This window comes from Tateyamaria omphalii, assembly GCF_019802125.1.
Taxonomy (GTDB): domain Bacteria; phylum Pseudomonadota; class Alphaproteobacteria; order Rhodobacterales; family Rhodobacteraceae; genus Tateyamaria; species Tateyamaria omphalii_B.
The window spans coordinates 1-53,162 of record NZ_JAHVHT010000001.1; the positions used below are offsets into that span (position 1 = coordinate 1).

At 60.4% G+C, this 53,162-nt stretch carries 68 protein-coding genes, 1 tRNA gene and 1 pseudogene (1 of these 70 running past the window's edge); 49 read left to right on the forward strand and 21 right to left on the reverse strand.

Annotated features, from left to right (window positions below; translation table 11 throughout):
* From tuf to KUV51_RS00025, 5 genes and pseudogenes are all read left to right on the forward strand, one after another.
* Positions 1-273, forward strand: a pseudogene (gene tuf / locus KUV51_RS00005) (elongation factor Tu); the annotation flags it as partial.
* A gap of 165 nt (positions 274-438) precedes the next feature.
* Positions 439-753, forward strand: coding sequence for a 30S ribosomal protein S10 (rpsJ, locus tag KUV51_RS00010; RefSeq protein WP_039688718.1), 315 nt, complete (start codon positions 439-441; stop codon positions 751-753).
* An 11-nt stretch (positions 754-764) separates the two neighbouring features.
* Entirely contained in the window at positions 765-1,631 is an 867-nt protein-coding gene (gene rplC / locus KUV51_RS00015) for a 50S ribosomal protein L3 (RefSeq protein ID WP_222521183.1), read from the forward strand.
* Positions 1,631-2,248, forward strand: a complete 618-nt coding sequence (gene rplD / locus KUV51_RS00020; protein WP_039688638.1) for a 50S ribosomal protein L4 — start codon at positions 1,631-1,633, stop codon at positions 2,246-2,248. The genes rplC and rplD overlap by 1 nt, the downstream gene beginning before the upstream one ends.
* On the forward strand, positions 2,245-2,541 hold the full coding sequence (locus KUV51_RS00025) for a 50S ribosomal protein L23 (RefSeq protein WP_222519604.1): 297 nt from the start codon (positions 2,245-2,247) through the stop codon (positions 2,539-2,541). The genes rplD and KUV51_RS00025 overlap by 4 nt, the downstream gene beginning before the upstream one ends.
* 166 nt (positions 2,542-2,707) lie before the next feature.
* On the opposite strand, the gene KUV51_RS00030 is transcribed toward KUV51_RS00025, so the two are convergent.
* Positions 2,708-3,049 (reverse strand): phasin family protein, encoded by a 342-nt coding sequence (locus KUV51_RS00030; protein WP_222519605.1) that lies wholly within the window; start codon positions 3,047-3,049, stop codon positions 2,708-2,710.
* Positions 3,050-3,206: 157 nt separating this feature from the next.
* Here KUV51_RS00030 and queF point away from each other — a divergent pair, with 157 nt between their 5' ends.
* A complete protein-coding gene (queF, locus tag KUV51_RS00035; protein ID WP_222519606.1) occupies positions 3,207-3,671 on the forward strand; it encodes a preQ(1) synthase in 465 nt (154 codons plus the stop codon).
* Between the two features lie 313 nt (positions 3,672-3,984).
* Positions 3,985-4,428 (forward strand): hypothetical protein, encoded by a 444-nt coding sequence (locus KUV51_RS00040; protein WP_222519607.1) that lies wholly within the window; start codon positions 3,985-3,987, stop codon positions 4,426-4,428.
* Between the two features lie 158 nt (positions 4,429-4,586).
* Here KUV51_RS00040 and KUV51_RS00045 read toward each other — a convergent pair whose 3' ends face one another.
* Entirely contained in the window at positions 4,587-5,474 is an 888-nt protein-coding gene (locus KUV51_RS00045) for a hypothetical protein (protein ID WP_222519608.1), read from the reverse strand.
* 447 nt (positions 5,475-5,921) lie between these two features.
* On the opposite strand from KUV51_RS00045, the gene rplB reads away from it, so the two are divergent.
* The 5 genes from rplB to rplP are packed head-to-tail and all read left to right on the forward strand — an operon-like array spanning position 5,922 to position 8,556.
* Positions 5,922-6,764, forward strand: a complete 843-nt coding sequence (gene rplB / locus KUV51_RS00050) for a 50S ribosomal protein L2 (RefSeq protein ID WP_039688626.1) — start codon at positions 5,922-5,924, stop codon at positions 6,762-6,764.
* Between the two features lie 3 nt (positions 6,765-6,767).
* Positions 6,768-7,046 carry a 30S ribosomal protein S19 gene (gene rpsS / locus KUV51_RS00055; protein ID WP_039688624.1) on the forward strand — a complete coding sequence of 93 codons (279 nt, stop codon included), beginning with the start codon at positions 6,768-6,770 and terminating at the stop codon, positions 7,044-7,046.
* Complete coding sequence (rplV, locus tag KUV51_RS00060; RefSeq protein WP_039688623.1) at positions 7,043-7,423, forward strand: 50S ribosomal protein L22; 381 nt, start codon at positions 7,043-7,045, stop codon at positions 7,421-7,423. Before rpsS ends, rplV begins: the two co-directional genes overlap by 4 nt.
* Positions 7,423-8,130 (forward strand): 30S ribosomal protein S3, encoded by a 708-nt coding sequence (rpsC, locus tag KUV51_RS00065; RefSeq protein ID WP_222519609.1) that lies wholly within the window; start codon positions 7,423-7,425, stop codon positions 8,128-8,130. The genes rplV and rpsC overlap by 1 nt, the downstream gene beginning before the upstream one ends.
* A gap of 12 nt (positions 8,131-8,142) precedes the next feature.
* Positions 8,143-8,556 carry a 50S ribosomal protein L16 gene (rplP, locus tag KUV51_RS00070; RefSeq protein WP_039688620.1) on the forward strand — a complete coding sequence of 138 codons (414 nt, stop codon included), beginning with the start codon at positions 8,143-8,145 and terminating at the stop codon, positions 8,554-8,556.
* Positions 8,557-8,632: 76 nt separating this feature from the next.
* On the opposite strand, the gene KUV51_RS00075 is transcribed toward rplP, so the two are convergent.
* Positions 8,633-8,863 (reverse strand): hypothetical protein, encoded by a 231-nt coding sequence (locus KUV51_RS00075; protein ID WP_222519610.1) that lies wholly within the window; start codon positions 8,861-8,863, stop codon positions 8,633-8,635.
* 769 nt (positions 8,864-9,632) lie between these two features.
* Positions 9,633-10,253, reverse strand: coding sequence for a TIGR02466 family protein (locus KUV51_RS00080; protein ID WP_222519611.1), 621 nt, complete (start codon positions 10,251-10,253; stop codon positions 9,633-9,635).
* A gap of 285 nt (positions 10,254-10,538) precedes the next feature.
* Between KUV51_RS00080 and rpmC the strand changes: the two genes are divergently transcribed.
* The 11 genes from rpmC to rpmD all read left to right on the forward strand — a co-directional run bounded on the left by rpmC (position 10,539) and on the right by rpmD (position 14,901).
* Positions 10,539-10,739 carry a 50S ribosomal protein L29 gene (gene rpmC, locus KUV51_RS00085; protein ID WP_039688614.1) on the forward strand — a complete coding sequence of 67 codons (201 nt, stop codon included), beginning with the start codon at positions 10,539-10,541 and terminating at the stop codon, positions 10,737-10,739.
* A gap of 10 nt (positions 10,740-10,749) precedes the next feature.
* Positions 10,750-10,980, forward strand: coding sequence for a 30S ribosomal protein S17 (gene rpsQ / locus KUV51_RS00090; RefSeq protein WP_008555996.1), 231 nt, complete (start codon positions 10,750-10,752; stop codon positions 10,978-10,980).
* A gap of 82 nt (positions 10,981-11,062) precedes the next feature.
* A complete protein-coding gene (gene rplN / locus KUV51_RS00095) occupies positions 11,063-11,431 on the forward strand; it encodes a 50S ribosomal protein L14 (protein ID WP_008757934.1) in 369 nt (122 codons plus the stop codon).
* Position 11,432: 1 nt separating this feature from the next.
* The gene (rplX, locus tag KUV51_RS00100) at positions 11,433-11,738 is read left to right on the forward strand and encodes a 50S ribosomal protein L24 (protein WP_222519612.1); all 306 of its coding nucleotides are present in this window, start codon (positions 11,433-11,435) and stop codon (positions 11,736-11,738) included.
* Positions 11,738-12,301: a 50S ribosomal protein L5 gene (gene rplE / locus KUV51_RS00105; RefSeq protein ID WP_039688608.1), complete on the forward strand. Its 564-nt coding sequence runs from the start codon at positions 11,738-11,740 to the stop codon at positions 12,299-12,301. Before rplX ends, rplE begins: the two co-directional genes overlap by 1 nt.
* A 17-nt stretch (positions 12,302-12,318) precedes the next feature.
* On the forward strand, positions 12,319-12,624 hold the full coding sequence (gene rpsN / locus KUV51_RS00110) for a 30S ribosomal protein S14 (protein WP_147114111.1): 306 nt from the start codon (positions 12,319-12,321) through the stop codon (positions 12,622-12,624).
* Positions 12,625-12,637: 13 nt separating this feature from the next.
* Positions 12,638-13,030 carry a 30S ribosomal protein S8 gene (gene rpsH, locus KUV51_RS00115; protein ID WP_039688604.1) on the forward strand — a complete coding sequence of 131 codons (393 nt, stop codon included), beginning with the start codon at positions 12,638-12,640 and terminating at the stop codon, positions 13,028-13,030.
* A 12-nt stretch (positions 13,031-13,042) separates the two neighbouring features.
* Complete coding sequence (rplF, locus tag KUV51_RS00120; RefSeq protein WP_039688602.1) at positions 13,043-13,576, forward strand: 50S ribosomal protein L6; 534 nt, start codon at positions 13,043-13,045, stop codon at positions 13,574-13,576.
* Positions 13,577-13,587: 11 nt separating this feature from the next.
* Positions 13,588-13,947, forward strand: a complete 360-nt coding sequence (gene rplR, locus KUV51_RS00125) for a 50S ribosomal protein L18 (protein ID WP_222519613.1) — start codon at positions 13,588-13,590, stop codon at positions 13,945-13,947.
* 181 nt (positions 13,948-14,128) lie between these two features.
* The gene (rpsE, locus tag KUV51_RS00130) at positions 14,129-14,707 is read left to right on the forward strand and encodes a 30S ribosomal protein S5 (RefSeq protein WP_222519614.1); all 579 of its coding nucleotides are present in this window, start codon (positions 14,129-14,131) and stop codon (positions 14,705-14,707) included.
* 5 nt (positions 14,708-14,712) lie between these two features.
* Positions 14,713-14,901 (forward strand): 50S ribosomal protein L30, encoded by a 189-nt coding sequence (rpmD, locus tag KUV51_RS00135; protein ID WP_222519615.1) that lies wholly within the window; start codon positions 14,713-14,715, stop codon positions 14,899-14,901.
* Positions 14,902-14,982: 81 nt separating this feature from the next.
* On the opposite strand, the gene KUV51_RS00140 is transcribed toward rpmD, so the two are convergent.
* Entirely contained in the window at positions 14,983-15,702 is a 720-nt protein-coding gene (locus KUV51_RS00140; RefSeq protein ID WP_261385574.1) for a vWA domain-containing protein, read from the reverse strand.
* Positions 15,703-15,781: 79 nt separating this feature from the next.
* On the opposite strand from KUV51_RS00140, the gene KUV51_RS00145 reads away from it, so the two are divergent.
* Complete coding sequence (locus tag KUV51_RS00145; RefSeq protein ID WP_222519616.1) at positions 15,782-16,426, forward strand: 2-hydroxychromene-2-carboxylate isomerase; 645 nt, start codon at positions 15,782-15,784, stop codon at positions 16,424-16,426.
* On the opposite strand, the gene KUV51_RS00150 is transcribed toward KUV51_RS00145, so the two are convergent.
* Positions 16,383-17,075: a hypothetical protein gene (locus KUV51_RS00150; RefSeq protein WP_222519617.1), complete on the reverse strand. Its 693-nt coding sequence runs from the start codon at positions 17,073-17,075 to the stop codon at positions 16,383-16,385. The two genes, KUV51_RS00145 and KUV51_RS00150, sit on opposite strands and share 44 nt — an antisense overlap.
* A 129-nt stretch (positions 17,076-17,204) precedes the next feature.
* Positions 17,205-17,852, reverse strand: coding sequence for a hypothetical protein (locus KUV51_RS00155; RefSeq protein ID WP_222519618.1), 648 nt, complete (start codon positions 17,850-17,852; stop codon positions 17,205-17,207).
* A 299-nt stretch (positions 17,853-18,151) separates the two neighbouring features.
* On the opposite strand from KUV51_RS00155, the gene rplO reads away from it, so the two are divergent.
* The 8 genes from rplO to rplQ all read left to right on the forward strand — a co-directional run bounded on the left by rplO (position 18,152) and on the right by rplQ (position 24,181).
* Positions 18,152-18,622, forward strand: a complete 471-nt coding sequence (rplO, locus tag KUV51_RS00160) for a 50S ribosomal protein L15 (RefSeq protein WP_222519619.1) — start codon at positions 18,152-18,154, stop codon at positions 18,620-18,622.
* Positions 18,623-18,739: 117 nt separating this feature from the next.
* Positions 18,740-20,104: a preprotein translocase subunit SecY gene (gene secY, locus KUV51_RS00165; protein ID WP_222519620.1), complete on the forward strand. Its 1,365-nt coding sequence runs from the start codon at positions 18,740-18,742 to the stop codon at positions 20,102-20,104.
* 24 nt (positions 20,105-20,128) lie between these two features.
* A complete protein-coding gene (locus tag KUV51_RS00170; RefSeq protein WP_222519621.1) occupies positions 20,129-20,704 on the forward strand; it encodes an adenylate kinase in 576 nt (191 codons plus the stop codon).
* A gap of 4 nt (positions 20,705-20,708) precedes the next feature.
* Positions 20,709-21,485 (forward strand): alpha/beta fold hydrolase, encoded by a 777-nt coding sequence (locus tag KUV51_RS00175; RefSeq protein WP_222519622.1) that lies wholly within the window; start codon positions 20,709-20,711, stop codon positions 21,483-21,485.
* A gap of 180 nt (positions 21,486-21,665) precedes the next feature.
* Positions 21,666-22,034 carry a 30S ribosomal protein S13 gene (gene rpsM, locus KUV51_RS00180; RefSeq protein ID WP_147114081.1) on the forward strand — a complete coding sequence of 123 codons (369 nt, stop codon included), beginning with the start codon at positions 21,666-21,668 and terminating at the stop codon, positions 22,032-22,034.
* 12 nt (positions 22,035-22,046) lie between these two features.
* The gene (gene rpsK / locus KUV51_RS00185; RefSeq protein ID WP_147114078.1) at positions 22,047-22,439 is read left to right on the forward strand and encodes a 30S ribosomal protein S11; all 393 of its coding nucleotides are present in this window, start codon (positions 22,047-22,049) and stop codon (positions 22,437-22,439) included.
* A gap of 113 nt (positions 22,440-22,552) precedes the next feature.
* Positions 22,553-23,569, forward strand: coding sequence for a DNA-directed RNA polymerase subunit alpha (locus KUV51_RS00190; protein WP_039688716.1), 1,017 nt, complete (start codon positions 22,553-22,555; stop codon positions 23,567-23,569).
* 192 nt (positions 23,570-23,761) lie between these two features.
* Positions 23,762-24,181 carry a 50S ribosomal protein L17 gene (gene rplQ / locus KUV51_RS00195; RefSeq protein ID WP_147114075.1) on the forward strand — a complete coding sequence of 140 codons (420 nt, stop codon included), beginning with the start codon at positions 23,762-23,764 and terminating at the stop codon, positions 24,179-24,181.
* A gap of 57 nt (positions 24,182-24,238) precedes the next feature.
* Here the strand turns inward: rplQ and KUV51_RS00200 are convergent, their stop codons facing one another.
* Complete coding sequence (locus tag KUV51_RS00200) at positions 24,239-24,694, reverse strand: host attachment family protein (RefSeq protein ID WP_222519623.1); 456 nt, start codon at positions 24,692-24,694, stop codon at positions 24,239-24,241.
* A 113-nt stretch (positions 24,695-24,807) separates the two neighbouring features.
* Here KUV51_RS00200 and KUV51_RS00205 point away from each other — a divergent pair, with 113 nt between their 5' ends.
* The 10 genes from KUV51_RS00205 to KUV51_RS00250 all read left to right on the forward strand — a co-directional run bounded on the left by KUV51_RS00205 (position 24,808) and on the right by KUV51_RS00250 (position 35,059).
* The gene (locus KUV51_RS00205; RefSeq protein WP_222519624.1) at positions 24,808-26,187 is read left to right on the forward strand and encodes a trypsin-like peptidase domain-containing protein; all 1,380 of its coding nucleotides are present in this window, start codon (positions 24,808-24,810) and stop codon (positions 26,185-26,187) included.
* Between the two features lies 1 nt (position 26,188).
* The gene (locus KUV51_RS00210) at positions 26,189-27,496 is read left to right on the forward strand and encodes a replication-associated recombination protein A (RefSeq protein ID WP_222519625.1); all 1,308 of its coding nucleotides are present in this window, start codon (positions 26,189-26,191) and stop codon (positions 27,494-27,496) included.
* A 41-nt stretch (positions 27,497-27,537) separates the two neighbouring features.
* Complete coding sequence (crcB, locus tag KUV51_RS00215; RefSeq protein ID WP_222519626.1) at positions 27,538-27,918, forward strand: fluoride efflux transporter CrcB; 381 nt, start codon at positions 27,538-27,540, stop codon at positions 27,916-27,918.
* The gene (locus KUV51_RS00220) at positions 27,915-28,952 is read left to right on the forward strand and encodes an RluA family pseudouridine synthase (protein WP_222519627.1); all 1,038 of its coding nucleotides are present in this window, start codon (positions 27,915-27,917) and stop codon (positions 28,950-28,952) included. The genes crcB and KUV51_RS00220 overlap by 4 nt, the downstream gene beginning before the upstream one ends.
* Positions 28,953-29,606 (forward strand): HAD-IA family hydrolase, encoded by a 654-nt coding sequence (locus KUV51_RS00225; RefSeq protein ID WP_222519628.1) that lies wholly within the window; start codon positions 28,953-28,955, stop codon positions 29,604-29,606.
* Position 29,607: 1 nt separating this feature from the next.
* Positions 29,608-30,321: an ATP12 family chaperone protein gene (locus KUV51_RS00230; protein ID WP_222519629.1), complete on the forward strand. Its 714-nt coding sequence runs from the start codon at positions 29,608-29,610 to the stop codon at positions 30,319-30,321.
* A 206-nt stretch (positions 30,322-30,527) separates the two neighbouring features.
* A complete protein-coding gene (locus KUV51_RS00235; RefSeq protein ID WP_222519630.1) occupies positions 30,528-31,544 on the forward strand; it encodes an amino acid ABC transporter substrate-binding protein in 1,017 nt (338 codons plus the stop codon).
* Positions 31,545-31,712: 168 nt separating this feature from the next.
* Positions 31,713-32,945 (forward strand): amino acid ABC transporter permease, encoded by a 1,233-nt coding sequence (locus KUV51_RS00240; protein ID WP_222519631.1) that lies wholly within the window; start codon positions 31,713-31,715, stop codon positions 32,943-32,945.
* A gap of 1 nt (position 32,946) precedes the next feature.
* Positions 32,947-34,245 (forward strand): amino acid ABC transporter permease, encoded by a 1,299-nt coding sequence (locus tag KUV51_RS00245; protein WP_222519632.1) that lies wholly within the window; start codon positions 32,947-32,949, stop codon positions 34,243-34,245.
* A 13-nt stretch (positions 34,246-34,258) separates the two neighbouring features.
* Complete coding sequence (locus tag KUV51_RS00250; RefSeq protein WP_315898775.1) at positions 34,259-35,059, forward strand: amino acid ABC transporter ATP-binding protein; 801 nt, start codon at positions 34,259-34,261, stop codon at positions 35,057-35,059.
* A 24-nt stretch (positions 35,060-35,083) separates the two neighbouring features.
* Here the strand turns inward: KUV51_RS00250 and KUV51_RS00255 are convergent, their stop codons facing one another.
* The 9 genes from KUV51_RS00255 to ttcA form a co-directional block, all read right to left on the reverse strand.
* A complete protein-coding gene (locus KUV51_RS00255; protein ID WP_222519633.1) occupies positions 35,084-35,578 on the reverse strand; it encodes a SixA phosphatase family protein in 495 nt (164 codons plus the stop codon).
* Positions 35,575-36,189 (reverse strand): ferredoxin, encoded by a 615-nt coding sequence (locus tag KUV51_RS00260; RefSeq protein ID WP_222519634.1) that lies wholly within the window; start codon positions 36,187-36,189, stop codon positions 35,575-35,577. The genes KUV51_RS00255 and KUV51_RS00260 overlap by 4 nt, the downstream gene beginning before the upstream one ends.
* Positions 36,186-36,980: a sterol desaturase family protein gene (locus KUV51_RS00265; protein ID WP_222519635.1), complete on the reverse strand. Its 795-nt coding sequence runs from the start codon at positions 36,978-36,980 to the stop codon at positions 36,186-36,188. Before KUV51_RS00265 ends, KUV51_RS00260 begins: the two co-directional genes overlap by 4 nt.
* Positions 36,981-37,037: 57 nt before the next feature.
* Positions 37,038-37,901, reverse strand: coding sequence for an acetylglutamate kinase (argB, locus tag KUV51_RS00270; RefSeq protein ID WP_222519636.1), 864 nt, complete (start codon positions 37,899-37,901; stop codon positions 37,038-37,040).
* 83 nt (positions 37,902-37,984) lie between these two features.
* On the reverse strand, positions 37,985-38,635 hold the full coding sequence (gene yihA, locus KUV51_RS00275) for a ribosome biogenesis GTP-binding protein YihA/YsxC (RefSeq protein WP_222519637.1): 651 nt from the start codon (positions 38,633-38,635) through the stop codon (positions 37,985-37,987).
* A complete protein-coding gene (locus tag KUV51_RS22220) occupies positions 38,632-39,363 on the reverse strand; it encodes an MOSC domain-containing protein (protein ID WP_222519638.1) in 732 nt (243 codons plus the stop codon). Before KUV51_RS22220 ends, yihA begins: the two co-directional genes overlap by 4 nt.
* Positions 39,360-41,174: a membrane protein insertase YidC gene (gene yidC / locus KUV51_RS00285; protein ID WP_222519639.1), complete on the reverse strand. Its 1,815-nt coding sequence runs from the start codon at positions 41,172-41,174 to the stop codon at positions 39,360-39,362. The genes KUV51_RS22220 and yidC overlap by 4 nt, the downstream gene beginning before the upstream one ends.
* A gap of 173 nt (positions 41,175-41,347) precedes the next feature.
* A complete protein-coding gene (locus KUV51_RS00290; protein ID WP_222519640.1) occupies positions 41,348-42,895 on the reverse strand; it encodes a putative bifunctional diguanylate cyclase/phosphodiesterase in 1,548 nt (515 codons plus the stop codon).
* A gap of 76 nt (positions 42,896-42,971) precedes the next feature.
* The gene (gene ttcA, locus KUV51_RS00295; RefSeq protein ID WP_222519641.1) at positions 42,972-43,841 is read right to left on the reverse strand and encodes a tRNA 2-thiocytidine(32) synthetase TtcA; all 870 of its coding nucleotides are present in this window, start codon (positions 43,839-43,841) and stop codon (positions 42,972-42,974) included.
* 102 nt (positions 43,842-43,943) lie between these two features.
* Between ttcA and KUV51_RS00300 the strand changes: the two genes are divergently transcribed.
* Complete coding sequence (locus KUV51_RS00300; RefSeq protein WP_222519642.1) at positions 43,944-44,471, forward strand: DUF3833 domain-containing protein; 528 nt, start codon at positions 43,944-43,946, stop codon at positions 44,469-44,471.
* Between the two features lie 24 nt (positions 44,472-44,495).
* Here KUV51_RS00300 and yidD read toward each other — a convergent pair whose 3' ends face one another.
* Genes yidD through rpmH form a run of 3 tightly spaced genes read right to left on the reverse strand, consistent with a single transcriptional unit; the run spans position 44,496 to position 45,290 of the window.
* Positions 44,496-44,741: a membrane protein insertion efficiency factor YidD gene (yidD, locus tag KUV51_RS00305; protein WP_222519643.1), complete on the reverse strand. Its 246-nt coding sequence runs from the start codon at positions 44,739-44,741 to the stop codon at positions 44,496-44,498.
* Positions 44,738-45,133 carry a ribonuclease P protein component gene (rnpA, locus tag KUV51_RS00310; protein ID WP_222519644.1) on the reverse strand — a complete coding sequence of 132 codons (396 nt, stop codon included), beginning with the start codon at positions 45,131-45,133 and terminating at the stop codon, positions 44,738-44,740. The genes yidD and rnpA overlap by 4 nt, the downstream gene beginning before the upstream one ends.
* A gap of 22 nt (positions 45,134-45,155) precedes the next feature.
* Complete coding sequence (gene rpmH, locus KUV51_RS00315; protein ID WP_005980833.1) at positions 45,156-45,290, reverse strand: 50S ribosomal protein L34; 135 nt, start codon at positions 45,288-45,290, stop codon at positions 45,156-45,158.
* Between the two features lie 318 nt (positions 45,291-45,608).
* Between rpmH and KUV51_RS00320 the strand changes: the two genes are divergently transcribed.
* The 5 genes from KUV51_RS00320 (at position 45,609) to KUV51_RS00340 (ending at position 51,955) form a co-directional block, all read left to right on the forward strand.
* Complete coding sequence (locus tag KUV51_RS00320) at positions 45,609-46,340, forward strand: TVP38/TMEM64 family protein (protein ID WP_222519645.1); 732 nt, start codon at positions 45,609-45,611, stop codon at positions 46,338-46,340.
* Between the two features lie 5 nt (positions 46,341-46,345).
* Positions 46,346-47,764, forward strand: coding sequence for a dihydrolipoyl dehydrogenase family protein (locus KUV51_RS00325; protein ID WP_222519646.1), 1,419 nt, complete (start codon positions 46,346-46,348; stop codon positions 47,762-47,764).
* A gap of 12 nt (positions 47,765-47,776) precedes the next feature.
* Entirely contained in the window at positions 47,777-49,159 is a 1,383-nt protein-coding gene (locus KUV51_RS00330) for a sensor histidine kinase (protein ID WP_222519647.1), read from the forward strand.
* A gap of 69 nt (positions 49,160-49,228) precedes the next feature.
* Positions 49,229-49,305 (forward strand) — tRNA-Arg (locus KUV51_RS00335).
* 562 nt (positions 49,306-49,867) lie between these two features.
* Positions 49,868-51,955, forward strand: a complete 2,088-nt coding sequence (locus KUV51_RS00340; RefSeq protein ID WP_222519648.1) for an ATP-binding protein — start codon at positions 49,868-49,870, stop codon at positions 51,953-51,955.
* A 12-nt stretch (positions 51,956-51,967) separates the two neighbouring features.
* On the opposite strand, the gene KUV51_RS00345 is transcribed toward KUV51_RS00340, so the two are convergent.
* A complete protein-coding gene (locus KUV51_RS00345) occupies positions 51,968-52,567 on the reverse strand; it encodes a hypothetical protein (RefSeq protein ID WP_222519649.1) in 600 nt (199 codons plus the stop codon).
* A 284-nt stretch (positions 52,568-52,851) separates the two neighbouring features.
* On the opposite strand from KUV51_RS00345, the gene KUV51_RS00350 reads away from it, so the two are divergent.
* Positions 52,852-53,162, forward strand: partial view of a hypothetical protein gene (locus KUV51_RS00350; RefSeq protein ID WP_222519650.1) — the 5' end (the start) only. 1,633 nt of this gene lie beyond the right edge of the window; 311 of the gene's 1,944 nt are visible here — the first part of the coding sequence; its start codon is at positions 52,852-52,854; its stop codon lies beyond the right edge, outside the window.

Sequence of the window (53,162 nt, forward strand, 5' to 3'; positions counted from 1 at the left end):
TTCGAGGCCGAAGCCTACATCCTGACCAAGGAAGAGGGTGGCCGTCACACGCCGTTCTTCGCGAACTACCGTCCGCAGTTCTACTTCCGTACGACGGACGTGACGGGCACGGTTCAGCTCAACGAAGGCACCGAGATGGTGATGCCTGGCGACAACGTGTCGTTTGGGGTTGAGCTGATCGCGCCGATCGCGATGGAAAACGGCCTGCGGTTTGCGATCCGCGAAGGTGGCCGGACTGTCGGCGCCGGCGTGGTGTCCAAGATCACTGAGTAAGCCAGTCCAACCGTGGCGGCGGGGTGAACCCCGCCCTACGGGACCGATGAGATGTAAGGCGGGGTTTACCCCGCCGCACAACGAAAAAAGACGCGACGAGGGGTGTCGGTGGTCGAGACCCCTCCTCTCCGTTGGAAGCCCGAGTAAGGGAACACGAAAATGGCCATTCAAAGCCAAAACATCCGCATTCGGCTGAAGGCGTTTGACTATCGTGTGCTGGACGCGTCCACGCAGGAAATCGTCAACACCGCCAAACGCACCGGTGCGTCCGTGCGCGGCCCGATCCCGCTGCCGAACAAGATCGAAAAGTTCACCGTTCTGCGCGGCCCGCACATCGACAAGAAATCCCGCGATCAGTTCGAGATCCGCACGCACAAGCGTCTTCTCGACATCGTCGATCCGACCCCCCAGACCGTGGACGCGCTGATGAAGCTCGACCTCGCCGCTGGTGTGGATGTCGAGATCAAGCTGCAGTCGTAAGGAGGGTATAGATTATGCGCTCTGGAATTCTCGCAAAGAAGGTGGGGATGACCCGCCTGTTCATGGAAGACGGCAAGCAAGTGCCCGTCACCGTGCTGCAACTCGACGCCCTGCAGGTCGTGGGTCAACGCACCGCGGACAAGGACGGCTACACCGCCGTAACCCTTGGCGCCGGGACCCCCAAGGTCAAGCGCGTGTCCAAGGCCATGCGCGGTCACTTTGCCGCTCAGAAAGTGGAGCCCAAGCGGAAGCTGGTTGAGTTCCGCGTGACCGAGGACAACCTGATCAATGTGGGCGAAGAGATCATCGCCGATCACTATTTCGAAGGTCAGTTCGTCGACGTCACCGGCACCTCGATTGGTAAAGGCTTTGCCGGTGCCATGAAACGCCACAACTTCGGTGGTCTGCGCGCGTCGCACGGTGTGTCGATCTCCCACCGTTCGCACGGCTCGACCGGTCAATGTCAGGACCCCGGCAAGGTGTTCAAGGGCAAGAAGATGGCCGGCCACATGGGTGCAGCGCGCGTCACGACGCAGAACCTGCAGGTTGTGCGCACCGACAGCGACCGTGGTCTGATCATGATCAAGGGCGCCGTGCCCGGATCGAAAGGTGGTTGGGTCACCGTCAAGGATGCGGTCAAAAAGCCGTTCCCTGAAAACGCGATCCTGCCTGCCGCTCTGAAATCCGCCAAGGAAGAGGCGATGAAAGCTGCCGAGGAAGCCGCTGCTGCTGCAGCCGCCGAAGCGGAAGCCGAAGCCAAGCGCCTGGCAGAAGAGCAGGCCGCTGCCGAAGCGGAAGCGCTGAAAGAAGCCGAAGCCTCCATCGAAGCCGACAAGGTTGAAGACGGGGACGACGCCAAGAAAGAGGGTGACGAATAATGAAACTCGACGTCATCAAACTGGACGGCGGCAAAGCCGGTTCGGTCGAGCTGAGCGAGGACCTCTTCGGCCTCGAGCCGCGCGCCGATATCCTGCACCGCATGGTTCGCTGGCAGCGCAACAATGCCCAAGCCGGTACCCACAAGGTCAAGACCCGCTCGGAAACCAGCTACTCGACCAAGAAGATCTATCGCCAGAAGGGCACCGGCGGCGCACGCCATGGTGACCGCAACGCGCCGATCTTCCGCAAGGGTGGTATCTACAAGGGTCCGACGCCGCGTTCGCACGGCCACGACCTGCCCAAAAAGTTCCGCAAGCTGGGTCTGAAGCACGCGCTGTCGGCCAAGGCCAAGGCGGGCGAGCTGGTGATCATCGAGGACGCGGCTGCTGCGGGTAAAACCGCCGCTCTGGCCAAGCAGGTCAAGGACCTGGGCTGGAAGCGTGCGCTGGTGATCGACGGGGCCTCGGTCAACGAGGACTTCCTGAAGGCATCGCGCAACATCGAAGGTCTGGATATCCTGCCGACGATGGGTGCAAACGTATATGACATCCTGAAGCGTGACACCCTGGTGATCACGAAGGCGGGTGTCGAAGCACTGGAGGCTCGTTTGAAATGAGTGCCAAGGCAGAACATTACGACGTGATCCGCAAGCCGATCATCACGGAAAAAGCGACCATGGCGTCCGAGAATGGCGCGATCGTTTTTGAAGTGGCGATGGACAGCAACAAGCCCATGATCAAAGAGGCCGTCGAGGCGCTCTTTGGGGTCAAGGTGAAGGCCGTGAACACGACCATCACCAAGGGCAAGGTCAAGCGTTTCCGCGGCCAGTTGGGCAAGCGGAAGGACGTGAAAAAGGCCTATGTCACGCTGGAAGAAGGCAACACGATCGACGTGACCACCGGTCTTTGATCGGCATGGCGGGGTGAACCCCGCCCTACGGAAAAATGATGGACCCCGGCTGCAAATGCGGTCGGGGTTTTTTCTGTGTCCCATGCCGGGACGGACCTTCACCCGCGTGAAAACAATGGGTTACAGCGGCGGGTTAGGGGTTTGTTAGGGTTTCGCCCTCCCGCGCCTAGAGCGGGATGTCGTCGTATTTGCGCGAGAAGGGGGAGGTGCCGTCCTCGTTCTTCTGGCCCATGGCGGCGGTCATCAGTTCGACCATGCGGGTCGCCTGATCGGCGTATTGCTTGGTCGCCGTCTGGCAGTACTCGACCTGAAGCCTCATCAGGTCCGCAGGCGACGTGCAGGCCATCATCGCGCGTTGTGCGGCAAAGTCCTGCTGCACCCGATCCATGGCAAAGCGTGCACATTCGGTGGTGATGTCCATCCACGCCTGCGCCGCGGCAGGGTTGACGGCGGCCATGGGGGCGTTCGCGGCAGAAACCTTGAGTTTGGCGGGTTTGGCTTTGGGCATGGGGTCTCCTGTTTTGCTGATCCGCGCACAGGATGCCCGATTTTTCCTGCCCCTGCTTTGATCTGGATCGTGTGATCGCTAGGGTGCGCGGCGACAAGCGCGCATATGGGCCGCCCGACCGTGTGGTCAGTGCTGTCCCATTCAAAGAGGACACCCCATGTCAGAGACGATTTACAGCAACCTCAAACAACTGGGTGGGGCGACGGTCCAACCAGCCTCGCCCGAAGAGGCGGAGCTGGAGCGGGTGCAGAACCCGCAGGCGGATGTGGCCTATAACGTGCGGTTCACGGCGCCGGAGTTCACGTCGCTGTGCCCGATGACGGGGCAGCCCGACTTTGCCCATCTGGTCATCGACTACGTCCCGGGGCAGTGGCTGGTGGAGAGCAAGTCGCTGAAACTGTACCTGACCTCGTTCCGCAACCATGGGGCATTTCACGAGGATTGCACGATTTCCATTGCGCGGCGGTTGGTGGATTTTCTGGAGCCACAATGGCTGCGGATCGGGGGGTACTGGTATCCGCGGGGCGGGATCCCGATCGATGTGTTCTGGCAGACGGGGGAGATGCCTGAGGGTGTGTGGATCCCGGATCAGGGCGTGCCGCCCTATCGCGGGCGGGGCTAGAAGGGCCCGGGGCGCGCGCACAACTGCCGCGATCGCGCCATTCAAGGTCGACGACCAACAAATAGCGTGAACGCGCATATGGGCGCGATTGCGGCGGCACGGGGTGAAAGGACTGGTCGCGAACCCCGGTCACTTGGACGGGCAGAGGGCAATGTCGCTTGGTCGGGGAAATTCGCTCATTGCGGGAAGGTCGGTTGGTTCAAGCGCTGGCTTGCGATAGCGTTTGGCCTAAGGCGGCGTTTGTCGACCAGCCGTTGAACTGCATTTTTTTGAACAACACAGCTTTTGCGCAACCAGCTGGAAAGGTTTTTCTATGCTTCAGCAAGTTCCACCGGCGTTCAAGTATTCTACAGCGCAAGTCTTCAACCAGAACATGATCAGGCCCGTGGCCAAGGCACCGAATTTTGGTCAGGCGATGCATTGGTTGGTGGGCGCTTGGAATTGGACCGTCAACCAGCGGAAAATTCGCGGCGAAATGGTCCGGATTGAACGAGAGTTGCTACAACAGGTCACGGACACGCAGGGCGTACTGATTATCCAGATTTTTGACCGGCCACCGAAACTGTCCGGGAATGCGGACAAACCCATGTTTCGCAGTCTGGGCATCGCAGGTCGCGGGTGTTCGATGCAAGAGGCGCTTGACGTCTACAGACAACCGAAACCGACCATGGTGAGTATGCCCTCCGGTCGATATACCGAGGCAAAGCCCGAAGGTTGGACCATCGAAGAGCGGTTCGTCTGGGTGACAAAGCTGTAGCAACTTTGTCTGTGGGCGCGTCTGAACAGGCCCGCTCTTTAGCCTATCGCGTGCGCATAGGGCTTGGTCAGTGCTGCGCACGTAATCCGGCATCGCGCCGACCCACCGTTTTCAACTTCTGAAACGCACGCGCCTGCAGGCCCTGTATGACCTGGGGCTCATAACCGTGTGCACTGTCCGACATTTGCCGCAAGTTCGGAAAAATCGGCATCCAGTTGGCAGGCGATTTCAGCCGGAACCGAGAGTGTCGCGAGCCGTTCCTTGAGAACCTGTTTTCCCAGCATTTTCGAGAGTATCGACGATTTGCGCCGACATTTGGCAATCAGTCTGTGGCGCTTGTGGCTGAGGGTCGAGGTCAAAACATTCCCCGCGTCGATGGCAGGAAGCCAACGCTTGCCCTTGCCGCCGGTCTTTCCGGCGTTTTTCTTTTGGAGGGCCGTGATATTCTGAATGCCATCAAGCTCGGGGAATTGTGCCATATGTTTGGGAAAGTCATCGAGCGCTTCGAAATTCAATAGGACAAGGTTTTCAAAGCCAAGCTGACTTAATCGCCGAATTACCGATTTGTATCTATAGCAATGCACATGGCGGCTGGTGCAAAACCCGTCAAAATCACTCCAGTATTTACGCTCCAATCCCAAATACAATTCCTGATATAGCGACGGAATTGCATCGCTTGGACGGCGCAAGGTCAAAAGGATGACTGTCGGCAGCCCGCGCAACATGTCCGCCAGGACATCCAGACGGTCAGGCGATTGGCAGTGCCGATCTCCGAGCAGCAGCATTTCCTCTGAAATGAAGACAGAGTTTCCGGCGGCCAGCGCATCTTCGAACTCCTTGCGGATCTCGGGGCGCTTTGGGGCACCTTTGGCGTTGGGGAAGTGGGCATGACCCAGCACTTTTGCCGAAAGCCCTGTGTTCTTGTCACGCGGCTGAAAGCATCCGCAATATTGCGCGTGGGCAAGGTCGACCTCCTGTACGGCGACCTGCAGGGCTGTTGTGCCGGTCTTTGGCGGTCCGATGTGGATGAAGATTTTCGCAGTCATGTTTTCGGCATTACGATTGCAGATACTTTTCATTTCTGATCGTTTTGCCGCCTATCAACCGCCTCGTTCCCGGATCAACGCGCTTGCGGACTATTCGGCGTGGAGTTGCGCAGCCGTCAGCACATATTTGCGCAATTGACCGGAATTCGGATTTTTGCACTGCGACGGAATTTTCGGGAATTACGTACGGGTCGAATTTATTTGAAAAAGCGCGACGGAATTGATCCGGTATTGCGTAAGGGGTGCGCCTGTTGCGTGGGCGGCAGATGTCGTCCCCTTGACCCCATCCGCGCCATCCCTTAACAGACCCCATCGGCAAGGCCCCGGATTCGTCCGGGGCTTTGCTGTTGCTCTTCTGAGCACACTACTCGGGCACCTTCGGGGGCCTTTAACCATAGGCGGACGCCATCGGGCGGATCGTCGTTTAGCAAAACGGAAGACAGTAACATGGCACTCAAGTCGTACAAGCCGACGACGCCGGGCCAGCGTGGGCTGGTTCTGATCGACCGTTCGGAGCTGTGGAAGGGGCGCCCCGTCAAGGCGCTGACCGAAGGTCTCACCAAGAATGGTGGCCGCAACAACACCGGACGGATCACGATGCGCCGCAAGGGCGGCGGGGCCAAGCGCCTCTATCGGATCGTCGATTTCAAACGGAACAAGATGGACGTGACCGCAACGGTCGTGCGCATCGAATACGACCCCAACCGGACCGCGTTCATTGCCCTCGTGCAATACGAAGATGGCGAGCAGGCTTATGTCCTGGCGCCGCAGCGTCTGGCCGTGGGTGACAAGATCGTGTCGAGCCTGAAGGCCGACATCAAGCCCGGCAACACCATGCCCTTTTCTGGCATGCCCATCGGGACAATCGTGCACAACATCGAACTGAAGCCCGGCAAGGGTGGTCAGATCGCGCGTGCCGCTGGCACCTACGCCCAGTTCGTGGGTCGTGATGGGGGCTATGCCCAGATTCGTCTCAGCTCGGGTGAGCTGCGTCTGGTCCGTCAGGAATGCCGCGCCACCGTGGGTGCCGTGTCGAACCCCGACAACTCGAACCAGAACTTCGGTAAAGCGGGCCGTATGCGCCACAAAGGCATTCGTCCGTCTGTCCGTGGTGTGGTCATGAACCCGATCGATCACCCCCATGGTGGTGGTGAAGGCCGGACCTCGGGTGGTCGTCACCCCGTGTCGCCCTGGGGCAAGCCCACCAAGGGTGCGCGGACCCGCAACAAGAACAAAGCGTCGCAGAAGCTTATCATCCGCTCGCGTCACGCCAAGAAGAAGGGGCGCTAAGATATGGCACGCTCTGTTTGGAAAGGCCCGTTTGTCGACAGCTATGTGCTGAAGAAAGCGGAAGCGGCCCGCGAGTCGGGACGCAATGAAGTCATCAAGATCTGGTCCCGTCGGTCCACCATTCTGCCCCAGTTCGTGGGTCTGACCTTTGGTGTGTACAACGGCCAGAAGCATATTCCCGTGAACGTGACCGAAGAGATGATCGGCCAGAAGTTCGGGGAATATTCGCCCACGCGGACCTACTACGGTCACGCCGCTGACAAGAAGGCGAAGCGCAAATGAGCAAGGATAAGAACCCCCGCCGCGTGGCGGACAACGAGGCGATGGCGAAGACGCGCATGTTGCGCACGTCTCCGCAGAAGCTGAACCTGGTTGCCCAGATGATCCGCGGCAAGAAGGTGGACAAGGCCCTCACGGACCTGACCTTCTCGAAGAAGCGGATCGCGCAGGACGTCAAGAAGTGCCTGCAATCGGCCATCGCCAACGCAGAAAACAACCACAACCTGGATGTGGACGAGTTGATCGTGGCGGAAGCCTGGGTCGGCAAGAACCTCACCATGAAACGTGGTCGCCCGCGTGCCCGTGGCCGGTTTGGCAAGATCATCAAGCCGTTCGCCGAGATCACGATCAAAGTGCGCCAGGTAGAGGAGCAAGCCTGATGGGTCAGAAAGTAAATCCGATCGGCATGCGCCTGCAGGTGAACCGCACCTGGGACAGCCGCTGGTACGCCGACACCAAGGACTACGGCAATCTGTTGTTGGAAGACATCAAGATCCGTGAGTTCATCAAGGAAGAGTGCAAGCAGGCCGGTGTGGCCCGTGTGATCATCGAACGTCCGCACAAGAAGTGCCGCGTCACGATCCACACAGCCCGCCCCGGTGTCATCATCGGCAAGAAAGGCGCGGACATCGAAGTGCTGCGCAAGAAGCTGGCCAAGATGACCGACAGCGAGCTGCACCTCAACATCGTTGAGGTCCGCAAGCCCGAGCTGGACGCGCAACTGGTGGGCGAGAGCATCGCGCAGCAGCTTGAGCGTCGTGTGTCCTTCCGCCGTGCCATGAAGCGCGCCGTGCAGAACGCCATGCGCATGGGTGCCCTGGGCATCCGCGTGAACGTTGCCGGCCGTCTGGGTGGGGCAGAGATTGCCCGTACCGAGTGGTACCGCGAAGGCCGCGTGCCTCTTCACACCTTGCGGGCGGACATCGATTACGCCCACGCCGAAGCCATGACCCCCTACGGGATCATCGGGATCAAGGTCTGGATCTTCAAAGGTGAGATCATGGAGCACGATCCGGCTGCGCGCGACCGCAAGGCCCAGGAACTCCAGGACGGTCCGGCCCCACGTGGCGCCGGTGGCCGTCGCTAAAGGAGAGTAGAGATGCTTCAACCAAAGCGTACGAAGTTCCGTAAGCAGTTCAAAGGCTCGATCAAGGGCAAGGCAAAGGGCGGGTCCGACCTGAACTTTGGCACCTACGGCCTGAAGGCGCTGCAGCCCGAGCGGGTCACCGCCCGGCAGATCGAAGCTGCACGTCGTGCGATGACGCGCCACATGAAACGTCAGGGCCGGGTCTGGATCCGGATCTTCCCCGATGTGCCTGTGACGGCCAAGCCGATCGAAGTGCGGATGGGTAAAGGTAAAGGCTCGGTCGACCGTTGGGCGGCCAAGGTCAAACCCGGACGCGTGATGTTCGAGATCGACGGTGTGAACGATGATGTGGCCCGTGAGGCCCTGCGTCTGGCGGCGATGAAGCTGCCGATCAAAACGCGCGTCGTTGTTCGGGAAGACTGGTGAGTTTGGTGGGGTGAAACCCCACCCTACGGTGAGAATTGAGAGCCCCCGGCGTGAGAGCGTCGGGGGCTTATCTTTGTCAGCCTGAGCGAAGGCTGAATGCTGCTGCCTTCGAGCCTGCATGTTCTTTTTCTGTCAAAACGTCTGCCACTCGCCCCTGGTTCGTGCCGAACCGGGCAGCAATAATCTGGATGGTGTCCCCATTCCAGCGCATCAGCCAAACGGCGATTGCCTCTTCGAAAGTAAGGCTTGCCCGTTTTGTTGTGATCTGGTTTAGATCGAAGGACGAGATGTAGGTTTCTGGTGTCATGTCTACCTCAATATGTTGATGGCACTAATAAGGTGCGAGCAACTTAGCCCTTGCTCGCACCTCCAATAATACAGCAGGTACAATATGGAGTCCACGCTGTGACCGCGTACGCAAGATGTTGGACTCGCTTCATTATTTAGTATTCATAACAACGGGTTGCCCACCATGGCTGACGCGCCTCCGCGTCAGTACTTCGCTACAGTTTTTTTGACATCTGCCAATTTGTGACGAAATGACACATTTTGCACTTTGCCCGAATTGAGCGATTCGCAGGGCTCTCATATGGGGAATTGAAGGTCTCTTGCGCCCAAGCCGGGCTCCCAGCCCGGCCAGCGCCCGACCGACCTTCCCCCCGGAGGGCGGGCGCTATGTCGACATCTGCGCTGAGCGGTTATGCTATGCTTGACGGTGAGGGAACGCGCAGATCAGAGGCCCTCCAGGTCGGTCGGGGGCTGGCCTGCTTCAACCGTCAATTCTACGAGAAAAAGCGCGGAATCAAGGCCGCAGGCCGCCGGGCTATCCATTGCCCGACAGGTGACTTGGCTGTGCCAAATCTGCCGAGAGGGGACAGGCCACCCCAGGGCCTGTCGATTGGGTGATGTCAGCGCGTCGCTCGGATGGAAGATTTGTTTGGCTGCCATAAAGTTCTGCTGAATGGCCGATGGATCGACAGACCGTGGCCTGTCGATGGCGCGGCTTCGCGCATTGGGTTGGAAGGGGGCGGTGCGCAGTGAATGCGCACCCTACGGAGTGCGGGGTGTCTCGATCCTCACTCCCAGCCGTAGTTGAAACTCACCGAGACCCGTTCCTCCTCGGCCATGTTCATGGGCACTTCGTGCCGCAGCCAGCTTTCCCAGAGCAGCACATCGCCTACCGACGGTTTGGCGTAGTGGAATTGCCGCAGGTCCTCTGGCGCGTCTTTTGTGCGCCCCGGGGAGGCCATCATCATGGGCAGGCGGGGGTCTTCGAGTTTCAGGGCGCTCGTGCCTTTGGGCATTGCCACGTAGGTCGTGCCGGAGATGACCGAGTGGGGGTGGATGTGCCCAGTATGAATGCCGCCTTCGGGCAGGATGTTGATCCAGATGCTGTCGAGCTTCAGTGTCTTGTCACCCATATCGAAGGCGAGTTCCTTGGCGAAGGCGGCGACGTGGGCGTCGAGTGCTTTGACCACATCCGCGAAGATCGGGAAGCGCCATGGCAGGTCGTCGAGCGAGGCGTAGGAGGTGTAGCCGGGGTAGCCCTCGCGCTCGCACCAGTCGTGGCCGGCCTCGTCATCCTCGGCGATGGCATAGCAGTGCTGTTCCAGCTCGTCCGGGTTGATCTTGGGGGCGAACTCGGAGAGAGGGGCATGATAGAGGCGGGTGGCGAAGAGGGATGTGATTTTTGACATGTCGGTTCAATATCGCGGAACGCGATATTGAACCAGTGCGCGACAGGGTATTTGCGGTAGCAAATGCACGAGAGCGGCACCCGGTGGCAGTGGTATCTCGCAGCCTACAAGGACATACATATAGTGTGCGTTGCAGCGGTGCAGCGCACGCCTGTTTTTCTTTGGCCCAAAGGGGTTGCCATACCTCCGGTGCCCCCATATACGGCCCCTCTATTCACCCACTCCACGGGAATCGGTGTCACGCCCATTGGGCCGCACCCTCGTGATGTTGAAAGGACAATGGCGATGAACGCCCAGGAACTTCGGGATAAAACCCCGGACCAGCTGCGTGATGAGCTGGCAAATCTGAAGAAAGAAGCCTTTAACCTGCGTTTCCAGCAGGCCACAGGTCAGCTTGAGAACCCGGCGCGTCTGCGCTCGGTCCGTCGGGATGCTGCGCGCGTCAAGACGATCCTCAACGAACAAGCCCGCAACGCGGCAGAATAAGGAGAGCACTATGCCCAAGCGTATCCTGCAAGGCGTCGTGACCTCCGACGCAAACGCACAAACCGTGACCGTGTCCGTCGAGCGCCGCTTTACGCACCCGGTTCTGAAAAAGACCATTCGTAAGTCCAAGAAGTACCGGGCGCACGATGAAAAGAATGCCTTCAAGGTCGGTGACACCGTTCGCATCATCGAATGCGCGCCGAAATCGAAGACAAAACGCTGGGAGGTGCTGGAGGCCTAAAGCTTCCGGCGCTTTGCCGCATTAATCGAAACCCTGGGGATCAGGCGAACGCATCAGCCCCCCAAAGGTCGGGAGAAACCAAATGATCCAGATGCAGACAAACCTGGATGTTGCTGACAACTCCGGCGCCCGCCGAGTGCAGTGCATCAAGGTTCTGGGTGGTTCCAAGCGTAAATACGCATCCGTCGGCGACATCATCGTCGTGTCGGTCAAGGAAGCCATCCCGCGTGGTCGCGTGAAGAAAGGGGACGTCCGCAAGGCCGTCGTCGTCCGCACCGCCAAGGAAGTCCGTCGCGAAGACGGCACCGCGATCCGCTTTGATCGCAACGCCGCCGTCATCCTGAACAACAACAACGAGCCTGTCGGCACCCGTATCTTCGGGCCCGTGGTGCGTGAGTTGCGCGGCAAGAACTTCATGAAAATCATCTCGCTCGCCCCGGAGGTGCTGTGATATGGCTGCCAAACTGAAAAAAGGCGACAAGGTCGTCGTTCTCGCTGGCAAGGACAAGGGCAAGGAAGGCACCATTTCTTCCGTGAACCCATCGGCGAACAAGGCTGTCGTTGACGGCATCAACATCGCCATCCGCGCCACCCGTCAAAGCCAGACCAGCCAAGGCGGTCGCATCCCCAAGGCGATGCCGATCGACCTGTCGAACCTGGCGCTGCTTGACGCCAACGGCAAACCCACCCGCGTGGGCTTTAAAATGGACGGCGACAAGAAAGTGCGCTTTGCCAAGACAACAGGGGACGTGATCTGATGCTCGACACAGCCAACTACACCCCGCGCCTGAAGGCCCAGTACAAGGACAGCATCCGCGCTGCCCTGAAAGAGGAATTCGGCTACAAGAACGACATGCAGATCCCGCGTCTGGACAAGATCGTTCTGAACATCGGTTGCGGCGCTGAAGCTGTCAAAGACAGCAAGAAAGCAAAATCCGCACAGGAAGATCTGACCGCCATCGCCGGTCAAAAGGCCATGACCACGCGCGCCAAGAAGTCCATCGCTGGCTTCCGCGTGCGTGAGGACATGCCCTTGGGTGCCAAAGTCACCCTGCGCGGCGACCGCATGTATGAATTCCTAGACCGTCTGATCACCATCGCGCTGCCCCGCGTCCGCGACTTCCGCGGCGTATCCGGCACATCCTTTGATGGCCGTGGCAACTACGCCATGGGCATGAAAGAGCACATTGTCTTCCCCGAGATCGACTTCGACAAGGTCGACGAGACCTGGGGGATGGACATCGTGATCACCACGACAGCCGACACCGATGCCGAAGCAAAATCCTTGCTGAAGCACTTCAACATGCCCTTCAACTCGTAAGCGCAGAGGACAAAGATATGGCGAAAAAATCCATGATCGCGCGCGAAGTGAAGCGCGAAAAGCTGGTGAAGAAGTACGCGGCCAAGCGTGCGGAACTCAAAGAGATCATCAGTGATGAAAGCAAACCGATGGAAGAGCGTTTCCGCGCCTCGCTGAAGCTGGCAAAACTGCCTCGCAACAGCTCGGCCACGCGCCTTCACAATCGCTGCCAGCTGACCGGCCGTCCGCACGCTTACTATCGTAAGCTGAAGATCAGCCGGATCGCGCTGCGGGAGCTTGGCTCTGCCGGCCAGATTCCCGGCCTTGTGAAATCAAGCTGGTAAGGGAGAGATAGTCATGAACGATCCTATCGGCGATATGCTCACCCGTATCCGCAACAGCCAGATGCGCGGCAAATCCGTGGTCGAGACGCCTGCGTCGAAACTGCGCGAGCGCGTGCTGGAAGTGCTGGCGGACGAGGGTTACATCCGTGGTTTCGAGAAAACCACCGGTGCAAACGGCCACCCGGCCATTGAAATCAGCCTGAAATACTACGAAGGCGAGCCTGTGATCCGCGAGCTTAAGCGCGTGTCCAAGCCCGGCCGTCGTGTGTATATGGGTGTGGGCGAGATCCCGCAGGTCCGTCAGGGCCTCGGCGTCGCGATTGTCTCCACCTCCAAGGGCGTGATGTCGGATGCAAGCGCGCGCAGCCAGAATGTTGGCGGCGAAGTGCTTTGCACGATCTTCTAAGGAGAACAGCAGATGTCTCGTATTGGTAAGAAACCGGTCGATCTGCCCTCGGGTGTCTCCGCCACCCTCTCCGGTCAGACGATCGAAGTGAAGGGCCCCAAGGGCACCCGCAGCTTCACCGCCACCGACGACGTGACCCTCAAGGTCGAAGACAACGTTGTCACCATCGAACCCCGCGGCAAGTCCAAGCGCGCGCGCCAGCAGTGGGGCATGTCCCGCACACAGGTGCAGAACTGCGTGACCGGCGTGACTGAAGGCTTCAAGAAAGAGCTGGAAATCCAGGGTGTGGGTTACCGGGCGCAGATGCAGGGCAACACCCTGAAGCTGAACCTGGGTCTGTCCCACGACGTGGATTTCGTGGCGCCCGAGGGTGTCACCGTCACAGCGCCCAAGCAGACCGAGATTGTGGTCGAGGGCATCGACCAGCAACAGGTTGGCGAAGTGGCCGCGAAAATCCGCGAGTGGCGTAAGCCCGAGCCCTACAAGGGCAAAGGCATCCGCTACAAAGGTGAATTTATCTTCCGCAAGGAAGGTAAGAAGAAGTAAGGACCAGACAGATGGCAAACAGCAAACGGACCCTGTTCCTCAAGCGCCGCCTACGCGTCCGGAACAAACTGCGCAAGGTCAACGCTGGCCGCGCGCGCCTGAGCGTGCACCGTTCCAACAAGAACATCAGCGTGCAGCTGATCGACGATGTGAACGGCGTGACCCTCGCCTCGGCCTCTTCCCTGGAGAAGGACCTGGGCGTTGTCGGCAAGAACAACATCGACGCGGCCACCAAGGTGGGTGCGGCGATTGCCGAGCGCGCGAAGAAGGCTGGCGTGGAAGAAGCGTATTTCGACCGCGGCGGTTTCCTCTTTCACGGCAAGGTGAAGGCATTGGCCGACGCTGCGCGTGAAGGCGGTTTGAAGATCTGATGTGGTGCGGCGGGGTGAACCCCGCCCTACCGCAAACGTGACGCCGTAGGGCGGGGTTCACCCCGCCAAATGGACCAAACGTGTAGGCGGCACGCTCCGCCTCGATGACCGGGGGGCTTTGGCTCACTGCGGTTGAGAGAAACAGGCGCAGACCTGCGCCACCTATTCAAAGGATGTTCTGATGGCAGAACGTGATAACCGCCGGGGCAACCGTCGCGACCGCGACGAGGCACCGGAATTTGCAGATCGCCTGGTTGCGATCAACCGCGTGTCGAAAACAACGAAAGGTGGCAAGAACTTCGGTTTCGCCGCGCTCGTCGTTGTGGGCGACCAGAAGGGCCGCGTCGGCTTTGGCAAAGGTAAAGCGAAAGAGGTCCCCGAGGCCATTCGCAAGGCCACCGAGCAAGCCAAGCGCCAGATGATCCGCGTGCAACTGCGCGAAGGCCGCACGCTGCACCACGACATGGAAGGTCGTCACGGCGCCGGTAAGGTCGTCATGCGCACCGCACCGGAAGGTACCGGGATCATCGCCGGTGGTCCGATGCGTGCCGTGTTCGAGATGCTGGGCGTCAAGGACGTTGTGTCGAAGTCCATCGGCTCGGCCAACCCCTACAACATGATCCGCGCCACCATCGACGGTCTGAAGAAAGAGCAAAGCCCCCGTGGCGTTGCCCAGCGTCGTGGCAAGAAGGTTGCCGACATCCTGCCCAAGCGGGACGAAGCGCCGTCCGAGCAAAGCCAAGTGGCTGAGGAGGCCTGAGACAGATGGCAAAGACAATCGTCGTCAAACAGATCGGCTCGCCCATCCGTCGCCCCGCAGAACAGCGCGCGACCCTGATCGGCCTGGGCCTGAACAAGATGCACAAGACCCGCGAGCTGGAAGACACACCTTCCGTCCGCGGCATGGTCCGGAAAATCCCGCACCTCGTCGAGATCATCGAAGAGAAGGGCTGAAACGCCCCGCATGTTCGGCCGCGTGCCGGATGACAGACTTGGACGCCCCGCCTTTTGGTGGGGCGTTTTTCGTTGGGGTGCTTAGGATACTGTGCGCCTGTGGGCGTTTGATCCGATCAGGGCGCAGCCCAGCGTGACGCGCAAAGCGTCGGCCAATTGGTCCACCGTCTCGGTCGAGACATAGAGCCCACCCGTCCGGTCCGCGAGGCATTTGGCGACCGTGTTGCCCGCGCCCACGTCTACCTGTTCGGGGTTGTCCCAGCTGAAGAAGTCCACGACCACTTGGAAGCCGATGACGTGGACGGTGAGGTCTTCCGCCTCGGATGCGAGCGTCGTTCCGAGCGCGCAGGGGCGGCCTCCGCAGGTTTCGTTGCCGTCTGTCACCAGAACCACGATGCCGGATCGATTGCGGTAGTCGAGCGCGTCTGCTGCTGCGCGGACGGAGGCGGCGAGGGCGGTCAGACCTTTGGGTTGCATCGTGTCGATCTCGGTCAGGATGTCCAGCGCCGCATCGGCGCGGGGGCCGAAGCGGAGGTCGATATTGGCGCAGCTGTCGGTGTTGCCGCCGGGGCCGTAGGTCAGAAGTCCCACGCGCCGGAAGGGGGTGATGTCGGGCAGGGCGTTCCGCAGCGCGTCGCGTGCGTCCACGATGCGGGTCTTGCGCGAGATGTCGAAGCTGAGCTCGTCCATGGAGGCAGAGCCGTCGAAGACCAGCATCGCGTCGCGCGCGCATCCGGCGGCGGTGAGGGTCGAGGGCAGGGCGGTCGCGAGGGCAGCGGCGAGGGTGAGGGCGCGGAACATGGGGGCAGAGTGGCATTAGCCGACGGACGGGCGCAATGGTGCATTGTGTGCCTGCGCGTTCGGTCCTAGCCTGCGGTGCATGACCGAGTTGACCTACTACTACTCCGCCCATTCCGCTTTTGCCTATCTCGGTTCCGCCCATGTGATGCAGATCTGTGCCGCCCATGGGCTGACGCTGGTGCATCGCCCCATTCCCTTGTCACCGGTGGTCGAGGCGCAGGGCAGTATGCCGTTCCGGCAGCGGACGCAGGCGCATGTGGACTATTTCTTTGGCCGAGAGATCGAGCGGTGGGCGGAGTTGCGGGATGTGCCGGTCGTGTCTTTCCGCCCGACGCATCACGATGCGGATTATGCGCTGGCCAGCCACCTGATCCTCGCCCTTGGCGACCGGGGGCCGCAGGTCGATGCGCTGGCCCACGCCATTCTGGAGGCGCACTGGCGGGACGACGCGGACTTGTCGGATGCGTCCACGCTGCGCGCGCTTGTGGCCGGGTTGGGGCAGGATGCGGATGCGCTCTTTGCCAAGGCGGATGCACCCGAGGTGGCGGCGCAGTATGAGGCCAATGGGCAGGCCGCGTTGGCGGCCAGTGTGTTTGGTTCACCGACCTATGTGCTGGAGGGGGAGGTGTTTTACGGGCAGGACCGGCTGGAATTGCTGGAACGCGCCGTCACGCGGCCCTTCACTCCGACGCGCTGGGTGAACCCGCCCGTTGAAACGACATGACCGACAGGGTCAGGTGCTGGCGATGCTCGGGGTCCACAGCGGGGCGCCGCTTTTGCACCAGTCGCCCGACGGCCATGCAGGCCATGATCCCACCGGACAACACCATGACATAGAGCGGGTAGGCCAGCAGCAGCCAGTCCGCGCGCCCAACGGCCACGACCGCCAGCAGGGCAGAGACGAAGAATGCGGCCCATGTGGCCCATGTCTCGGACCGCGGGTCGAGGAACGCCTTCTTCATGGTCAGGAGCCCGCCCATCATCGACATGGTGATGGTCACGAAGAGGGAATAGGCGGCGCTTTCCATCTCGGCCCAGAGCCAGATGCCGACGGCCGTGGCGGTCAGGACCTGGCTGTCCTCGTTCTTGAAATGCAAACCAGTCGTTTTCCAGAAGGTCAGGCCGCAGATGATGACGGTCCCCAAGGTCTGCATTGCGGCAAAGCCGAGGGAGCGGTCAGCCCCCTCATAGACCTGGCTGAGCAGCGACACCGTACTCAGTAGCGCCCAGATCAGCCAGGAGGCACGCTCGGGTCGTGTGCGGTTGGTCAGAATATCGCGAATATAGGGCCAGAACGCATAGATGCTGAGCACGGCCGATGCGAGCCCGGCGCGGTACGCGACCTCAGGATGCTGTGCAAGTGCTTGCAGCAAGGTGGGCTCCGATAGCGTGTGGTGGCCTGTTTCAGTCTGCTCGAGTGCCCATTCGGGCCTGTATTGGGCTGCGAGTATACTCGAAATCTGCGCGAGAACAGCTATATCTTGCGCTGGCCTGCGCTTTTTCTACATGGCATCGCTGGCAGTTCGCCTTGTGGTCGAAAACACCGCCTGATGCCGGCGGTTGCGGCCCAAAGCCATTGCAAGGACGATGCCCGTGTACAGGCACAGCAGGTAGAGCGGGTAGGCCAGCAGCACCCAATCGAGACTGCCCACCGCAAAGATTGCACAGGCGGATGCTATCCAGGAGATGACCCAGGTCGACATCGTTTCGGTTCGCGGTGCGCGGTAAGCCTTGGCGATGGTCGCGGCACCCCCGAGCATAGAGATCGAGATGGTGATGATCAGCGCGTAGGCTGCGCTGTCTGTCGTGGCCCAGAGGCCCAGACCGATGGCTGCGGCTGCCAGGATGGATTCGTCGCCCGGGTTCAGGAACCGGCCCTGACCCCGCCAGATGGCGAGGCCGAAGATCACGATGGTCCAGCCGACCTGAATGGCGGCAAACCACAGCGAGTCCGTCGCCCCCTCAACGATCTGGGACACGAGTGCGATGCTGCCCAGGATCGACCAGATCAGCCAGCACGCCCGTTGCGGTTGGGTGTGGCTGCGCACAACGTCGCGGGCGTAGGGAAAGAACGCGTAGATGCTCAGGATGGCGGAGGTGATGCCAAACAGGCGCAATGGGTCGCTGCCATGGAATAGGGCGTCAAGCAACGGATTTCTCCAAAAACAGGTGCGCCTTGGTGGACGCGGATCTTGAAATTCATGTGCCGCTGAAAGCATTGCGGCGTGGACTATACGGATGCGTTTACCAGAAGTGAGGAGGGCCGATCAGTCCGGTATTCCTTACTCTTACCGGGCGTGGGCGTGCCGCTAGCTGCATGGGCTTGATCCGGTGCCGCGTGCCGTCTATACGCGCCCAGTGGCGCAGTGCGCCGCGAGAATCAAAACCAAGAAACGCCGTGGTTGTCCCGTTCACGCTTCGTGGGGCACATCCGGCAAGGAGAAGCGATATGAAACTGAACGAACTGCGCGACAATCCCGGCGCAACCAAGAAACGCACGCGCGTTGGCCGCGGTCCCGGCTCTGGCAAGGGCAAGATGGGTGGCCGTGGTATCAAGGGTCAGAAATCCCGTTCGGGTGTGGCCATCAATGGCTACGAAGGCGGCCAGATGCCGCTGTACCAACGTCTGCCCAAGCGTGGCTTCAACAAGCCGAACCGCAAGGCATTTGCCGTTGTGAACCTGGGCCTGATCCAGAAATTCATCGACGCGGGCAAGATCGACGCCAAGAAAGCCATCGACGAGGACGCGCTGATCGCCTCGGGCCTCGTGCGCCGCAAACTGGACGGTGTCCGCATTCTGGCCAAGGGTGAGATCACCACGAAAGTTGAACTTTCGGTGACCGGTGCATCGAAATCCGCTGTCGAAGCCGTTGAAAAAGCGGGTGGGTCGCTGACGACCACTGCGGCGGCCGCTGAGTAAGCCAGTTTGACGCCTTGTGAGCCGCAAATTTGCGGCTTACATAGTCTCTAGTCTTTCCTACGCCGCCCGCCGGGAAACCGTGCAGGGCGGCGTTTCGCCATAAAGGAACACACCCGCATGGTATCTGCCGTCGAGAATATGGCCGCCAACACGAGCTGGAGCGCTCTGGGCAAGGCCACCGACCTGCGCAACCGCATCCTGTTTACCCTCGGTCTGCTGATCGTCTATCGCCTTGGCACCTTCATCCCGGTGCCCGGCATTGATGGCGCCGCCCTGCGGGAGTTCATGGAGAGCGCCGGTCAGGGGATCGGTGGCATGGTCAGCATGTTCACGGGTGGCGCGCTGGGTCGGATGGGCATCTTTGCCCTGGGCATCATGCCCTATATCTCGGCCTCGATCATCGTGCAGCTTCTGACATCGATGGTGCCCAAGCTCGAACAGCTCAAGAAAGAGGGCGAGCAGGGGCGCAAGAAGATCAACCAGTATACCCGCTACGGCACCGTGGCGCTGGCGACCTTGCAGGCCTATGGCCTTGCCGTGTCGCTGGAATCCGGCGATCTGGTGACCGATCCGGGCATGTTCTTCCGCATTTCATGCCTCATCACACTGGTCGGTGGCACAATGTTCCTGATGTGGCTGGGTGAGCAGATCACCGCACGCGGCATCGGCAACGGCATCTCGCTGATTATCTTCGTGGGCATCATTGCCGAGGTGCCTGCGGCACTGGCGCAGTTCTTTGCCTCTGGCCGTTCGGGCGCGCTGAGCCCTGCGATCATCGTGGGTGTGATCCTGATGGTCATCGTCACCATCACCTTTGTCGTGTTCATGGAGCGCGCGCTGCGCAAGATCCACATCCAGTATCCGCGCCGTCAGGTGGGGATGAAAGTCTATGACGGTGGCAAGTCCGACCTGCCCGTCAAGGTGAACCCCGCTGGCGTGATCCCCGCGATCTTTGCCTCGTCGCTCTTGTTGCTGCCGGTCACGATCTCGACCTTCTCGGGCGGTTCGACCAACCCGATCATGTCGTGGCTCTTGGCCAACTTCGGTCCGGGCCAGCCGCTGTACCTGCTGTTCTTTGCGGCGATGATCGTGTTCTTTGCCTACTTCTACACCTTCAACGTCAGCTTCAAACCGGATGACGTGGCCGAGAACCTGAAGAACCAGAACGGCTTTGTTCCCGGCATCCGCCCGGGCAAGCGCACCGCCGAGTATCTGGAATACGTGGTCAACCGCGTTTTGGTCTTGGGCTCTGCCTATCTGGCGCTGGTCTGTCTGCTGCCGGAAATCCTGCGCGGTGAGTTCGCCATACCGTTCTACTTCGGCGGCACATCCGTGCTGATCGTGGTGTCGGTGACCATGGACACGATCCAACAGGTTCAAAGCCATCTGCTGGCGCACCAGTACGAAGGTCTGATTGAGAAATCGCAACTGCGCGGTAAGGGCAACAAGACCCGCCGCAAACGGAGCCCTGTGCGCCGATAAGTCGGCACAGGGAGGGGACAGCTGATGAATATTATTCTCTTGGGCCCGCCCGGCGCGGGCAAGGGAACGCAGGCGCGTTTTCTGGTGGAAGAGCGCGGCATGGTGCAGTTGAGCACTGGTGACATGCTGCGGGCGGCCAAATCGTCGGGCTCCGAGATGGGCCGGATCGTGGCTGATGTCATGGACCGTGGTGGGCTTGTCACGGACGAGATCGTCATCGGCCTGATCCGCGAGCAGCTTGAGACGGTCAAGGCCAACGGCTTCATCTTTGATGGCTTCCCGCGCACGCTGGCGCAGGCCGATGCGCTGGGTGATCTGCTGGCCGAGAAGGGCGAGAGCCTGGATGCGGTGATCGAACTTGAAGTCAACGACGAGGTGCTTGTCGAGCGTATCGTCGGACGGGCCGCAGAGGCCGCTGCCGCAGGACAACCTGTGCGCGCGGACGACAATGCCGAGTCCATGAAAGTGCGCCTGATGGAGTACTACAAAAAGACATCGCCGCTGATCGGCTACTACTATGCCAAGGGTCAGCTAACGAAGGTCGATGGGCTAGGCGAGATCGCGGACGTGAAGGCGGCGATCGCTGCAAAACTGGGCTAGCGTGATGCTCAGCGTCACACCTGTTGGGCCGGCGCATGCGCCGGCCTTTGCGTTTCTGCCAGGTATTGCCATGTCGGGCTCCAGCTTTGCGCCCGTCGCTGCGCATCTGCCTGACATCCCATCCGTGTTGGTCGATCTGCCCGGTCACGGTGGTAGCCGTGACATTCCGTGGTCCAGCATAGCCGACACCGCGAGCTCTGTGCTCGCCACACTGCCAGAGACGGTGACGACGCTCGCCGGTGTGTCCCTTGGGGCCTATGTCGGGTTGACCATGCTGGCGCTTGCACCAGACCGCTTTCAACATGCGCTGCTGAGTGGTCTGCATCCCGGCGATATGCCCAATCCGCGCCTGATGCGGGTGATGAGCTACGCCATGGCCCCGCTGGTCCCCAGACCTTTCTTCGCCGCGCGCAATGCCCGCGCGATGGGGCTGCAGCCCGAGGACATCGACACCTATGTGGCCGGTGCGCGCCAAACCCGCCCATTGGCCTTTGCCCACGCGACGTGCGACGTTGTCGACTTCTCGCTTCCCGAAGGTTTGGAGCGCGTCTCGACCCGTGTGTTGATTGCGGCGGGGACCAAGGAACACGGCACCATTCTGGAGGGTCAGTCCAAGATCTGTGCGGCTCTGCCAAATGCCCGGGCCTGTCGTGCGTCCGGCTTGGGTCATGCCTGGCCTGCACAGGATACAGCCAGATTTGCAGCGCTTTTGCACGCACATGTTGAGGGACGCGACTGGCCTGCGGGTGTTGAACCCGTCTCTTTTGCAGCGTCTGCGTGAACGAGACTTGACGACCTCTTAATCAAGGCCTATCTCACGCCATCTCTAACGAGAATCAAAGACCGGAACGCGTCCGGTCGGATCACCTGATCAGCGGCAGGCCCGGGGGCAAAATCCTTGGGCCTTATGTTGTGAAAAAAGGGCCTGGAATGACGGGCTCGCAACGAAAGGAAAGCCTCAGTGGCACGTATTGCAGGGGTCAACATCCCCACCGCCAAACGTGTTCCGATCGCCCTGACCTATATCACGGGTATCGGCAACACCTCCGCTCAGAAAATCTGCGAAGCTGTCGGCATCGACCTGACACGCCGCGTAAACGAACTGAGCGATGCAGAAGTTCTGAAAATCCGCGAGCACATCGACGAGAACTACACCGTCGAGGGTGACCTGCGTCGTGACACGCAGATGAACATCAAGCGCTTGATGGACCTGGGCTGCTACCGTGGCCTGCGCCACCGTCGCAACCTGCCTGTCCGCGGTCAGCGCACAAGCACCAACGCTCGCACCCGCAAAGGCCCCGCAAAGGCCATTGCCGGCAAGAAGAAATAAGGAGGCGCATCCATGGCACGTGACACACGGCGCGGCGGTAAGCGCAAGGTCTCCAAGAATATCGCGGCGGGCGTTGCCCACGTGAATTCCTCGTTCAACAACACCAAGATCCTGATCTCGGACGTGCAGGGCAACGCCATTTCGTGGTCGTCGGCTGGCACCATGGGCTTCAAAGGCTCGCGGAAATCCACGCCTTACGCCGCCCAGATGGCTGCCGAAGACGCGGGCCGCAAGGCGCAGGAACACGGTGTGAAGACGCTGGAAGTCGAAGTGCAGGGCCCCGGGTCCGGCCGTGAAAGCGCACTGCGCGCACTGGCTGCCGTTGGCTTCAACATCACGTCGATCCGCGACGTGACGCCGATTGCCCACAATGGCTGCCGTCCGCCCAAGCGCCGCCGCGTCTAAGCGACAACTGAACACTCTTTGGGGCCTGCGTTTCGCACGGCCCCAAACCGCTTTTTGAAACCTCGGGAGTTTGCGCGTTTGGACATGGCACGCAGACAGGAATGGAGGGACGCATGATCCACAAGAACTGGGCCGAACTGATCAAGCCGCAGCAGCTTGACGTCAAGCCGGGCAACGAACCCGCGCGCCAGGCCACCGTTGTTGCCGAACCGCTGGAGCGCGGCTTTGGCCTGACCATGGGCAACGCGCTGCGCCGCGTGCTGATGTCGTCGCTGCAAGGTGCCGCCATCACATCCGTGCAGATCGACAACGTGCTGCATGAGTTTTCCAGCGTGGCCGGTGTGCGCGAAGACGTCACCGACATCATCCTGAACCTCAAGCAGGTCAGCCTGCGCATGGAAGTCGAAGGGCCCAAGCGCCTGTCGATCTCTGCCAAGGGTCCGGGCGTTGTGACCGCTGGTGATATTTCGGAAAGCGCCGGGATCGAGATCCTGAACCGCGATCTGGTCATCTGCCACCTCGACGACGGTGCAGACGTTTACATGGAACTGACGGTCAACACCGGCAAGGGCTATGTGTCGGCTGACAAGAACAAGCCGGAAGATGCACCTATCGGCCTGATCCCGATCGACGCGATCTATTCGCCCGTCAAGAAGGTCAGCTATGACGTGCAGCCCACCCGCGAGGGCCAGGTTCTGGACTATGACAAGCTGACCATGAAGGTCGAAACAGATGGCTCCATCAGCCCTGACGACGCCGTGGCCTTTGCCGCGCGTATCCTGCAGGACCAGCTGGGCATCTTCGTCAACTTCGACGAGCCGGAAAGCGCCTCGCGTCAGGACGACGACGATGGTCTCGAGTTCAACCCGCTTCTGCTGAAGAAAGTTGACGAGCTGGAGCTGTCGGTGCGTTCGGCAAACTGTCTGAAGAACGACAATATTGTCTACATTGGCGATCTGATCCAGAAAACCGAAGCAGAGATGCTGCGCACGCCGAACTTCGGCCGCAAGTCGCTGAACGAGATCAAGGAAGTGCTGTCGGGCATGGGTCTGCACCTTGGCATGGATGTCGAGGACTGGCCGCCGGACAACATCGAAGATCTGGCGAAGAAGTTCGAAGACAATTTTTAATGGTGCGGCGGGGTGAAACCCCGCCCTACCTACCCCGGGCAAGGATGCCCTCTCATTGCCCGCCTTTGGGCGGACAATTTCCGGGTTACGCGCTTTCGTGCCGAAAACGCTGACCCCAAGGAGAGCCGGTGACACGCATCGCCGGCCAGACAAAGCAAAACAGCCCGTAGAGGGCAAAAAGGAGAAAAGAAAATGCGTCACGCACGTGGTTACCGCCGCCTGAACCGGACACATGAGCACCGCAAGGCTCTGTTCGCCAACATGGCTGGCTCGCTCATCGAACATGAGCAAATCAAGACAACCCTGCCCAAGGCCAAGGAACTGCGCCCGATCATCGAAAAGATGATCACGCTGGCCAAGCGCGGCGACCTGCACGCCCGCCGTCAGGCAGCCGCCAAGCTGAAAGAAGACCAGTATGTCGCCAAGCTGTTCGACGTTCTGGGCCCGCGCTACAAGGACCGCCAGGGCGGCTACGTCCGCGTTCTTAAGGCTGGCTTCCGCTATGGTGACATGGCGCCCATGGCCATCATCGAATTCGTGGACCGCGACCGCGACGCCAAAGGTGCCGCAGACAAGGCCCGCGTCGCTGCCGAGGACGCGGCAGAAGAATAAGCGCTTCAACAGCGCCGAAGTGAAACGCCGCCCCGATCAAGGGCGGCGTTTTTCGTTTCAGGCGGCTTCGATCTCTGCCTTCACGATCTTTTCGATCTCGTTGACCGGGTGGTTGGTCAGCGTTTTCGGAATTTCGGCGACGACCTTGTCAGCCACAACCTTGTGCATCTCATCGCGCACGATGCCCAGCACCTGCGGCGACGCGACCAGTACCAGCTTTTCAAACGCACCCTTGTGGGCATCCTCGTAAAGCATGTCGGCCAACTCCTTGGCAAACCGCTCCTTGGCCAGCTCGTGCCAATCCGTATCGTCCATGGCCGATTTGTGGCCCGGCCCGCCATCGTGCATGCGCCCGGGTCGGTTGGCGGATTGTTCAATGTCTGACGGGTTCTCCTGCTCTTCAACATCCGTCACTTCGAAATTCGGGTCCTGCTGGTCCGTCAGGTTGCGCAGAAACAGCACCTTTTCGCTGTCTGCCACCACAACCCATGTGCCTTGGTCGAGCTTTGCCATCGTCGGCCTCCTTTCCTGTTGACTGACCAACGCGACTGAACGTGCCGCCGTTCCGACGCATCTGTTGCATTTGCGTCGGGCAGCACGCATATCCGTGCCACATGAGGATGCCGATGAAGACCCTGATCCTGTCCCTGGTCCTTGCTGTTGCCGCCCTTGGCGCACAGGCCGAGACCCGCGTGCCACAAAACCAGTCCGAAATCACGCTCAGCTTCGCGCCGCTCGTGCGCGAGACGGCCCCGGCTGTCGTGAACATTTACGTTCGTTTCGTCACGCAAGCCCGCGCGCGGACGCCGTTCATGGACGACCCGTTCTTTGAACGCCTGTTTGAAGGGTTCGGCCAGCCGCAGCCCCGCGTGCAGAACTCGCTCGGCTCCGGTGTCATCCTCAGCGAGGACGGCATCGTTGTGTCCAACTACCACGTGGTTGGGCAGGCGACGGACATCCGGATCGTCCTGAACGACGGGCGAGAGTATGACGCGCGGGTTTTGCTCGGCGATCAGGACAGCGATCTCGCGATCCTCAAGATCGATGATGTCGGTGACCTGCCGTTCCTGTCCTTGCGTGACAGTGAGACGGTTGAGGTCGGGGAACTGACCCTTGCCATCGGTAATCCCTTTGGCGTGGGACAGACCGTGTCGTCGGGCATCGTGTCGGGGCTCGCGCGGTCTGGTGGCTCCAACGGGCGTGGAGCGGGCTACTTCATTCAGACTGATGCGCCGATCAACCCGGGCAACTCGGGCGGGGCGTTGGTGGACATGCGTGGGGACTTGTTGGGCATCAACACCCGCATTCTCAGCCGCTCGGGCGGGTCGAACGGGATTGGTTTTGCCATCCCTGCCGATCTGGTGGCGGCCTTTGTCAAACAGGCGCGCGACGGCAATGACCGTTTTGTGCGTCCCTGGGCCGGGGCGACCGGGCAGGCCGTGGACGCTGATCTGGCCGAGACCTTGGGCCGGGACCGTCCCGGCGGCATCATGTTGGCGGGTCTGCATCCGGCGAGCCCTTTGGCTGACGCCGGGTTCGAGGTGGGAGATGTTGTTCTTGCCGTTGATGGCGCGCCTGTAGGCAGCCCGGGCGAGATGCTGTTCCGCATGAGCGTCGCCAGTGATCAGGACAGCGCCACCATGACCCGGTTGAGGGGCGGGGAGGAGGAGGACCTGACCGTCGCCCTGATCCCACCGCCCGATGATCCACCACGTGACGAAACGGTACTGTCCGAAGACAGCAGCCTGCCGGGGCTGACACTTGCCCGCATCAACCCGGCGGTTCTGGCCGAACTGAACCTGCCCATCGCGGCCGAAGGGGTCGTCGTGCTGGACGAAGGGCAGATTGGCCGCCGCGTGGGCCTGCGGCGCGGCGACGTCTTGCAGCGCATCGACCGGCAAGATGTGGATACACCGGCGCAGGCGGCCGCAATCCTGTCCGAAGCCCGCCGCGGGACAACCGTGCGCGCCATTCGCGGCAACAGCCGCATCGTGCTGCGGTTCTGATGTGACGGACCTGTTCGGATCAGCGCCGCCCGTGCCCGATACCGGGCCGCGCCCTCTTGCGGACCGGCTGCGCCCGCAGAAGCTGTCGGACGTCATCGGGCAGGCCCAGGTGCTGGGACCCGAGGCGCCGCTGACCGTCATGCTGTCCTCCGGCGCGCTGTCGTCGCTGATCTTCTGGGGCCCGCCCGGCGTTGGGAAAACGACCATCGCCCGGCTGCTTGCGCATGAGACAGACCTGCATTTCGTCCAGATCTCGGCGATCTTCACAGGTGTCCCGGACCTCAAGAAAGTGTTCGAGGCGGCCAAGATCCGACGTCAGAACGGGCAGGGGACGCTGCTGTTCGTGGACGAGATCCACCGCTTCAACAAGGCGCAGCAGGACGGGTTCCTGCCGCATATGGAGGACGGGACGATCCTGCTGGTCGGCGCCACGACCGAGAACCCCAGCTTCGAGTTGAACGCCGCTGTGCTCAGCCGCGCGCAGGTGCTGGTGCTGGAGCGGCTGGATCTCAAGGACCTCGAATTGCTGGCCCAGCGGGCCGAACAGGAGTTGGACAAACCCCTGCCGCTCGATGGCCCCGCCCGCGAAGCACTGCTGGAAATGGCGGACGGCGACGGGCGTGCGCTGCTGAACCTGATCGAACAGGTCACCGCCTGGAAGGTTGAGGGCAAGCTGGATAGGGACGCACTCGCGACCCGCCTGATGCGACGCGCCGCGCAATACGACAAGTCGGGCGATGCGCATTACAACCTGATCTCGGCCCTGCACAAATCGGTGCGCGGGTCGGACCCCGACGCCTCGCTTTACTGGTTCGCGCGGATGCTGGAGGGCGGCGAAGACCCGCGCTTTCTCGCCCGCCGCATCACGCGCATGTCGGTCGAGGACATTGGCCTCGCCGATCCGCAGGCGCAGTCGGTGTGCTTGCAGGCGTGGGAAACCTATGAACGGCTTGGCTCGCCTGAAGGCGAACTGGCACTGGCACAGGCGCTTGTCTACCTCGCCCTCGCGCCCAAATCGAACGCGACTTATGTCGCCTACAAAGGCGCGCGCAGGGCGGCCAAACAAACCGGCTCGCACCTGCCGCCCAAGCACATCCTGAACGCGCCCACTTCGCTGATGAAGGATCAGGGGTACGGGAAGGACTACGCCTATGACCATGATGCGGAAGACGGGTTTTCGGGGGCCAACTACTTCCCCGACGGGATGGAGCGGCCCGACCTTTACCAACCGGTCGAGCGTGGGTTCGAGCGTGAGCTGAAAAAGCGGGTCGAGTATTTTGCGCGGCTCAGGTCCAAGCGGAACAGCTAGCGCGGCTTGACTCTTTGCAGCGGACCGACGACAGACCGGCCATGTTTTCAACCCTCTCTCTCGTGGCCCTTGGCGGGGCGATTGGCGCGTCGCTGCGTTGGCTGACGGGCGTGGCGATGCTGCGCGCGCTTGGGCCGTCGGACTTTCCGCTGGCCATCATCACCGTCAATGTCGTGGGCTCATTCCTGATGGGCGTTTTTGTCGTAACCGCCGCGCAGAAGGGGCTAACGCACCTGTCGCCCTTTTTGATGACGGGGCTGCTTGGTGGGTTCACGACGTTCAGTGCGTTCTCCCTTGAAACCATGACCTTGATCGAGCGTGGCGAAACAGCCTCTGCCGCGCTTTACATCCTGCTGTCCGTCGGTCTGTCCGTCGGGGCGCTCGCCGTGGGGCTGCTCATCGCCAGGGGGCTCTTCGCATGAGTGGGGTTCAGACCGTGACCGTGGAGGCGGGCGAAGGTGATCAGCGCCTCGACCGTTGGATGAAGCGCCGCTTTCCGCAGGTGAGCCAAGGCATGATCGAAAAGATGTGCCGCAAGGGCGAATGCCGGGTTGATGGCGGTCGCGTCAAATCCTCGACGCGCGTCGAGGAAGGTCAACAAGTGCGCATCCCGCCCTTGCCAGACCGCCCCGCGCCAGTGGTGCAAAAGACGCGCATTTCCGACAAAGACGCCAAGATGATCCGCGACTGCGTGATCTACAAGGACGATCAGGTCATCGCGATCAACAAGCCGTCGGGCCTGCCGACGCAAGGCGGATCGGGGCAGACCAAGCACGTGGACGGTTTGGCCGAGGCGCTGACATTCGACGCGGATGAAAAGCCGCGCCTTGTGCACCGGTTGGACAAAGACACGTCGGGCGTTCTGCTGCTGGCGCGGACGCGGCTCGCCGCCAAGTCGCTGACGGCGGCCATGCGCCATCACGACACGCGCAAGATCTACTGGGCGCTCGTTGCGGGTGTGCCGACACCCTACTTGGGCGAGATCAAATACGGACTGGTCAAGGCGCCGGGCGGCGGGCGTGGCGGTGAGGGTGAAAAGATGATCGCGGTGCATCCGCGCGACATCGACGGCACACCGGGCGCCAAGCGGGCGCATACCATGTATGCGACGCTCTTCCGTGTGGCCTCCCGTGCCGCCTGGGTGGCGATGGAACCGATTACTGGCAGGACGCACCAGCTGCGCGCCCATATGGCCGAGATCGGCCACCCCATCGTCGGCGACGGGAAGTATGGTGGGTCGAGCCAGGAAAACCTCGGTGATGGCTGGGGCGCGAAGGTCGGCGGCATCATCTCGCAGAAGCTGCACCTGCACGCCCGCATGATGCGGTTCGAACAGCCCGAGACGCGCAAGGTCATTACCGTCACGGCAGAGTTGCCCGACCACATGAAGCAAAGCTGGGATACGTTCGGCTGGACCGAAGACCTGGCCGCCGAAGATCCGTTCGAGGCGCTGTAAATGCGTCTGGTGGTCTTTGACGTGGACGGCACGCTGGTCGACAGCCAGGCCGATATCGTCGCCAGCATGGCGGCGGCCTTTGGCGCTGTCGACGTGCCCGCACCGACGCGGCAGGATATTCTGGGTATTGTCGGGCTGTCCTTGCCCGTTGCCATGCAGACCCTTGCGCCGGAGGCGGACCACGACCGGATGGTCGCGGTTTACAAGGACAGCTATGCCGATCTGCGATTGAGCAATGGGGCTGCATCCTCGCCCCTCTACCCCGGTGCGCGTGCAGCACTTGATCGCCTGAACGGGCGGGATGACATCCTGTTGGGCATCGCGACGGGCAAATCCAAGCGTGGGCTCGAGGGTTTGATCGAAACACACGGGCTGGACGGGATGTTTGTGACCCGGCAGGTGGCCGACTTCCACCCGTCAAAACCGCATCCGTCCATGCTGCAAGCTGCGATGGACGAGGCTGGAGTGTATGCCGCTGACGCCGTGATGATCGGCGACACCAGCTTCGATGCGGACATGGCGCAGGCGGCAGGAATGCCGTTCATCGGGGTTGGCTGGGGCTACCATCCGGCGGTCCGGCTGACGGGCGCGCGGACGGTTTTGGACGACTTTGATGACCTTGATGACGCGCTGGGCGCACTGTGGGCGGAATGACATGAGCGAGTGGAAGCAAAAACGGTTCTGGACAAATGCCACGGCCGAAGAGGTTGCAGGCGGTTGGACGGTCAAGCTGGATGGTCGCCCGGTCAAGACACCCGCCAAGGCGGCACTGACCTTGCCCACGGCTGCCATGGCCGAAGCTGTTGCCGCCGAGTGGGACGCACAGGACGAGGTGGTGAACCCGCTTTCCATGCCCTTCACGCGCAGTGCGAACGCGGCCATCGACAAGGTGGCCGTGCAACATGCCGAGGTCGCGGACATGCTGGCAGCTTATGGCGATGCGGATCTGCTGTGTTACCGGGCCGACGGCCCGCAGGCGCTGATCGAGCGGCAGGCGTCGGTGTGGGATCCCTACCTCGATTGGGCGGATGCGACATGGGGCGTGCGCCTGCAACCGCGCACGGGACTGATGCACGAATCACAGGATGCGGCGGCGCTTGCCATCCTGTCCAAGCAGGTCCATGCGCTGTCGAATTTCGAATTGGCGGCCTTTCATGATCTTGTCAGCCTGTCAGGATCGCTGATCCTGGGTTTCGCCGCCGCACAAGACCTGCACCCGCCGCTCACAATTTGGGCAGCCTCGCGGCTGGACGAAACCTGGCAGGAGGAGCAATGGGGCGAAGATGAGGAAGCCCAGGAGGTCGCGAAGGTCAAGGAAGGGTCGTTTTTGCACGCCAAAGCCTTTTTTGACGTGGCAAAAGTGACCTGACGCAACGTCAAGACGTCACCGCGAAAAGCGCACAATTATGCATCGTTTTTGATGATGCCGCCCTTGACGTTTTGCGATGAATCCCCGCAAACTAACGCCCACCAGTTGGGGATAACCCCTGCTGGATCACTTTCGACGCGGTGTGATCACTCAAGCCGCGTTGATCGGACCGCTGAAACATGGCGGACAATCAGGAAGAGGTAAAAATGAAAAAAACCGTACTCTTTGGCGCGCTGACCGCCGCTGGCCTGAGCGCCGGCGCTGCGGCTGCTGGCACGCTCGATGACGTGAAAGCACGCGGCACGCTGAACTGCGGCGTGGCCACCGGACTTGTGGGCTTTGCGACACCCGACGCAAATGGCGAGTGGCAGGGCTTTGACGTTGCTGTATGCCGCGCGGTTGCCGCGGCCGTTCTGGGCGACGCAACAGCCGTTGAATTCGTTCCGACCACGGGCAAGACGCGGTTTACCGCGCTGGCTTCGGGTGAAATCGACATGCTGGCCCGTAACACCACATGGACCTTCTCGCGCGACGTGGACCTCAAGTTCACCTTCGTTGGCGTGAACTACTACGACGGCCAAGGCTTCATGGTTCCCAAGGATCTGGGTGTTTCGTCGGCCAAGGAACTGGACGGCGCGACCGTCTGCATCCAGACCGGCACCACGACCGAGCTGAACCTGGCGGACTTCTTCCGCGTCAACGGCATCAGCTACGAGCCCGTGCCGATCGAAACCAACGCCGAAGCGCAGCAGCAGTACCTGGCTGGCGCATGTGACGTCTACACCACGGACGCCTCCGGTCTGGCCGCGACACGCGCTGCATTCGAAGCGCCCGGTGATCACGTCCTGCTGCCCGAAATCATCTCGAAAGAGCCGCTGGGCCCGCTGGTCCGTCACGGCGACAACGAGTGGGGCGATGTGGTTCGCTGGACCCTGAACGCGCTGATCTCGGCCGAAGAGCTGGGCATCACCTCCACCAACATCTCCGAGATGGGTGCAGGCACAAACAACCCGGAAATCAACCGTATCCTCGGCACCGAAGGTACGCTGGGTGAGATGCTGGGTCTGGACGCTGACTGGGCGATGAAAGCGATCACCGCCGGCGGCAACTACGGCGAAATCTTCGAGAAGAACATCGGCGAATCCACCCCGATCGGTCTGGCCCGCGGCCTGAACGCTCAGTGGACCGATGGCGGCCTGCTCTACAGCCCGCCCTTCCGCTAAGATACCAAGCCGAGGGGCGCAGGTTAAACCCTGCGCCCCTTGCGCATCTGGGCACAAGATCGCTGAAAACAGCGGCAGAGATGCCTTAAGGACAGCCAACTTCTGAAAACCCGGCCCCGCGCCACGGCGCGACAAAAACCAAGGGTCGGCACCACGGGGACCCTCTCCATGACCACGATGACCGACCCTCCTCAGGAGTCGTTCCGCGTGTCGATGTTGATCAACGACACGCGCTACAGATCTTACACCTTTCAATTCATTGCGCTTTTGGCCCTTGTGGTGTCGATCGCATACCTGATGAGCAACATGTTCGCCAACTTGCGCGACCAGGGCCTGTTCCTTAGCTGGGCGTTCCTTGGCGAGCCTGCGGGCTACGACATCAATCAGCGCCTGATCGAATACAACAGTCAGATGACACACTGGCGCGCCACGCTCGTGGGTGTGTTGAACACGCTGCTGGTGGCTTTCCTGGCGTGCGTTTCTGCCACCGTTCTGGGTGTGATCGCGGGCGTTCTGCGCCTGTCGAACAACTGGCTCGTGTCCAAGCTCATGTCGGCCTATGTCGAGGCGTTCCGCAACGTGCCGGTCCTGATCTGGATCATCATCATCTTCACCATCATGACGGCCGTCATGCCTGCCCCGCGTGCCTTCCGTGGGGACGAGCCGGACGCAGCCATGTTGTTCGGTCTCTTTGCCTTTACCAACCGCGGCGTCTATGTGCCCGCACCGATCCTCGGCAATCCACTTTTCGGGTCGGCTGCCATGGGTTGGTTGCTGATCGTGCTGGGTTTGGTCGGTTCCTTCTTCGGTGCCAAGGCGCTGAGTGCATGGGCCAATGCCAAACAGGAACTGACGGGTGAGCGTCCGACGACATGGTACATTACCTTGGCCATCTGGTTCGTGCCGTTGCTGGTGCTGCTGACAATCATGGGACTCAGCTGGAATGTTCCAGCGCTCAAGGGGTTCAACTTCGCCGGTGGCCTGACCATCCGCGGCTCGCTGATCGCGCTTTGGTTCGCTCTGGCGATCTACACCGGTGCGTTCATTGCAGAAAACGTGCGTGCAGGTATTCAGGCAATCAGCAAGGGCCAGACCGAGGCGGCTGCGTCGCTGGGCCTGCGGCCCGGTCGGATCATGAACCTCGTGATCTTGCCGCAAGCGCTGCGGGTCATCATCCCGCCGCTGATCTCGCAATACCTGAACATCACCAAGAACTCGTCGCTGGCGATTGCCGTGGGTTACATGGACATCACCGGCACGCTGGGGGGCATCACGCTGAACCAGACGGGCCGGGCCATCGAATGCGTCCTGCTGCTGATGTTGTTCTACCTGACGATCAGCCTGCTGATTTCGGCAGTGATGAACGTCTACAACAACTCCGTGAAGCTGAAGGAGCGGTGAGATGAGCGATACACACGCACAAACCGTCGCTTTCGTCCGCGACACGCAACTGCCCCCATCCCCGCCGCCTGCGTCCGAGGTCGGACTGGTTGGCTGGCTGCGCGGCAACCTTTTCAACGGTGTCTGGGGTACAGTTCTGACCCTGCTGTCGCTTTATGCGATCTACGCCATCCTTGCCTCGGCGCTGCCCTGGCTCTTCAACGGCGTCTGGACAACCAAGAGCCTCGCAGAGTGCCGCGAAGTGCTGGACGGTGTACGGGGCGGTTGTTTCTCGGTTCTGACGGAGCGGGTTCACCAGTTGCTGTACGGCTTCAAATACCCGGCCTCCGAATACTGGCGTGCAAACCTGGCCCTTGTCTTGCTGCTTGTCGCGGCGCTGCCTGTGCTGATCTACACGCTGCCGCGCAAGATGCTGATCATCACGGCGCTGTACCCCTTTGTGGCCTTCTGGCTGATCTGGGGCGGCACGATTTTGACCCCGCTGCTGGCGTTGGTCGGCTTTGTTGCAGGCTACTTCGTTTTCCAAAAGCTCAGCACGTCGAGCTTTGCGGCTGGTTTCTTCGGTGCGGTGATCGCTGCGATCCTGGTCTGGACAATTGGCGGCTGGCTCATCCCAGACAACGCCAACGCCAATGCGATGCTGCGCTATGTGCCAAGCCGTGATCTGGGTGGCTTCATGCTGAACATGATGCTGGGCGTGACCTGCGTGTCGCTGTCGATCCCGCTGGGCATCGTGCTGGCGCTGGGCCGTCAGTCGGACATGCCGATCATCAAGTGGATCTGCGTGGTCTTCATCGAATTCGTGCGGGGTGTGCCCCTCATCACGCTGCTCTTCGTGGCGTCGGTGATGCTGGCCTATTTCTTCCCGCCGAACAGCACTGTGGACCTGTTCCTGCGCGTGGTGATCATGATCACCATGTTCTCGGCCGCCTATATCGCCGAGGTGATCCGGGGTGGCCTCGCCGCCCTGCCGCGCGGCCAGTACGAGGCGGCGGACAGCCTTGGCCTCGACTATCCGCAGGCCATGCGTCTGATCATCCTGCCGCAAGCGCTCAAGATCTCGATCCCCGGGATCGTGAACGTGGCCGTGGGTCTGTTCAAGGACACAACACTGGTGTCGGTGATCTCGATGTTCGACCTCGTTGGCATGATCCGCGGACCGATCCTGTCCGCGCAGGAGTGGAACGGCGTCTACTGGGAACTGCTTGGCTTTGCCTCGCTCCTGTTCTTCGTCGTTTGCTACGGCATCTCGCAATACTCGCAATGGCTCGAACGCCAGCTTGCGACTGACCACCGTTAAGGAGTGGGTAACAATGACTGATACAACAACAACCCTGCCCGAAAGCGATCTGCCGCACGTCGCGGCCAACGTGTCGGATGAGGTGGCGGTGTCCATCGACAAGATGAACAAGTGGTACGGCACCTTCCACGTGCTGCGCGACATCGACCTGACCGTCTATCGCGGCGAACGGATCGTGATTGCGGGGCCTTCGGGCTCGGGCAAATCCACGCTGATCCGCTGCATCAACGCGCTGGAGGAGCATCAGCAAGGCACGATCACCGTCGATGGAACCGTGCTGTCTTCGGACCTCAAGAACATCGACAAGATCCGGTCCGAGGTTGGCATGTGCTTTCAGCACTTCAACCTGTTCCCGCATCTGTCGATCCTTGAGAACTGCACGCTGGCCCCGATCTGGGTGCGCAAGACGCCCAAGAAGGAAGCCGAAGAAATCGCGATGCACTTCCTGGAAAAGGTGAAGATCCCCGATCAGGCCGACAAGTATCCCGGTCAGCTCTCGGGCGGTCAGCAGCAGCGGGTGGCGATTGCCCGTTCGCTCTGTATGCGCCCACGTATCATGCTGTTCGACGAACCGACATCGGCGCTTGACCCAGAGATGATCAAGGAGGTGCTCGACACCATGGTCGAGCTGGCCGAAGAGGGGATGACCATGCTCTGCGTGACGCACGAGATGGGCTTTGCCCGTCAGGTGGCGAACCGCGTGATTTTCATGGATGAAGGGCAGATCGTCGAACAGAACGAGCCGGAAGAGTTCTTCAACAATCCGAAGTCTCCGCGGACGCAGCTGTTCTTGAGCCAGATCCTCGGGCATTGACCTGCGGCGGGGTGAAACCCCGCCCTACCGCATCACTTCGCGCGGTATCGCGAAATCGATCGGCTGGGCCTCGCGCCAGCCGATGTCGTTCCAGGTGTCGGTGTCAAAGCGGATCACTGTTGCGGCGCAGGTGGGATAGTCCGCAAACCGGGGATGCCTTGGCGGTTGCGCGACGATCCGATCAGCAAAGTCCGCAATGCCCGGGTTGTGCCCGAGCATGAGAACCGTTTCTGCGCTTTGCCCTTGCAGCACCTCCATCATCATCTCTGGACCCGCGTGGTAGAGCGCGCGGGTGAAGGTGATGGGGATGTCGAATTTCAGCCCGAGAAAGGTTTGTCCGGTGCGTTCGCTGCTGGAGCTGACGGCTGCGTCGGGTACGTGTCCGTTGTCGCGCAGCCACTGTCCCATGGCTTCGGCAGAGGCGACGCCGCGCGGGTTCAAGGGGCGGTCGTGGTCCGCCAGATCCGGTTTGTCCCAACTGGATTTCGCATGGCGCATGAGGATGAGCGTGCGGGTCATGGGTGGAACGCCTTCATGTGGAACGCGGATTGCGCGTCGGGCCGGCCGAAGGAATTGCTGACGGGGCAGGCGCGGCGGGCGAGGCAGCCGCCGGCCATGCAGGCAGCACCCTCTGGCGTATCGAGATACGCCTTACAGGTTGGGACGTCGTAGAAATGGCTGTCAGACAGGGCGTCTACGGGGCAGGCGGAGATGCAGGGTTTAGTGGCGCAAGTGTCGCATGGATTTGTCCCCGCGGGGACAGATTCAAATTCCTCAATGAATTCAAGCGCGCAACGTAAAGAAATCATTAATCCGGCTTTTTCATGGATCATCATGCCGGTTGGGCTTTGCCAGAAGCGGCCCGTGTCGAGCGCCCATGCGATGAACGGCGCGTAGGGTGGACCGTCGGACGGGTAGTGGGCCTTGGCGCCCATGTCCGCAGCGATGCTGCCCATGATGCGCTTGGACCATGTGTCGACCGGATCCTGGACCTTGTTCAGGTATTCGGGGCTTTGCGTGAAGATGTCCCACCAGCCCGCGTCGGTGCCGATCAGCACACGGTTTGCCGCCACACCCATGACCATCAGGCCGTGCGGTTTCACTGCAGCGGCGATGGCGTCCAGTTTCATTTCCGGGCAAAGGGCAGGGCGAGGGACCAGCCGAGTTTGGCCGGGCGGTCGTCTTGCCATTCCAGCCCTACCTGCATGTCGTCATGCCCGGCCTCGGGCTGCGCGATATAGGTGCCGAACATGCGGTCCCAGATCGACAGAGAGAAGCCGTAATTGCTGTCGTGCTCGTGCCGGTGGACCGAGTGGTGGACGCGGTGCATATCGGGCGTCACCATCACGCGCCGCACGATGGCGTCGAGCCAGAGGGGCAGGCGGATGTTGGCGTGGTTGAACATGGCGGTGCCGTTCAGGATGATCTCGAACAGGATCACGGCGAGGGCGGAGGGGCCGAGCAGGTAGACGGCGCCGATCTTGATCAGCATCGACAGGCCAATCTCGATCGGGTGGAAGCGGATGGCGGTGGTCACGTCCATGTCCACGTCAGCGTGATGGACGCGGTGTAGGCGCCAGAGGAGGGGGACCTTGTGCGTGATCAGGTGCTGGGCCCAGATGATGAAGTCGAGGATCAGGATGGCTGCGATGATCTCGATCCAGACGGGCAGTGTGAGCGCGTTGAACAGGCCCCAGCCCTGATTGCTGGCATCAATCGCGGCACCCACGGCGAGGACAGGCAGCAGGAAAGCCATGGCCCGGATCGTCAGTGTATTGGCGATAGTGATGCCCCAATTCGTCACCCAGCGCTGTTTGCGCGATTGGGTGCGTTCACGGCGCGGCAGCAGGGTTTCGGCCAATGCAAAGAGCGCGAAGAGGCCGAGAAAGACGCCAAAACGGATCAGGGTTTCGTGTTCCATGACCCATATCTACCGTGTCGCCCGTGTCAGGCAATGCGGCGCGCGGACACGTTTGTGTCAGCGGGGGCGGATGATGGAGCCGGCGCCGTGGTCGGTGAAAAGTTCGAGAAGACAGGCGTTTGGCGCACGTCCGTCGAGGATGACGACAGCGCGCACGCCGCTTGCGATGGCGTCGAGCGCGGTTTCGGTCTTGGGGATCATCCCGCCCGCGATGGTGCCGTCGGCGGTCAGGTCGCGGATCTGATCGGCGGTGAGTTCGGTCACGACCTCGCCTTCGGCGTTTTTGACGCCGGAGACATCGGTCAGCAGGAGGAGGCGGTCAGCCTTGAGCGCGCCCGCGATGGCACCGGCGGCGGTGTCGCCGTTGATGTTGAAGGTCTCGCCGTTCTTGCCCGAGCCCAGCGGGGCGATGACCGGGATCATGGAGCGTTCAAAGAGCGTCGACAGGATCGTCGGGTCCATCTGGGCCGGGGTGCCGACGAGGCCGAGGGCGGCGTCCGTCTGGTCGCAGGTGATGAGGTTCGCGTCCTTGCCCGAGAGGCCCACGGCCTTGCCCCCCGCGCGGTTGATGGCCTGCACGATGCGCTTGTTGACGACGCCCGACAGTACCATCTCGACCACTTCCATGGTGGCAGCGTCCGTTACGCGCTTGCCGTTCACGAAATCCGACTTGATGTCGAGCCGTTTCAGCATGTCGTTGATCATCGGCCCGCCGCCGTGGACGATCACCGGGTTCACACCCACTTGCCGCATCAGGACGACGTCGCTCGCAAAGCTCTCCATCGCCTCGTCCGAGCCCATGGCGTGGCCGCCGAGCTTGATGACGACGGTGGCGCCCGTGTAGCGCTGCATATAGGGCAGGGCCTGGCTGAGCGTGCGGGCGGTGGCGATCCAGTCGCGGTTCATGTCTTGGGTCTTCATCTCTTGGCGGCCTTGACGGTTTCGCCGCTTATCCGGAATTGAGCGCTGGCGCGCAAGATTTGAATACCAGCGCCGCGGTCCTGCTATTCGAGCGTGGCGATGATGGCGCGGAGGGTTTCGATGCCGTCGCCCTTTTCGCTGCTGGTCAGGACGATCTCGGGGAAGGCGGCGGGGTGTTTGGAGAGCGCCTGTCGGACCTGCGTCAGCACAGCCTCGCGGTCCTTGGCTTTGACCTTGTCCGCCTTGGTCAGCACACATTGGAAGGTGACGGCGGAGGTGTCGAGGAGTTTGAGGATGTCCTCATCCACCTTCTTGATCCCGTGGCGGGCGTCGATCAGGACAAAGGCGCGGCGCAGGGTTTGGCGGCCCGACAGGTATTGTTTCAGCAGCCGTTGCCATTTCTCGACTACGGGCAGGGGGGCGTTGGCGTAGCCGTATCCCGGCAGGTCTACGAGATAGTGGTCGTCGCCTGCGGTGAAGTAGTTGATTTCCTGCGTGCGGCCCGGCGTGTTCGAGGCGCGGGCGAGACCCTTGCGGCCCGTGAGTGCGTTGATGAGGGAGGATTTGCCGACATTGGAGCGTCCGGCAAAGCAGACCTCCATCCGGTCGGCGGGGGGCAGGCCGGACATGGCGACGACCCCTTTGACGAACTCGGTCTCGCCTGCGAACAGGAGGCGGCCCTGTTCGGCGGTTTGCGGGTCTGGTGCCTCTGCGATGGGGAAGGGTAGCGTCATTGCAGCGTGTCGCCGACGGCGACGGTACCGCCCGACTTGACCTTGAAGTAGACGCCGAAATTGCGCGTGTCCCAGCCGTCTTCGAGCGTGCGGAGCATGCCGATGTCGCGTTGGCCGTTTTGCGGGTTGGCGTCTGGCGCGCGGCAGCGTTCGATGGGTTCGACCGGTGAGAGCGTTGCGCCGCCGAGTGTGATGTCGCGGCTGAGCAGGTCGATCTCTTCCCACGGGGCGAGGCCGTCGAGCCAGAGGTTGATGCGGAAGCGGCGCATGTCGATGTGCATGCCTGCCTTTTGGCTGAGCGCGCGAAGGGAGGACAGGTTGCCGATGGAGACGGAGGCGAATTCTACGTCCGTCATGCCTTGGGTCGGGGCTTTGACCAACCGCGCAGGGCCGGGGCGGTTGTCGGGCCAGAGGTCACTGATCCATGCGCCGAGGGCTGCCGGGTCTGTCTCGGGTTTGAAGTCCAGCGGGTCGCGGTCGGGGTGGGTAAGGAGAACGCCCGTGTCGGTGCTGACCGCACCGACCGCTGCGAGCGCGGGGCCTGACGCGACCTGGAGAAAGTTGCGCCGGGGCTGCCATGCGTCTGTGTCCTCGGCTTCGGCGTTCAGGAGCGCCCACGCCCGGTCCCCGACCACCGCAGCCTCTGGCGTGAGTTCAATCTGATCGCACGCCTCGGACCCGATGCCTTTGATCGGGTGCCGCCAGATATGGGCGAGGGTTCCCGTCACTTCTTGGCATCCTCTGCCTGCTTCTTTTTGAAGCCGCTGGTGATGTTGCCCATGAGGTCGGGTTTGTAGCCCTGGCTGCGCATGATCAGGTATTGTTGCGTGAAGGTGATCACGTTGTTGGCGATCCAGTAGACGACGAGGCCGCTGGCGAAGCCGCCCAGCATGAACATGAAGACCCATGGCATCCAGGCAAAGATCATCTGTTGCGTGGGGTCGGTGGGTGCCGGGTTCAGCTTTTGCTGCAGCCACATCGATATGCCCAGCAGGATCGGCAGGATGCCGATGAAGATGAGCGCCATGATGCTGGTCGGCTCGGGTGCGGCGTTGGGCAAGAGGCCGAAAAGGTTGATGATCGAGGTGGGGTCGGGCGCGCTGAGGTCCTGGAATGGGCCGAAGAAGGGCGCGTGGCGCAACTCGATCGTGACGAAGATCACCTTGTAGAGCGAGAAGAAGATCGGGATCTGCAAGAGGATCGGCAGGCAGCCTGCGGCGGGGTTCACCTTTTCTTTCTTGTAGAGCTCCATCATGCCTTGCTGGAGCTTCTGCTTGTCGTCGCCAGCGCGTTCCTTCAGCTCCTCCATCTGGGGCTGGAGTTCCTTCATCTTCGCCATGGAGACGTAGGATTTAAAGGCGAGCGGCACGAGGACGGCCTTGATAATCAGGGTGAGGCCGATGATGGCCCAGCCCATGTTGCCGATCAGGACATTCAATTCATGCAGGAGCCAGAAGATCGGCTTGGTCAGGAAGAAGAACCAGCCCCAGTCGATGCTGTCGATAAAGCCCTCGACCCCGGCGGACTGGTATTCACGGATGGCTTCCCATTCCTTTGCGCCTGCGAAGAGTTGGGTTTGCAAAGCCACCGTTGCACCCGCTGCCACATCCTGGGCGGGTAGGCGCGTGACGGCGCGGTAGACGTCGCTGCGGGGGGCATATGTCAGTGCCTGATCAAAGCTTTGCACGCCGGTGGGGATCAGAATGGATTGCCAGTAGTGGTCGGTAAAGCCCACCCAGCCTTCGGTCACACCCTCGGTCACGATGGCGGGGCGGCCCCAGGCGGGATCGACGGCGGCCTCCGGGATTTCGTCCCAGTTTGTTTCAGCCAGTTCGCCATCTGCCATGGCGACGGCGCCCTCGTGCAGGATGAAGAAGTTCTTGAGGTCGGAGGGTTCCCCGTGCCGGGTCAACATGCCGTAAGGTGCGGCACGGACGGCACTGCCGCTGTTGTTGGTCACCGATTGGGTGATGCTGAACATGTAATCGTCGTCGATGCTGATCTCACGCTCGAACAGCAGGCCCGCGCCGTTGTCCCACGACAGGGTGACGGGCGATCCGACCGCAAGGGTGTCACCGGCGGACTGTGCCCAGAGTGTATTTGGACCTGGCACCGCATCGGCGCCCAAGCCGCCACCGGGTGCCCAGCCATAAACCGCGTAATAGGCATCCGCAGAACCTACAGGCGACAGCATGGTCACGATGTCGGCGCCGGGTTCCTGGCTGGTGCGGTAATCTTTGAGTTGCAGGTCATCGATGCGACCGCCAAGGAGCGAAATGGAGCCGGCAACGCGGTTGGTTTCGATGTCGATGCGCGGAGCGTCGGCGGTGTCGGTCGCGGCTTCGGACGAGGGTTGCGCCGTTCCGGGTGCGGGTGGTGCGGCAGGCACGGTGCCTGCGTCTTCCGTTTGCGCGGTGGTTGGTGCTGCGGCATCCAGCGGAACATCAGGTTCGGGCGGCGGAAACAGCACAAACCATACAAGAATGACGAGGAAACTGAGCGCCGTTGCAAGAATGAGGTTCTTGTTCTGATCGTCCATCGGGGACTGCCACCTGCTGTCTGAAACGTTGCACGGGTTCAACAGAGTGCAGGGGCAAAGGTCAAGCGGATTCGGGCTTGATGCAAGGCTGGATGACCACGGGAATCATCACGATCGGGACAAGGGCATAGTTTGCACCTAGGGACGTCTGCGCAATGATGGCTGGGGACGTTTCAATTCGTGCGTCGTACGGGAAGAGATGGCGCGTCCTTCAATTTCGCCTCGTGGGCGCGAACCCAATCCAGTGTCTTTTCAAATGGCATCGGCCGTGCGATGCCAAACCCCTGCACGTAGTCGCAGCCAAGCTGTGCCAGCAATGCATGTTCGCCGACAGTTTCCACGCCTTCTGCTAGGGTTTCGATTCCCATCCGCTCTGCCATCGTGAGCACGGCGCTGATCATCCGCTGCTGTTCCGGATCGCGGTCTGCTTTCATCACGAAGGAGCGGTCGATCTTGATCCTGCCCACGCCGAAGCGGCGGATGGAGGAGATTGACGCGTGGCCGGTGCCGAAGTCGTCAAGGTCGATCCGACAGCCAAGTTTGGTCAGTGCGTTTATGTTGCGCGTGATCGTGTCGTCGGTGTTGTCGGTCACCACGGTTTCGAGGATTTCAACGGCCAAACGATCCGGTGTCAGATCGAAGCGGTCGAGTTCCCAGCGCACCTTGTCCACCAGCTTGGGGTTGTTCAGTTCGGAGCCACTGAAATTCACACCGACATGGGGCACGTGCAGACCGGCAGAGTCCCAGGCCTTCAGCGCCGTGAAGCTATGGTAGATCATGATCTCGGCCAAACGTTCCAGCAGACCTGCATCTTCAATTGCGGGAAGGAATTCGGCAGGCGAGATGGCACCGCGATCGGGATGGATCCAGCGCGCCAGAGCCTCGAAACCGGCGACTTTGCCAGTGTCGGTCGAGATTTGCGGTTGGAACCATGGCTGGATGTGCCCTTGCTCAAGTGCTGCGGCCACTTCGTCTCGCAGATAGGCGCGGTTTTTGAGACGTGAATGCAGTTCGGTTGAGTAGGCGCGAACCGACGACGGGCCACGCCGTTGTGCTTCGTTTAGGGCTGCGAACGATGCATTCAGCCAGTCGCGGCCTGTTTCTGCCGGTGCTCGGTTCAGCAGACAGAAGCCGACACTGGACGAGACATAGATAGTTGCGCCGTCAATCGCGATTGGCTCTTCAATGGCTTGTTGGTAGCGGCCTGACAGCTGAATGCAGCTTTCCAAGTCGAGATGCTGTACCGGGCCAAGACACAGAGAAAACCGAAAGTCACCGGTTTGGCAGAGGATGTCGCTGTCGCGCATCGTCGTGACCAACCTGTCTGCGACCGCTTTCAGGATGCGATCAATGGCAGCCGGTTCGAAACGCTCTGCCAGCATGGCGTGGTCGTCGATTTCGATGGAGAATATGGCGCTGTTGCGATCGGCACCGGGCGCATCCTGCCTGACCGCATCGATTTTCCCCGAAAAGGCATCTTGCGACACCAAGCCCGGCTGCAGATTGCGTGCAACGCGCTGGCGTATCATGTCCTCGATCCCGCCGAACGTGAGCCAGGCCAGTGGCAGGGCGATGGCGGTCGTCGTCAGTGCGACTTCCCCTCCCAGCCAGTAGGCGGCCAGGATGATGGCGGGTAAAAAAGCCAGCATTTGCGGCCCCGTCACGGCTGCCAACCCATCCTGCCGCAGCGTTTTTAGCTTCTCGAGCGCGCGGAACCGCATGTTTGACCCCTCTTCCGGCTTGCACTGTCGCATCCACAGACAGTGCAAGGAGTAGGAAGCCAAAGTGAGTCAGCGCTTAACGCAGATCCGGAATGTTCTCGTTTTTTTCTTCAAATTGTTCCGAGTTGCGGACCAGTCCTGTGAAATCGAACAGTTTGGGGTCCAGAAGGTGCGACGGGCGCGCATTCATCAGGGCTCGGAACATGACTTGGCGACGGCCGGGGCTGTTTGCCTCCCATCCGTCCAGGATCTGCTTGACCCGCTGGCGCTGCAACCCGTCTTGGCTGCCGCAGAGGTCGCAGGGGATGATGGGGTAGTTCATGGCGCGCGCGAATTTCTCGCAATCGGCTTCTGCCACGTGGGCGAGGGGGCGGTAGACGAAGAGGTCGCCTTCCTCGTTTACGAGTTTGGGTGGCATCGTTGCCAGACGTCCGCCGTGAAACAGGTTCATGAAGAACGTCTCGAGGATGTCGTCGCGATGGTGGCCGAGGACGACCGCCGTACACCCTTCCTCGCGCGCGATGCGGTAGAGGTTGCCGCGTCGCAGTCGCGAGCAGAGTGCGCAGTAGGTTCGCCCCTGGGGCACCTTGTCGACCACGATGGAATAGGTGTCCTGGTACTCGATCCGGTGCGGGACCTGCATGCGCTCCAGAAACTCGGGCAGCACGGTTGCCGGAAAGCCGGGTTGGCCCTGGTCCAGATTGCAGGCGAGGATATCGACCGGCAGGAGGCCGCGCCATTTCAGTTCGTAAAGCACCGCAAGCAGGGTGTAGCTGTCCTTGCCCCCCGACAGGCAGACGAGCCATTTGCCGCCCGGTTCGATCATGCCGTATTGCTCGATCGCCTCGCGCGTGTAGCGGACGATGCGTTTGCGCAGTTTCTTGAACTCCGTTGTGCCGGGGGCTCCGGCAAAGAGCGGATGGATGTCGTCGCTGTCGTCAAGCATGGGCCACCTTACGGGCTGGGATCGCGCTCTCTTACACCAAGGGTGGCGTGAACCAAAAGAGCGTGTACGCCGTATCCCATGCAAAGGACGGAAGGGCATGCGATGCGGTGGATGATCTTGGTTGTGGGGCTGTTTGTCTTGGCGGCGTGCACCGGCAAACCATCGCTGGATGATGAGGCTTTGTCGGAGCGCAAGCTGAACCTTGAGGAGTTATTTGACGGGCGTTTGACGGCCTATGGTCAGTTTCAGGACGTGTTCGGCACGGTGCGGCGTCGGTTCACCGTGGAGATTGAGGGCACTTGGAATGGGCAGGTTCTGACGCTAGTCGAGGACTTCGTGTATGAAGATCAGAGCACCGAGCGGCGGGTTTGGACCCTGACCAAGACGGGCCCCGACAGCTGGCAGGGCACTGCGCCGGGTGTGATCGGTACGGCCACGGGTCAGGAGAAGGACGACACCTTCAACTGGCAGTACACCATCGACCTGCCGGTGCCAGACGGGACCTTGCGCGTGACCTTTGATGACTGGATGTGGCTGTTGAGCGAGGACAGGTTGCTGAACCGCGCGTACATGAAGCGCGCAGGTGTGGATATCGGCGACGTTATCATCACGTTTGAGAAAGAGCCGTGATCATGTTGTCCACAGACTGATGCGTCAGGGGTCGTCACGCTCGCGCTTGCTCTCCGGTACCGGGTCATAGCCGTCGCCGCCCCAGGGGTGGCAGCGGCCGATGCGGCGGGCGGCGAGCCATGTGCCTTTGATGGCGCCGTGCTTTTCCAGCGCCTCCATCGCATAGGCGCTGCATGTGGGTTGGTAGCGGCAATTGAAGCCGACCCAGGGGGAAAAGATCAGTCGGTAGGCGCGCACGGGCAGGGAGACGATGAAAGCGAGGGGTGTCATGACAGACGTTCCAACGCAGCGGCACAATCGGCGATCAGAGCGTTGAAAGGTCGGCTTGCCGTGACCTTGGCCCGACCGACGAACACATAGTCGGTGGCGGGCGCGCCCGAACGGCTGAGCACATGACGCGCCACTTCGCGCAGGCGGCGCTTGGCGCGGTTGCGGGCCACGGCGTTGCCCACTTTCTTGGAACATGTGAAACCGACGCGGATCGGGCCGTCATCGTCGCGGCTGCGTGCCTGCAGTATGAAGCCGGGCATCACGACGCGGCGACCACGGGCGGCGCGCAGGAAGTCGGCGCGCTTTTTCAGGGTCTCTAAACGCAAAGGCCCCGCCGGCGGCGTGTCCGCGCCAGCGTCGATGCTGGGCAGGCTGGCCTCCGGCGGGGTCATTGTCATCCCTTGCGGGGAAAGCTTACGCGCTCAGCGACTTCCGGCCGCGGGCACGGCGGGCGTTGAGGATCTTGCGGCCAGCCTTGGTTGCCATGCGGGCACGGAAACCGTGACGGCGTTTGCGCACGAGGTTTGAAGGTTGATAGGTGCGTTTCATCGCATTGGCTCCGGATGTGTTGGCCCATGCACCCGCGGATTCGGGACAGGGCAGTATTCGAAGCCCGTCCTCTAAAGCCGCATGTGGTCCAAGTAAACCCTTTGGACACCGAAATTCGGCATCCTTGCAACAAATAGGCGGTTGCACCGGTTGGTATGTTTCAAAGGCACGGTTTCGGTCCCAAAAACCTCACGGAATAGGGGGAATTCGTTCAACGGGGCGTGAACACCCTGTTTTGCGGCGTGCGGCAAGCGCATTTTCAGGTCACAAACCGCCCAACATGTGCCGCTGCGACGCGGTGCGATCAAAGGATACGGCATGACAGACACGAGCCAACCCCGCAAATCCGGCCTGATGCGGAACCTGCCGCTGATCGGAATCCTGATCGTGGCGGCCATCGGTGCCTTCACCTTGCGCGACTATCTGAGCTTTCAGACCTTGGCCGACAATCGCGAGGCATTGATCGACTTTCGCAATGCGAATTACGTTCTGACGGCGCTGGTATATGTCGCTGTCTACATCCTGATCGTTGGCTTTTCGTTGCCGGGTGCCAGCATCGCTACGCTGACCGGCGGTTTCCTGTTTGGAACGGTCTTTGGGTCAGTCTTTACCGTCACCGCGGCGACCATTGGCGCGACCATCATATTCCTTGCCGCCCGGCACGGGTTTGGCGAAACGCTGGGTCAGCGCATGGAAGCGTCGAAAGGGACCATCAAGAAGATCAAGGATGGCATCGACGAAAACCAGTGGTCGATGCTGTTTGTCATTCGGCTTGTCCCTGTCGTGCCGTTCTTTGTTGCGAACCTCGTGCCAGCGTTCATGCAGGTGCCGCTGCACCGCTACGTGATCTCGACCTTCCTGGGCATCATTCCGGGGTCTGTTGTCTACACCTCGGTCGGCGCTGGGCTGGGTGAGGTGTTCGCCCGCGGAGAGACGCCGAACCTTGGCATCATCTTTGAACCGCATGTTCTGCTGCCTATCCTTGGTTTGGCGGCTCTGTCCCTGCTGCCGGTGGTCGTCAAGGCCGTCACGGGCAAGAAAGGTCTGTAAAGCACATGAAACGTATCAAGACCGATATCCTGGTCATCGGTGCCGGGTCCGGGGGCCTGTCTGTTGCTGCAGGTGCCGTTCAGATGGGCGCCAAGGTTGTCCTGCTCGAAGGGCACAAGATGGGCGGGGATTGCCTGAACTATGGCTGCGTGCCGTCAAAGGCGCTGATTGCCAGCGGAAAGGTGGCCTATGGCCAGACCCACAGTGCGGAATATGGCGTGGCGAATGCTGCACCACAGGTGGACTATGCAGCCGCCAAAGACCATGTGGCGCAGGTGATTGCGCAGATCGAACCCGTGGACAGCCAGGAGCGGTTCGAAGGGCTGGGCGTGCGGGTCATTCGGGAGTTTGGCCACTTCATTTCGGAGACCGAAGTGCAGGCAGGCGAGACGGTCATCAAGGCGCGGCGTGTGGTGATCGCGACGGGGTCCAGCCCGTTTGTGCCACCCATCGATGGCATCGAAACCGTGCCTTACCTGACCAACGAGACGCTGTGGGAGTTGCGCGAGCGTCCCGGTCACCTACTGATCATTGGTGGTGGTCCCATCGGTATGGAAATGGCGCAGGCGCACCGGCGTCTGGGTTCGAAAGTGACCGTGATCGAAGGCGACAAAGCGCTGGGCAAGGATGATCCCGAGATGGTCGAGGTGGTGCTGACCAACCTGCGGCGCGAGGGGATCGAGATTGTCGAAGGGGCCTTGGCCGAGAAGATCGAAGGTGCAGATGGTTCCGTGACCGTGCATACCAAGGACGGGCGTCGTTTTGATGGCTCGCATCTGTTGGTGGCGGTTGGGCGTAAGTCGAACATCGACAAGCTGAACCTTGAGGCTGCGGGGATCGAGACGACAAAGACGGGCGTCAAGGTTGACGACAGCCTGCGCACGACGAACCGCCGTGTCTATGCCGTAGGTGATGTGGCAGGTGGCCTGCAATTCACCCATGTCGCGGGCTATCATGCAGGTGTCATCATCCGGTCACTGCTGTTTGCCCTGCCGTCCAAGGCGAAAACGGCGCATATTCCCTGGGCCACGTACACGGATCCCGAACTGGCGCAGGTCGGCCCGACCGAGGCGCAGGCGAAGGATCAGCATGGCGACAAGTTGGAAGTCGTGCGCTTTCACTACAATCACAACGATCGGGCCATTGCAGAACGCAAGACCGATGGCCTGATCAAGGTGATGGTGGTCAGGGGGCGGCCCGTGGGCGTGTCCATTGCGGGCCATCAGGCCGGCGAGTTGATCAATCTGTGGTCGCTTGTGATCGCCAACAACATGAAGATGAGCCAGGTCGCCGCCATGGTGTCGCCGTACCCCACCATCGGCGAGGTCAACAAGCGGGCGGCGGGCGCCTATTTCAGCCCGAGGCTGTTTGAGAACCCGATGGTGAAGCGCGTCGTGGGACTTGTGCAGCGCCTTATTCCCTGACCACATAGCACGATGATGAATTCACTTTCCGGCCGGTTCCTGATCCTGACCACGATCTTCGTCATGCTGGCGGAGGTGTTGATCTTTGTCCCGTCCATTGCCCGGTTCCGGGAAGAATATCTGCAAAACCGCCTTGAGCGTGCGCAGATTGCATCGCTGGCCCTGCTTGCCGATGACATGATCGACAGTGATCTGGAGCAGGAGCTGCTTGAGAATGCAGGTGTTTTCAACGTGGTTCTGCGCAGGGACGAGGTGCGCCAGCTTATGCTTGCCTCGCCCATGCCGCAGCCGATTGATGCCACCTTTGATTTGCGTGACGGGACCGCCCCGGTGCTGATCCGCGATGCATTGATGCGGATCCTTGAACCGGAGAATGAAGTGATTCGCGTGATCGGTGCGCCGACGCGCGAAGCGGGTCTGCTGATCGAGGTCACGATGGAAACCGAGCCGCTGCGCATGGCGATGATCGATTACGGTATCCGCATTCTGGTTCTGTCCGCTGTCATATCTATTGTCACGGCGGGGCTGCTGTTCGTCGCGGTGCGCGCCATTCTGGTGAAGCCCATCCGCGGCGTTGTGGGCCATATGCAACGCTATGCTGCCGCGCCCGAGGACGCGCGCCGGATCATCACGCCGAATGCTGGTGTCACGGAATTGCGCGAGGCCGAGGAAGCGTTACGCAGCCTCCAGACTGAATTGATTTCTGCCCTGCGCCAGAAAGACCGGTTGGCGCAGCTTGGAAGTGCCGTGTCCAAGATCAGCCACGATCTGCGCAACATCCTGACCTCGGCGCAACTGTTCACGGACCGTATTGAGGCGTCCGAAGACCCGCTGGTGCGACGGATGGCGCCAAAGCTGGTCAATTCGATGACCCGTGCTGTGCACCTTTGTGAAAGCACACTAGCCTTTGGCAAGGCCGAGGAGCCAAGCCCGACTTTGATGATCTTCACGCTGGATGATCTTGTGGCGGATGTGCTGGACAGTGAGCGGCTCGCCGTTGGCGATCACGACCTGTCGCTGAGCGAAAACATCCCGCCACTCTTTTCCCTGCGTGCCGATCCGGAGCAGTTGTTTCGGGTTGTTTCGAACCTCGTGCGAAACGCGCGTCAGGCGATCATTGCCACCGGCAAGCCCGGCGAGATCAACGTGTCCGCCTATGAAGATGCCGATAATTGGTGGATCGAGATCGCGGACACCGGGCCAGGCCTGCCGCCAAAGGCCCAAGAGCACCTGTTCCAACCGTTCCAGGGCGGTGTTGCCAAAGGCGGCACGGGTTTGGGCCTTGCCATTGCTCAGGAGTTGGTGCGTGGCCATGGCGGTGCGTTGGAGTTGGATCGGACAGGGCCGAAGGGCACCGTGTTTTCGATCCGTCTGCCTAAAGGCGACGGCATCTGACCCGATCGACGGATTTGCTTACATACCCCCTTGCAAACCCCGGCGCGCAGGACTAGACCACGCGCCAGTGGACCGATAGCTCAGCTGGATAGAGTACTTGACTACGAATCAAGGGGTCGGGGGTTCGAATCCTCCTCGGTCCGCCACTTAAGCCCTTGTGAGACGACACATAGTTCTGCCTTTTGCGACAGACACTTTCCTATTTTTGTGTCTGCAACTTCCCATCCAGTAACCCGCTTGCTTCGTTTGATCCCATTCCCAACCGGGAAATCGGGCGTGATTTGAAGGTCAGACGGCGAAGCCGCCTGCTCCTGCAAATCTGCCACGTGGTGAACGCGGAGGGGGGGGCGAGACAGGACAAATCGACAAGGTTGGTGCGGCCCGCAGCGCAGCGGGGACACGGCCTTGTCTATTTGTCTTGTCCGAGGGGGGAGGCCGCGCCTCCACCCTGACGGCGAACGGCGTTTGGCTTGTCCAAATCCCGTGAGCCTGCTGGTGGCGTTCCAAATTGCTTCAAAAGATCTTGTCGGGTGGGGGCGGGAAGCCGTCATTCGCTGCGGTTGCGAGCGGATTTGCTTCTCAATCGCAAAGCAGACGTTGAGGTGGCAACGATGCATTCGCCGGGTACTTGTTTGGGCTCAGAAGCTTTACCGGGTGACATGATTGTTTCGAACGGGCATCTTCCCCGGAATCCTTCAGGAACACACCATGACCACTTTAAGCGAAAACCTCGTCAATCGCGTCAGAAAGCTTACCAAGCCTTCGAACGCTGCGCAGGCTATGCAGCCGTTTCTTGAAGCTGTCAGCAACGCCATGATGGCGATTGACGATCGTCACGAAGCCTTTGGAAATAGTCAGCCCGGGCATGTGAGGATAAACATTGAGGGTGTTGGTGGCGAGGATGTAGACATAATTGTGCGCGACAACGGGATCGGGCTCGAGACCGACCGGTATGACGCTTTCTGTGAGATTGATACCGACTTCAAGAGCCAACGCGGTGGGAAGGGAGTTGGCCGCTTGTACTGGCTCGATGCGTTTAAGAGTGTTGAGGTGAAATCCCGGTTCCGAGATGGAGAACGATACGCACAGAGAGCATTCAAATTTCGCCTAAAGCGTGAAGAGCAAATCGAAGATCTGTCGTCCAGTTTTGAAGATTTTGGAGCGAACGAAACGGGCACCATTGTGCGTCTCTCTGGGCTCAAGCAAGGCCCCTACGCAAGTGAATTTCCTAAGCAAGCCAAAAAAATTAAGGACTACTTAGCTGCCGAATTCATTGCGGATTTCCTAGCTGGAAGTAGTTCACGTGTGACGTTGTCGATTACGACCAAGGCGGGAAACACTCTATCTGCTGAGTTCCCCGTTGATGTAGTTGATCTTGTCATAGAGGGCCCTGAGGACCTTTCTGCTAACGCTAAAGAAGAGGTGCCCGAACTAAGGATCGAAGGTTATCTTTGCGAGAAAAAGGCGAGCCAGGGGCTCGAAGGCCGACATCAGCTGCACCTTCTTGGGAACAAGCGAACTGTAGAAACTAGGAACATCGATAGTCTTGTCGGGATAGGTGCCCTAAAAGCAAACGACCAAGACGATCTTGCAATGCACTTGGTGGTGGGCAGCAAATACCTTGACGACCGCGTTGCAGAAAGCAGAACTTCGTTCACGGTGCCGGCTTCAGAATTGGACGATATTGTTAAGGCATCGGTCTACCAAGCAAGAGAAAACCTCATCGCTGACCAGCTCCGGGACTTCGACAACGAGCGCCGTCGTAACTTTGAGGCGTTTCTTAATGAGCAGCCGATTTTCGGATTTGGAGATAGTGAGGAGATATTCGCTTCGCTTCCAGTCGGCGCAAAAACACACGAGGACTTTGTCGCGAAGCTCGCATTACCTCGCTATCGAAAGGAACGTGACCGCGAAGAACGACTCACAACCATCGTGCAAAGCTTGGTCTCAGGCGATGCTGTTCCAGAAGACTTTGACAGAGTTGTTCGTGAAGCTGCGCAGGATGTTCAAGACAACGAGCGCAGCTCACTTGCGCACCACGCGGCAAGGCGTAGGGTTGTTCTCGATCTGATGGACCAGCTCATCCGTAGACTGCGTAGCGCCGATGGCGACGACAAGTATCATCTTGAATCTACGTTGCACTCTTTGATTGTACCGATGCGGATTAATAGCAACGATCCAACAAAAGCTGAAAATGCGGCTCATGATCTTTGGCTGCTAGATGAGCGTCTTGCATTTGCGTCAGGGTTTGCATCGGATGTCCCTCTGAAGCAAGTGATCGTAGATGAAGAGAGCGACCTCAGACCGGACATTGTACTATGGGATCATCTTTATTGCCTCGCGCCTGTTGGGCAACAAGGCGGAGTCGAAGGCGTTGACGACTTAGAGCCGATTACTCAAGTGTTCATCGTTGAGTTCAAGCACCCAGGTCGGACCGGCTATTCTGCGGGCGACAGTGTGACGCGCCAGGTCACACAGTATGTTGATCGGATAAAAAGGGGGCAGATTGAGGGTTTCGGACGGCGAAACGTCTTGGTTTCAGAGGATTGCCGATTTCACTGCATGATTGTTGCGGATTTCCAAGGTGGTCTCAAGGATGAGATCGCTTCCTGGGATTACATACATAACCGTAGAGGCAGAGAGCGCCGTCTCGGTGGTGATCATTCAAACGTTATCATTCAAGCCTTTGAGTGGGACTTTGTTCTTTCTTCGGCAACTACTTCGAACCGTGCGCTACTTGATGCCGCTGGACTTGTTCAGCGAGGGCAGACCAATTTCGTGAAGTCTGGAGATTGATAGCGCTGGCTGCTAACTATCGGACTTCAAGTTTTTGGAAACCGCCATAAATTTGGCCGCTCTTTCACGCAGATATTCGGCCTCGGCTTGGTCAAGTCTTGTGGAAGTAATGAGTGTTCCTGGCTGGATGTTAAGAATGCCGACGCCCGCGGAATCCGGTTGTGCCATTCGGAGGATAGTCAATAGCCCGCGTTCCTTCTTTCGAGGGAGTTGGTCTTTTCCAAAGTGTAGGAAAATTATTCTTCTTTGGTTGTTCGCTTCTGTACGTAGGTACCACGCAGTTGAGACGCGGAGTCCTGAAATGTCGGCTTCTATCGGACTACGCCCTTGCCAAATAAGTGCGTGATCCTCCTTCAGGTCAAGATAGTTTTGGCAAAGCACCTTGTAGCCAGCAGATTTATTAGCGGATACGCTTGAATAGAGTTCGAGGAACTGCTTTTCCGAGAACGCCTTTTCTTCATAGGAGGTCATTGCCTCTCGAAACTGCTTATATCGATCCTTGGCTGGATCATAAGGCAAATCGAGTTCGCTGATTATGCTTTTGACCTTAGCCTTGTCCTTGCGTTTATCCCCATATGCAAAATCAATGAACTGACTAACTCTGATTTTCATCTTGCCTCACTTGGATCTGTTAATGGGTACACACTAAAGTATAGAACAAAGAATGAACAGCCTGACGTGTAATTCATCTGAAAAGTCGAGGGTCGGCTTTTTTGCGACGCTTCCGATCCAAGTGTTTGGCCTGCTCATACGCGTCGCTTCAAGCCTTTTTCCTTCAGACAGCGTCAACGAATGAAGTTTAGAAGCTCATCCCGTCTTGGGTAGATCAGATTGCGGATTTTCGGCATTGTGTCTTGCAGGCGCCACTCTTGGATTCAATCGTCTAAGAGCCGACTATGGAGTGGTTGCTGGAGTGGAGAAAGCAACGATGCTTCAACAAGCCAGATCAGCACTGGGAGGTTGTTCTAGGCTCAACCCTTGGAAAGCATCTGCACGCAGTGCATGCATTTGTGGTGATTGTTATGATAGATGATCTTTCCGTTCCGACATCTGCAAATTTTCATTCAATTCGAAAGAAGCTGTCAAACCGGTCCATCGATGACTTGTTTGTAAAGCTTCGTGCAAACCACAGCGTTACGGCCCGAAACGAGTTCAAGTACACACGTGAACTACTCGACGACGTTCGCTGGTCTGCAATTTGCTTCAG

Coding starts and splice junctions, on each gene's coding strand:
- rplD (WP_039688638.1), top strand. CDS start 1,631: ATGAAACTCGACGTCATCAAACTGGACGGCGGCAAAGCCGGTTCGGTC.
- KUV51_RS00025 (WP_222519604.1), top strand. CDS start 2,245: ATGAGTGCCAAGGCAGAACATTACGACGTGATCCGCAAGCCGATCATC.
- KUV51_RS00030 (WP_222519605.1), bottom strand. CDS start 3,049: ATGCCCAAAGCCAAACCCGCCAAACTCAAGGTTTCTGCCGCGAACGCC.
- queF (WP_222519606.1), top strand. CDS start 3,207: ATGTCAGAGACGATTTACAGCAACCTCAAACAACTGGGTGGGGCGACG.
- KUV51_RS00040 (WP_222519607.1), top strand. CDS start 3,985: ATGCTTCAGCAAGTTCCACCGGCGTTCAAGTATTCTACAGCGCAAGTC.
- KUV51_RS00045 (WP_222519608.1), bottom strand. CDS start 5,474: ATGACTGCGAAAATCTTCATCCACATCGGACCGCCAAAGACCGGCACA.
- rplB (WP_039688626.1), top strand. CDS start 5,922: ATGGCACTCAAGTCGTACAAGCCGACGACGCCGGGCCAGCGTGGGCTG.
- rpsS (WP_039688624.1), top strand. CDS start 6,768: ATGGCACGCTCTGTTTGGAAAGGCCCGTTTGTCGACAGCTATGTGCTG.
- rplV (WP_039688623.1), top strand. CDS start 7,043: ATGAGCAAGGATAAGAACCCCCGCCGCGTGGCGGACAACGAGGCGATG.
- rpsC (WP_222519609.1), top strand. CDS start 7,423: ATGGGTCAGAAAGTAAATCCGATCGGCATGCGCCTGCAGGTGAACCGC.
- rplP (WP_039688620.1), top strand. CDS start 8,143: ATGCTTCAACCAAAGCGTACGAAGTTCCGTAAGCAGTTCAAAGGCTCG.
- KUV51_RS00075 (WP_222519610.1), bottom strand. CDS start 8,863: ATGACACCAGAAACCTACATCTCGTCCTTCGATCTAAACCAGATCACA.
- KUV51_RS00080 (WP_222519611.1), bottom strand. CDS start 10,253: ATGTCAAAAATCACATCCCTCTTCGCCACCCGCCTCTATCATGCCCCT.
- rpmC (WP_039688614.1), top strand. CDS start 10,539: ATGAACGCCCAGGAACTTCGGGATAAAACCCCGGACCAGCTGCGTGAT.
- rpsQ (WP_008555996.1), top strand. CDS start 10,750: ATGCCCAAGCGTATCCTGCAAGGCGTCGTGACCTCCGACGCAAACGCA.
- rplN (WP_008757934.1), top strand. CDS start 11,063: ATGATCCAGATGCAGACAAACCTGGATGTTGCTGACAACTCCGGCGCC.
- rplX (WP_222519612.1), top strand. CDS start 11,433: ATGGCTGCCAAACTGAAAAAAGGCGACAAGGTCGTCGTTCTCGCTGGC.
- rplE (WP_039688608.1), top strand. CDS start 11,738: ATGCTCGACACAGCCAACTACACCCCGCGCCTGAAGGCCCAGTACAAG.
- rpsN (WP_147114111.1), top strand. CDS start 12,319: ATGGCGAAAAAATCCATGATCGCGCGCGAAGTGAAGCGCGAAAAGCTG.
- rpsH (WP_039688604.1), top strand. CDS start 12,638: ATGAACGATCCTATCGGCGATATGCTCACCCGTATCCGCAACAGCCAG.
- rplF (WP_039688602.1), top strand. CDS start 13,043: ATGTCTCGTATTGGTAAGAAACCGGTCGATCTGCCCTCGGGTGTCTCC.
- rplR (WP_222519613.1), top strand. CDS start 13,588: ATGGCAAACAGCAAACGGACCCTGTTCCTCAAGCGCCGCCTACGCGTC.
- rpsE (WP_222519614.1), top strand. CDS start 14,129: ATGGCAGAACGTGATAACCGCCGGGGCAACCGTCGCGACCGCGACGAG.
- rpmD (WP_222519615.1), top strand. CDS start 14,713: ATGGCAAAGACAATCGTCGTCAAACAGATCGGCTCGCCCATCCGTCGC.
- KUV51_RS00140 (WP_261385574.1), bottom strand. CDS start 15,702: ATGTTCCGCGCCCTCACCCTCGCCGCTGCCCTCGCGACCGCCCTGCCC.
- KUV51_RS00145 (WP_222519616.1), top strand. CDS start 15,782: ATGACCGAGTTGACCTACTACTACTCCGCCCATTCCGCTTTTGCCTAT.
- rplO (WP_222519619.1), top strand. CDS start 18,152: ATGAAACTGAACGAACTGCGCGACAATCCCGGCGCAACCAAGAAACGC.
- secY (WP_222519620.1), top strand. CDS start 18,740: ATGGTATCTGCCGTCGAGAATATGGCCGCCAACACGAGCTGGAGCGCT.
- KUV51_RS00170 (WP_222519621.1), top strand. CDS start 20,129: ATGAATATTATTCTCTTGGGCCCGCCCGGCGCGGGCAAGGGAACGCAG.
- KUV51_RS00175 (WP_222519622.1), top strand. CDS start 20,709: ATGCTCAGCGTCACACCTGTTGGGCCGGCGCATGCGCCGGCCTTTGCG.
- rpsK (WP_147114078.1), top strand. CDS start 22,047: ATGGCACGTGACACACGGCGCGGCGGTAAGCGCAAGGTCTCCAAGAAT.
- KUV51_RS00190 (WP_039688716.1), top strand. CDS start 22,553: ATGATCCACAAGAACTGGGCCGAACTGATCAAGCCGCAGCAGCTTGAC.
- rplQ (WP_147114075.1), top strand. CDS start 23,762: ATGCGTCACGCACGTGGTTACCGCCGCCTGAACCGGACACATGAGCAC.
- KUV51_RS00200 (WP_222519623.1), bottom strand. CDS start 24,694: ATGGCAAAGCTCGACCAAGGCACATGGGTTGTGGTGGCAGACAGCGAA.
- KUV51_RS00205 (WP_222519624.1), top strand. CDS start 24,808: ATGAAGACCCTGATCCTGTCCCTGGTCCTTGCTGTTGCCGCCCTTGGC.
- crcB (WP_222519626.1), top strand. CDS start 27,538: ATGTTTTCAACCCTCTCTCTCGTGGCCCTTGGCGGGGCGATTGGCGCG.
- KUV51_RS00220 (WP_222519627.1), top strand. CDS start 27,915: ATGAGTGGGGTTCAGACCGTGACCGTGGAGGCGGGCGAAGGTGATCAG.
- KUV51_RS00225 (WP_222519628.1), top strand. CDS start 28,953: ATGCGTCTGGTGGTCTTTGACGTGGACGGCACGCTGGTCGACAGCCAG.
- KUV51_RS00230 (WP_222519629.1), top strand. CDS start 29,608: ATGAGCGAGTGGAAGCAAAAACGGTTCTGGACAAATGCCACGGCCGAA.
- KUV51_RS00235 (WP_222519630.1), top strand. CDS start 30,528: ATGAAAAAAACCGTACTCTTTGGCGCGCTGACCGCCGCTGGCCTGAGC.
- KUV51_RS00240 (WP_222519631.1), top strand. CDS start 31,713: ATGACCACGATGACCGACCCTCCTCAGGAGTCGTTCCGCGTGTCGATG.
- KUV51_RS00245 (WP_222519632.1), top strand. CDS start 32,947: ATGAGCGATACACACGCACAAACCGTCGCTTTCGTCCGCGACACGCAA.
- KUV51_RS00250 (WP_315898775.1), top strand. CDS start 34,259: ATGACTGATACAACAACAACCCTGCCCGAAAGCGATCTGCCGCACGTC.
- KUV51_RS00255 (WP_222519633.1), bottom strand. CDS start 35,578: ATGACCCGCACGCTCATCCTCATGCGCCATGCGAAATCCAGTTGGGAC.
- KUV51_RS00260 (WP_222519634.1), bottom strand. CDS start 36,189: ATGAAACTGGACGCCATCGCCGCTGCAGTGAAACCGCACGGCCTGATG.
- KUV51_RS00265 (WP_222519635.1), bottom strand. CDS start 36,980: ATGGAACACGAAACCCTGATCCGTTTTGGCGTCTTTCTCGGCCTCTTC.
- argB (WP_222519636.1), bottom strand. CDS start 37,901: ATGAAGACCCAAGACATGAACCGCGACTGGATCGCCACCGCCCGCACG.
- yihA (WP_222519637.1), bottom strand. CDS start 38,635: ATGACGCTACCCTTCCCCATCGCAGAGGCACCAGACCCGCAAACCGCC.
- yidC (WP_222519639.1), bottom strand. CDS start 41,174: ATGGACGATCAGAACAAGAACCTCATTCTTGCAACGGCGCTCAGTTTC.
- KUV51_RS00290 (WP_222519640.1), bottom strand. CDS start 42,895: ATGCGGTTCCGCGCGCTCGAGAAGCTAAAAACGCTGCGGCAGGATGGG.
- ttcA (WP_222519641.1), bottom strand. CDS start 43,841: ATGCTTGACGACAGCGACGACATCCATCCGCTCTTTGCCGGAGCCCCC.
- KUV51_RS00300 (WP_222519642.1), top strand. CDS start 43,944: ATGCGGTGGATGATCTTGGTTGTGGGGCTGTTTGTCTTGGCGGCGTGC.
- yidD (WP_222519643.1), bottom strand. CDS start 44,741: ATGACACCCCTCGCTTTCATCGTCTCCCTGCCCGTGCGCGCCTACCGA.
- rnpA (WP_222519644.1), bottom strand. CDS start 45,133: ATGACCCCGCCGGAGGCCAGCCTGCCCAGCATCGACGCTGGCGCGGAC.
- rpmH (WP_005980833.1), bottom strand. CDS start 45,290: ATGAAACGCACCTATCAACCTTCAAACCTCGTGCGCAAACGCCGTCAC.
- KUV51_RS00320 (WP_222519645.1), top strand. CDS start 45,609: ATGACAGACACGAGCCAACCCCGCAAATCCGGCCTGATGCGGAACCTG.
- KUV51_RS00325 (WP_222519646.1), top strand. CDS start 46,346: ATGAAACGTATCAAGACCGATATCCTGGTCATCGGTGCCGGGTCCGGG.
- KUV51_RS00330 (WP_222519647.1), top strand. CDS start 47,777: ATGATGAATTCACTTTCCGGCCGGTTCCTGATCCTGACCACGATCTTC.
- KUV51_RS00340 (WP_222519648.1), top strand. CDS start 49,868: ATGACCACTTTAAGCGAAAACCTCGTCAATCGCGTCAGAAAGCTTACC.
- KUV51_RS00345 (WP_222519649.1), bottom strand. CDS start 52,567: ATGAAAATCAGAGTTAGTCAGTTCATTGATTTTGCATATGGGGATAAA.